The 57671-nt window shown below is 56.6% G+C and carries 52 protein-coding genes (1 of these 52 running past the window's edge); 29 read left to right on the plus strand and 23 right to left on the minus strand.

Annotated elements, in window-relative coordinates; translation table 11 throughout:
* Positions 1 to 361: 361 nt before the first annotated feature.
* The 6 genes from ACJY2L_RS16550 to ACJY2L_RS16575 all read left to right on the plus strand — a co-directional run bounded on the left by ACJY2L_RS16550 (position 362) and on the right by ACJY2L_RS16575 (position 8051).
* Positions 362 to 1078 (plus strand): DUF3053 domain-containing protein, encoded by a 717-nt coding sequence (locus ACJY2L_RS16550; protein ID WP_067434799.1) that lies wholly within the window; start codon positions 362 to 364, stop codon positions 1076 to 1078.
* A gap of 440 nt (positions 1079 to 1518) precedes the next feature.
* Complete coding sequence (locus ACJY2L_RS16555; RefSeq protein ID WP_067434802.1) at positions 1519 to 3456, plus strand: PTS mannitol transporter subunit IICBA; 1938 nt, start codon at positions 1519 to 1521, stop codon at positions 3454 to 3456.
* Positions 3457 to 3547: 91 nt separating this feature from the next.
* Positions 3548 to 4696, plus strand: coding sequence for a mannitol-1-phosphate 5-dehydrogenase (mtlD, locus tag ACJY2L_RS16560; RefSeq protein ID WP_067434805.1), 1149 nt, complete (start codon positions 3548 to 3550; stop codon positions 4694 to 4696).
* Positions 4697 to 4776: 80 nt separating this feature from the next.
* On the plus strand, positions 4777 to 5310 hold the full coding sequence (locus tag ACJY2L_RS16565; protein WP_067435593.1) for an MltR family transcriptional regulator: 534 nt from the start codon (positions 4777 to 4779) through the stop codon (positions 5308 to 5310).
* Between the two features lie 87 nt (positions 5311 to 5397).
* Positions 5398 to 5760: a YibL family ribosome-associated protein gene (locus ACJY2L_RS16570; RefSeq protein WP_067434808.1), complete on the plus strand. Its 363-nt coding sequence runs from the start codon at positions 5398 to 5400 to the stop codon at positions 5758 to 5760.
* 515 nt (positions 5761 to 6275) lie between these two features.
* Positions 6276 to 8051 (plus strand): sensor domain-containing phosphodiesterase, encoded by a 1776-nt coding sequence (locus ACJY2L_RS16575; RefSeq protein WP_439213962.1) that lies wholly within the window; start codon positions 6276 to 6278, stop codon positions 8049 to 8051.
* A 6-nt stretch (positions 8052 to 8057) separates the two neighbouring features.
* Here the strand turns inward: ACJY2L_RS16575 and ACJY2L_RS16580 are convergent, their stop codons facing one another.
* From ACJY2L_RS16580 to ACJY2L_RS16590, 3 genes are all read right to left on the minus strand, one after another.
* Positions 8058 to 8999: a VirK/YbjX family protein gene (locus ACJY2L_RS16580; protein ID WP_439213961.1), complete on the minus strand. Its 942-nt coding sequence runs from the start codon at positions 8997 to 8999 to the stop codon at positions 8058 to 8060.
* Positions 9000 to 9222: 223 nt separating this feature from the next.
* Complete coding sequence (gene sodA, locus ACJY2L_RS16585; RefSeq protein WP_439213960.1) at positions 9223 to 9840, minus strand: superoxide dismutase [Mn]; 618 nt, start codon at positions 9838 to 9840, stop codon at positions 9223 to 9225.
* A 164-nt stretch (positions 9841 to 10004) separates the two neighbouring features.
* On the minus strand, positions 10005 to 11351 hold the full coding sequence (locus tag ACJY2L_RS16590; RefSeq protein ID WP_439213959.1) for an aspartate aminotransferase family protein: 1347 nt from the start codon (positions 11349 to 11351) through the stop codon (positions 10005 to 10007).
* A gap of 182 nt (positions 11352 to 11533) precedes the next feature.
* On the opposite strand from ACJY2L_RS16590, the gene ACJY2L_RS16595 reads away from it, so the two are divergent.
* Positions 11534 to 12316 carry a DeoR/GlpR family DNA-binding transcription regulator gene (locus tag ACJY2L_RS16595; RefSeq protein ID WP_439213958.1) on the plus strand — a complete coding sequence of 261 codons (783 nt, stop codon included), beginning with the start codon at positions 11534 to 11536 and terminating at the stop codon, positions 12314 to 12316.
* Here the strand turns inward: ACJY2L_RS16595 and fdhD are convergent.
* On the minus strand, positions 12308 to 13087 hold the full coding sequence (gene fdhD / locus ACJY2L_RS16600) for a formate dehydrogenase accessory sulfurtransferase FdhD (protein WP_439214030.1): 780 nt from the start codon (positions 13085 to 13087) through the stop codon (positions 12308 to 12310). The two genes, ACJY2L_RS16595 and fdhD, sit on opposite strands and share 9 nt — an antisense overlap.
* A gap of 304 nt (positions 13088 to 13391) precedes the next feature.
* Here fdhD and fdhE point away from each other — a divergent pair, with 304 nt between their 5' ends.
* Both fdhE and ACJY2L_RS16610 read left to right on the plus strand, forming a co-directional pair.
* Positions 13392 to 14318, plus strand: a complete 927-nt coding sequence (gene fdhE / locus ACJY2L_RS16605) for a formate dehydrogenase accessory protein FdhE (RefSeq protein ID WP_067434826.1) — start codon at positions 13392 to 13394, stop codon at positions 14316 to 14318.
* 30 nt (positions 14319 to 14348) lie between these two features.
* Positions 14349 to 14960, plus strand: a complete 612-nt coding sequence (locus ACJY2L_RS16610; RefSeq protein ID WP_439213957.1) for a glutathione S-transferase — start codon at positions 14349 to 14351, stop codon at positions 14958 to 14960.
* A gap of 58 nt (positions 14961 to 15018) precedes the next feature.
* Here the strand turns inward: ACJY2L_RS16610 and glyS are convergent, their stop codons facing one another.
* Positions 15019 to 17088, minus strand: coding sequence for a glycine--tRNA ligase subunit beta (gene glyS / locus ACJY2L_RS16615; protein WP_439213956.1), 2070 nt, complete (start codon positions 17086 to 17088; stop codon positions 15019 to 15021).
* Between the two features lie 9 nt (positions 17089 to 17097).
* Positions 17098 to 18009 (minus strand): glycine--tRNA ligase subunit alpha, encoded by a 912-nt coding sequence (gene glyQ, locus ACJY2L_RS16620; RefSeq protein WP_067434835.1) that lies wholly within the window; start codon positions 18007 to 18009, stop codon positions 17098 to 17100.
* A gap of 215 nt (positions 18010 to 18224) precedes the next feature.
* Here glyQ and ACJY2L_RS16625 point away from each other — a divergent pair, with 215 nt between their 5' ends.
* On the plus strand, positions 18225 to 19220 hold the full coding sequence (locus ACJY2L_RS16625; protein ID WP_439213955.1) for an acyltransferase: 996 nt from the start codon (positions 18225 to 18227) through the stop codon (positions 19218 to 19220).
* Here ACJY2L_RS16625 and ACJY2L_RS16630 read toward each other — a convergent pair.
* From ACJY2L_RS16630 to xylA, 4 genes are all read right to left on the minus strand, one after another.
* The gene (locus ACJY2L_RS16630; protein ID WP_187488374.1) at positions 19205 to 20140 is read right to left on the minus strand and encodes a GlxA family transcriptional regulator; all 936 of its coding nucleotides are present in this window, start codon (positions 20138 to 20140) and stop codon (positions 19205 to 19207) included. The two genes, ACJY2L_RS16625 and ACJY2L_RS16630, sit on opposite strands and share 16 nt — an antisense overlap.
* Entirely contained in the window at positions 20137 to 20685 is a 549-nt protein-coding gene (locus ACJY2L_RS16635; RefSeq protein WP_439213954.1) for an isochorismatase family protein, read from the minus strand. The genes ACJY2L_RS16630 and ACJY2L_RS16635 overlap by 4 nt, the downstream gene beginning before the upstream one ends.
* Positions 20686 to 20828: 143 nt before the next feature.
* Entirely contained in the window at positions 20829 to 22295 is a 1467-nt protein-coding gene (gene xylB / locus ACJY2L_RS16640; protein ID WP_439213953.1) for a xylulokinase, read from the minus strand.
* Between the two features lie 14 nt (positions 22296 to 22309).
* Complete coding sequence (xylA, locus tag ACJY2L_RS16645) at positions 22310 to 23632, minus strand: xylose isomerase (protein ID WP_439213952.1); 1323 nt, start codon at positions 23630 to 23632, stop codon at positions 22310 to 22312.
* A gap of 369 nt (positions 23633 to 24001) precedes the next feature.
* Between xylA and xylF the strand changes: the two genes are divergently transcribed.
* The 4 genes from xylF to xylR all read left to right on the plus strand — a co-directional run bounded on the left by xylF (position 24002) and on the right by xylR (position 29008).
* On the plus strand, positions 24002 to 24994 hold the full coding sequence (xylF, locus tag ACJY2L_RS16650; RefSeq protein WP_067434852.1) for a D-xylose ABC transporter substrate-binding protein: 993 nt from the start codon (positions 24002 to 24004) through the stop codon (positions 24992 to 24994).
* A gap of 57 nt (positions 24995 to 25051) precedes the next feature.
* Complete coding sequence (locus ACJY2L_RS16655; RefSeq protein WP_439213951.1) at positions 25052 to 26578, plus strand: xylose ABC transporter ATP-binding protein; 1527 nt, start codon at positions 25052 to 25054, stop codon at positions 26576 to 26578.
* A complete protein-coding gene (gene xylH / locus ACJY2L_RS16660; RefSeq protein WP_439213950.1) occupies positions 26571 to 27746 on the plus strand; it encodes a xylose ABC transporter permease XylH in 1176 nt (391 codons plus the stop codon). Before ACJY2L_RS16655 ends, xylH begins: the two co-directional genes overlap by 8 nt.
* An 83-nt stretch (positions 27747 to 27829) precedes the next feature.
* Positions 27830 to 29008: a D-xylose utilization transcriptional activator XylR gene (gene xylR, locus ACJY2L_RS16665; protein WP_439213949.1), complete on the plus strand. Its 1179-nt coding sequence runs from the start codon at positions 27830 to 27832 to the stop codon at positions 29006 to 29008.
* Positions 29009 to 29122: 114 nt separating this feature from the next.
* On the opposite strand, the gene ACJY2L_RS16670 is transcribed toward xylR, so the two are convergent.
* A complete protein-coding gene (locus ACJY2L_RS16670; protein ID WP_067434864.1) occupies positions 29123 to 29335 on the minus strand; it encodes a hypothetical protein in 213 nt (70 codons plus the stop codon).
* 221 nt (positions 29336 to 29556) lie between these two features.
* On the opposite strand from ACJY2L_RS16670, the gene ACJY2L_RS16675 reads away from it, so the two are divergent.
* Positions 29557 to 30642: an aldo/keto reductase gene (locus ACJY2L_RS16675; RefSeq protein ID WP_067434867.1), complete on the plus strand. Its 1086-nt coding sequence runs from the start codon at positions 29557 to 29559 to the stop codon at positions 30640 to 30642.
* A 193-nt stretch (positions 30643 to 30835) separates the two neighbouring features.
* Here the strand turns inward: ACJY2L_RS16675 and ACJY2L_RS16680 are convergent, their stop codons facing one another.
* From ACJY2L_RS16680 to ACJY2L_RS16700, 5 genes are all read right to left on the minus strand, one after another.
* Entirely contained in the window at positions 30836 to 31075 is a 240-nt protein-coding gene (locus ACJY2L_RS16680) for an antitoxin (RefSeq protein ID WP_439213948.1), read from the minus strand.
* Positions 31076 to 31094: 19 nt separating this feature from the next.
* Positions 31095 to 31835 carry a DNA replication protein DnaC gene (dnaC, locus tag ACJY2L_RS16685; protein WP_067434870.1) on the minus strand — a complete coding sequence of 247 codons (741 nt, stop codon included), beginning with the start codon at positions 31833 to 31835 and terminating at the stop codon, positions 31095 to 31097.
* 2 nt (positions 31836 to 31837) lie between these two features.
* Complete coding sequence (gene dnaT / locus ACJY2L_RS16690; protein WP_439213947.1) at positions 31838 to 32380, minus strand: primosomal protein DnaT; 543 nt, start codon at positions 32378 to 32380, stop codon at positions 31838 to 31840.
* A 114-nt stretch (positions 32381 to 32494) separates the two neighbouring features.
* Complete coding sequence (locus ACJY2L_RS16695) at positions 32495 to 33154, minus strand: hypothetical protein (RefSeq protein ID WP_209501025.1); 660 nt, start codon at positions 33152 to 33154, stop codon at positions 32495 to 32497.
* A 111-nt stretch (positions 33155 to 33265) separates the two neighbouring features.
* Positions 33266 to 35254 (minus strand): autotransporter outer membrane beta-barrel domain-containing protein, encoded by a 1989-nt coding sequence (locus ACJY2L_RS16700; RefSeq protein ID WP_439213946.1) that lies wholly within the window; start codon positions 35252 to 35254, stop codon positions 33266 to 33268.
* Between the two features lie 142 nt (positions 35255 to 35396).
* Between ACJY2L_RS16700 and ACJY2L_RS16705 the strand changes: the two genes are divergently transcribed.
* From ACJY2L_RS16705 to ACJY2L_RS16745, 9 genes are all read left to right on the plus strand, one after another.
* Positions 35397 to 35957, plus strand: coding sequence for a DNA-3-methyladenine glycosylase I (locus tag ACJY2L_RS16705; RefSeq protein WP_439213945.1), 561 nt, complete (start codon positions 35397 to 35399; stop codon positions 35955 to 35957).
* A gap of 109 nt (positions 35958 to 36066) precedes the next feature.
* Positions 36067 to 36726 (plus strand): OmpA family lipoprotein, encoded by a 660-nt coding sequence (locus ACJY2L_RS16710; protein WP_067434885.1) that lies wholly within the window; start codon positions 36067 to 36069, stop codon positions 36724 to 36726.
* A gap of 139 nt (positions 36727 to 36865) precedes the next feature.
* Positions 36866 to 37888, plus strand: coding sequence for a LacI family DNA-binding transcriptional regulator (locus ACJY2L_RS16715; RefSeq protein ID WP_439213944.1), 1023 nt, complete (start codon positions 36866 to 36868; stop codon positions 37886 to 37888).
* A gap of 180 nt (positions 37889 to 38068) precedes the next feature.
* Positions 38069 to 38818 (plus strand): sugar phosphate isomerase/epimerase family protein, encoded by a 750-nt coding sequence (locus ACJY2L_RS16720; RefSeq protein ID WP_439213943.1) that lies wholly within the window; start codon positions 38069 to 38071, stop codon positions 38816 to 38818.
* A gap of 3 nt (positions 38819 to 38821) precedes the next feature.
* Positions 38822 to 39775, plus strand: a complete 954-nt coding sequence (locus ACJY2L_RS16725) for a sugar kinase (RefSeq protein WP_187486565.1) — start codon at positions 38822 to 38824, stop codon at positions 39773 to 39775.
* A 59-nt stretch (positions 39776 to 39834) separates the two neighbouring features.
* The gene (locus ACJY2L_RS16730; RefSeq protein WP_264273205.1) at positions 39835 to 41118 is read left to right on the plus strand and encodes an MFS transporter; all 1284 of its coding nucleotides are present in this window, start codon (positions 39835 to 39837) and stop codon (positions 41116 to 41118) included.
* Positions 41119 to 41178: 60 nt separating this feature from the next.
* A complete protein-coding gene (gene ghrB / locus ACJY2L_RS16735) occupies positions 41179 to 42153 on the plus strand; it encodes a glyoxylate/hydroxypyruvate reductase GhrB (protein WP_187488389.1) in 975 nt (324 codons plus the stop codon).
* A gap of 111 nt (positions 42154 to 42264) precedes the next feature.
* Positions 42265 to 43515, plus strand: a complete 1251-nt coding sequence (locus ACJY2L_RS16740; protein WP_439213942.1) for a valine--pyruvate transaminase — start codon at positions 42265 to 42267, stop codon at positions 43513 to 43515.
* A 296-nt stretch (positions 43516 to 43811) separates the two neighbouring features.
* Complete coding sequence (locus ACJY2L_RS16745) at positions 43812 to 44720, plus strand: EamA family transporter (RefSeq protein ID WP_439213941.1); 909 nt, start codon at positions 43812 to 43814, stop codon at positions 44718 to 44720.
* A 48-nt stretch (positions 44721 to 44768) separates the two neighbouring features.
* Here the strand turns inward: ACJY2L_RS16745 and ibpA are convergent, their stop codons facing one another.
* A complete protein-coding gene (gene ibpA, locus ACJY2L_RS16750; protein WP_067434906.1) occupies positions 44769 to 45185 on the minus strand; it encodes a small heat shock chaperone IbpA in 417 nt (138 codons plus the stop codon).
* 300 nt (positions 45186 to 45485) lie between these two features.
* On the opposite strand from ibpA, the gene ACJY2L_RS16755 reads away from it, so the two are divergent.
* On the plus strand, positions 45486 to 45851 hold the full coding sequence (locus tag ACJY2L_RS16755) for a YceK/YidQ family lipoprotein (protein ID WP_439213940.1): 366 nt from the start codon (positions 45486 to 45488) through the stop codon (positions 45849 to 45851).
* On the opposite strand, the gene ACJY2L_RS16760 is transcribed toward ACJY2L_RS16755, so the two are convergent.
* The 6 genes from ACJY2L_RS16760 to dnaA all read right to left on the minus strand — a co-directional run bounded on the left by ACJY2L_RS16760 (position 45832) and on the right by dnaA (position 54717).
* Positions 45832 to 47085 carry a DUF3748 domain-containing protein gene (locus ACJY2L_RS16760; protein WP_439213939.1) on the minus strand — a complete coding sequence of 418 codons (1254 nt, stop codon included), beginning with the start codon at positions 47083 to 47085 and terminating at the stop codon, positions 45832 to 45834. The two genes, ACJY2L_RS16755 and ACJY2L_RS16760, sit on opposite strands and share 20 nt — an antisense overlap.
* A gap of 91 nt (positions 47086 to 47176) precedes the next feature.
* Positions 47177 to 47989, minus strand: coding sequence for a sugar-phosphatase (yidA, locus tag ACJY2L_RS16765; RefSeq protein ID WP_209501011.1), 813 nt, complete (start codon positions 47987 to 47989; stop codon positions 47177 to 47179).
* Between the two features lie 162 nt (positions 47990 to 48151).
* Positions 48152 to 50560: a DNA topoisomerase (ATP-hydrolyzing) subunit B gene (gene gyrB / locus ACJY2L_RS16770; RefSeq protein ID WP_439213938.1), complete on the minus strand. Its 2409-nt coding sequence runs from the start codon at positions 50558 to 50560 to the stop codon at positions 48152 to 48154.
* Positions 50560 to 51663, minus strand: coding sequence for a DNA replication/repair protein RecF (recF, locus tag ACJY2L_RS16775; protein ID WP_439213937.1), 1104 nt, complete (start codon positions 51661 to 51663; stop codon positions 50560 to 50562). Before recF ends, gyrB begins: the two co-directional genes overlap by 1 nt.
* A 545-nt stretch (positions 51664 to 52208) precedes the next feature.
* On the minus strand, positions 52209 to 53309 hold the full coding sequence (dnaN, locus tag ACJY2L_RS16780) for a DNA polymerase III subunit beta (protein WP_067434920.1): 1101 nt from the start codon (positions 53307 to 53309) through the stop codon (positions 52209 to 52211).
* Positions 53310 to 53313: 4 nt separating this feature from the next.
* Entirely contained in the window at positions 53314 to 54717 is a 1404-nt protein-coding gene (gene dnaA, locus ACJY2L_RS16785) for a chromosomal replication initiator protein DnaA (RefSeq protein WP_209501007.1), read from the minus strand.
* A gap of 577 nt (positions 54718 to 55294) precedes the next feature.
* On the opposite strand from dnaA, the gene rpmH reads away from it, so the two are divergent.
* The 4 genes in view from rpmH to yidC are tightly spaced (at most 14 nt apart) and all read left to right on the plus strand, a layout consistent with a single transcriptional unit that may run on beyond the window.
* Complete coding sequence (gene rpmH / locus ACJY2L_RS16790; protein WP_003849659.1) at positions 55295 to 55435, plus strand: 50S ribosomal protein L34; 141 nt, start codon at positions 55295 to 55297, stop codon at positions 55433 to 55435.
* A gap of 14 nt (positions 55436 to 55449) precedes the next feature.
* Positions 55450 to 55809, plus strand: a complete 360-nt coding sequence (gene rnpA / locus ACJY2L_RS16795) for a ribonuclease P protein component (RefSeq protein ID WP_071852540.1) — start codon at positions 55450 to 55452, stop codon at positions 55807 to 55809.
* A complete protein-coding gene (yidD, locus tag ACJY2L_RS16800; RefSeq protein WP_071852541.1) occupies positions 55773 to 56030 on the plus strand; it encodes a membrane protein insertion efficiency factor YidD in 258 nt (85 codons plus the stop codon). The genes rnpA and yidD overlap by 37 nt, the downstream gene beginning before the upstream one ends.
* Positions 56031 to 56032: 2 nt before the next feature.
* Positions 56033 to 57671, plus strand: the 5' portion of a protein-coding gene (yidC, locus tag ACJY2L_RS16805; RefSeq protein ID WP_067434929.1) for a membrane protein insertase YidC. 5 nt of this gene lie beyond the right edge of the window; only the first 1639 of its 1644 coding nucleotides appear in the window; it begins with the start codon at positions 56033 to 56035; its stop codon lies off the right edge, out of view.

Here is a 57671-nt window from a genome sequence, read left to right on the forward strand (position 1 = left end):
CGCTGAGCAGGAGCGAATCGCGTCCGGTCCGTCAGGAAAACGCTTTTGCTGAGGGTACCCACGAAGTGGGCGATTGTGTTTGCCGGATAGCGCGGGTGCAGGGCCGGGGCGACTGCCGGCCCTGCTCGGGCAGGCTTTAGCCTGTACGAAATGGCCTTTGACCTGGCCCTGCCCGGGCTGCCTTCAGGCAGAACGAAAAGGTCTTTGACCTTGACCTTAACCTCAAACGGCCCGTCTGCAAGACAAAAAGGCTGCCCACCGCGCACCGACTCCGCTTGCACAAACCTCTCCCGTCCCTCTATGCTTTAGTACCACTAATCAAAAGCAGTAAAATTCCCTTTCACTGACAGGAGTTGCAGCTATGACGTCAGGAATTTCCCGCGTCTGGACCCGTTTTTTTATGCCGTTGGCCGTACTTTTTTTCGCCCTACAACTGGTGGGTTGCGGCGATAAAGAAGGCGATCAACGGAAAGCCTTTATCGATTTTCTGCAAAATACCGTGATGCGCAGCGGTGAACATCTGCCCGGTCTGAGCGAAGACCAAAAACAGCGTTTTGGCCCTTATGCGGGTGATTACGCCATCATTTATGGTTTTGCTCAGGAAGTGAATAAGGCCGTTGATAACGGCATGAAGCCGGTTGTTGATGAGCTGGCGGCAATCCGTGTACCGCAGGATTATCTGACCCGTCGTGATGCGCTGCGTCAGGCAAGCGGTTCGCTGAACGTGCTGACCCAGCAGATTCAAAGCGCCAAAATGCAGGCAGACAGCAGCAAAGCCGCACTGAAGCAGCCAGACGATCTCAAAACGGTTTACAACAACGTCTATAACAAAGTGGTGACTCAGCCCGCTAATGCGCTGATTCCTCTGCTGCCTTCGCTGCAGGATTTGAGCCAGCAGGCAGTACAAACCGGTGATTTCCTGCAGCAGCAGGGTACGCGCGTTTCCTTTGATAACAATGGCGTGCAGTTCCCGACGCAGGATCAGGCCACGCAGTACAACACCTTAATGAGCAACCTGGCGGCCAAAGCTCAGGCGCTGCCGCAGGCGCAAGCCGCCGTGCAGGGTACCTGGCAGTAATGCCTTTCGGGGATGACGTTCGTCATCCCCTGTTTTCTCTGGTCCGAACTTTCATCCTGTGTTGCTTTACGTCTCTTCCACAAAAGAAGTGTGATCTGCCGCATTTTTGACCAAAAAAAGATTGTGATCAATATCACATTTATGCAACAAGTGCTGCTTTTGATGGTGTGATAAAGATCACATAAAAGGCCATTCCCTGATTGATTTGCAGACAAAACATCAGTCAGCCGCCTCTTTTTTGTGATCCAAGTCACTAAAAATACCCCCATCCCCCGCCTAACTGCGTGATCTGGATCACACATGGCCACCTCACTACGCAGCAACAATTTGGCGTGCTAGAGTCCGCCTGCATACAGCTGAACGGCTCTTTGCCGTCATGTCTCAACAAAAATAGCGCGCTCCCTGACTGGTCAGCGCGTACCAATTAAGGGGTGAGTTCTATGTCCTCATCAGTGAAGGTCAAAGTACAAAGCTTTGGTCGCTTTCTGAGTAATATGGTGATGCCAAATATCGGTGCGTTTATCGCATGGGGCATCATCACCGCGCTGTTTATTCCAACCGGCTGGATTCCAAACGAAACGCTGGCGAAGCTGGTGGGTCCGATGATCACCTACCTGCTGCCGCTGCTGATCGGCTTCACCGGTGGTCGGCTGGTCGGTGGCGATCGTGGCGGTGTGGTGGGTGCCATTACCACCATGGGCGTGATCGTCGGCGCCGACATGCCAATGTTCCTCGGTTCGATGATTGCAGGCCCGCTGGGCGGCTGGGCGATTAAGAGCTTTGACCGCGTTATCGACGGCAAAATCAAAAGCGGCTTTGAGATGTTGGTCAACAACTTCTCCGCTGGCATTATCGGCATGCTGATGGCTATCCTGGCGTTCCTCGCCATTGGTCCGCTGGTTGAAGGCCTGTCGCACGTTCTGGCGGCTGGCGTTAACCTGATGGTGCAGAATAACCTGCTGCCATTGACCTCAATCTTTGTCGAACCGGCAAAAATCCTGTTTCTGAACAACGCCATCAACCACGGTATTTTCTCACCGCTGGGCATTCAGCAGGCGAGCGAAGCGGGCAAATCGATCTTCTTCCTGATCGAAGCGAACCCGGGCCCAGGTATGGGCGTGCTGATGGCCTACATGTTCTTTGGTCGTGGCAGCGCGAAACAGTCTGCTGGCGGCGCGGCAATCATCCACTTTCTCGGAGGTATCCACGAAATTTACTTCCCTTATGTGCTGATGAGCCCACGCCTGCTGCTGGCGGTAATTCTTGGCGGCATGACCGGCGTGTTTACGCTGACGCTGCTGAACGGTGGTCTGGTTTCTCCTGCCTCACCGGGTTCTATCCTCGCGGTGCTGGCGATGACGCCAAAAGGCGCCTACTTCGCCAATATTGCAGCGATTGCCGCCGCCTTTGCGGTCTCCTTCGTGGTTTCTGCCATTCTGCTGAAAACCAGCAAGGTGAAAGACGAAGACGATATCGAAGCAGCAACGCAGCGTATGCATGACATGAAAGCGCAGTCCAAAGGCCAGGCCGGCACCGCCGCTGTGCCTGCATCGGCTGATGCGATGAATGGCGACCTGAGCCACGTGCGTAAAATCATCGTGGCCTGCGACGCGGGCATGGGTTCCAGCGCCATGGGTGCCGGCGTGCTGCGTAAGAAAGTGCAGGACGCAGGACTGACGCTGATTTCGGTCACGAACACCGCCATCAACGCCCTGCCCGGCGACGTGGATATCGTGATTACCCATCGCGATCTCACCGAGCGTGCAATGCGTCAGGCACCCCAGGCCCAGCACATTTCGCTGAATAACTTCCTCGACAGCAACCTTTACAACAACCTGACGCAGCGTCTGGTTGATGCAAGCCGCAGCGCCGGGCATCGCGAAAAGGTTAACAGCGCGCTGAGCGACAGTTACGATACCAGCAACGCACACCTGTTTAAGCTGGGCGAAAACAACGTCTTCCTCGGCCTTTCCGCTACGCATAAAGAGCAGGCCATTCGCTTTGCTGGCGAACAGCTGGTGAAAGGCGGCTACGTGCAGCCGGAATACGTTGAGGCGATGCTGGAGCGTGAAAAACTGACGCCAACCTATCTTGGCGAATCCATTGCCGTGCCGCACGGCACCGTGGAAGCCAAAGATCGCGTGCTAAAAACCGGCGTGGTGTTCTGTCAGTATCCGCAGGGCGTGCGTTTCGGCGAAGATGAAGATGACATTGCCCGTCTGGTTATTGGCATTGCCGCTCGTAATAACGAGCACATTCAGGTCATTACCAGCCTGACCAATGCGCTTGACGATGACAGCGTGATTGAGCGCCTTGCCTCAACAACCAGCGTGCAGGAAGTGTTGGATCTGCTCTCGGGCAGCACCACGAAAGCCTGATCGCACTGAATTTTCCCTGGGGCTGGTATGCCCGGCCCCGTTTCGGGTCGGGTGTGCCCGCCCCATTGTCATTAGAAGGGTCGAGAAAATTATGAAAGCTTTGCATTTTGGTGCCGGTAACATTGGCCGCGGTTTTATTGGCAAGTTGCTGGCGGATGCCGGCGTTGAGCTGGTGTTTGCCGACGTGAATCAGGCAGTGCTTGATGCGCTTAACGCCCGCCATGAATATCCGGTACATGTTGTCGGCGAGCAGGCGAAGGTGGAGACGGTACGTAACGTCAGCGCGGTGAACAGCACCAGCGATGAGATCATCGATCTAATCGCCGAGGTGGATCTGCTGACCACCGCGGTAGGCCCGCAAATCCTTGAGCGCATTGCAGCCAGCGTGGCCAAAGGCCTGATTAAACGCCACGAAGAAGGCAACGCACGCCCGCTGAATATCATCGCCTGCGAAAATATGGTGCGCGGCACCAGTCAGCTGAAACAGCATGTGCTGAAGGCGCTGCCAGAGCAGTATCACAGCTGGCTGGAGGCGAACATTGGCTTTGTGGATTCCGCCGTGGATCGCATTGTGCCACCGTCCGCAGCTGACAGCAGCGATCCGCTGGAAGTCACGGTGGAAACCTTCAGCGAGTGGATCGTCGATAAAACCCAGTTCGTTGGCGAGCCACCGGCGATTGCCGGCATGGAGCTGACCGATAACCTGATGGCCTTTGTTGAGCGCAAGCTGTTCACTCTTAACACCGGCCACGCGATCACCGCCTATTTGGGTCAGCAGGCGGGTCATCAAACCATTCGTGATGCCATTCTGGATGGTCAGATTCGCGCGGTGGTTCAGGGCGCAATGGAAGAGAGCGGCGCGGTGCTGATCAAGCGCTACGGCTTTGATGCAGAGAAGCATGCTGCCTACATTCAGAAAATCCTTAGCCGCTTTGAAAATCCTTACCTGAAAGATGACGTTGAGCGCGTGGGCCGTCAGCCGCTGCGTAAGCTCAGCGCGGGCGATCGCCTGATCAAGCCGACGCTCGGCACGCTGGAATATCAGCTGCCGCACGACAATCTGGTCAAAGGCATTGCCGCCGCCCTGCACTATCGTAGCGATCAGGATCCGCAGGCGCAGGAACTGGCCACGCTGCTGGAAAAACAGGGCGTGCAGGCCACGCTGGCACAGATTTCCGGCCTCGATGCGCAAAGTGAAGTGGTCAGCGCAGCGGTAAAGGCGTATAACGCTACCGCCTGATGCAGAGACTTTTTACCGCACGGCAGCAAGGGCACGGTGACACCGTGCCCATTAGCGTCACGACAGATACGCAGGCCACAATGGAAGAGAAGCAAGCTTTTGAAAACCAGGTGCTTGAACGCCTGAACGCCGGTCGCTCGGTGCGAAGCTTCCTGATCGCGGCGGTGGATCTGCTCAGTGAAGCCGTCAACGGGCTGGTGCTTCAGGTTTTTCGCAAGGATGATTACGCGGTAAAATATGCCGTCGAACCGCTGCTGCTGGGCGATGGCCCGCTTGGCGAGCTGTCGGTGCGCCTGAAGCTGATTTACGGCCTGGGCATTATCAGTCGTGGCGAATATGAAGATTGCGAACTGCTAATGGCGCTGCGTGAGGAGCTGAATCACGATCACAGCGACTATCGCTTTGTGGATGATGAGATCCTCGGACCCTTTGGCGAACTGCACTGCGTGGCTGCCTGGCCGCAGGCCCCTGCCCTCTCGGGCGATGACGAGATGCTGCGCGCAATGCAGCAGCAGCGTTATCAGCAGGTAGTACGCTCCACCATGGTGCTGTCGCTGACCGAGCTCATTTCACGCATCAGCCTGAAGCAGACGTTCAAAAAACCTGGCAGCTAAGGGCATATGGAAAGAAGCGGGTCGCTGATGCGCATCGCGGCCGCTTTTCGTGTATCCTTTGCCGCAGTCAACGAATGAGTGGTCAACATGAAAGAGCAGGAAAAAGCTGAAATCAAACGTCTGAGCGACCAGCTCGACGCCCTGAATCATAAAGAGCAGCCGCTGCTCGACGCGGGCGATGCCGAAAAGCTGGGCGAGCTGCTGAGAGAGAAAGATAAGCTGCTGGCTGAAATTGAACGCCTCAAAGGCGTTCGCGTGCAGAAGCTGAGCAAAGAAGCACAGAAGCTGCAGCAGATGCCGTTCAGCCGTGCCATCACCAAAAAAGAGCAGGCCGATATGGGCACGCTGAAGAAAACGGCCCGTGGCCTGATCGTGGTTCATCCGATGACCGCGCTGGGACGTGAGATGGGCCTGACCGAAATGACCGGCTACGCTAAAAAGGCGTTCTGAGTCCGCATTTCGGGTAAACCTGTGCGCCCGCCGCACAGGTTCATTACTGCCGCTGTTATCTTTGCCCCGCTGCTCCAGTCGTTAATATCATCAGCCTTACTTAATATACGATTTTATCGCGCCGCTTTTATCGGCTTAACAAAATTTGATTTAAATAACATTGCGCAATGAAAATAAGGTTAATGCTATTAACGACCGGATCGTTAACTCAAATATGACAATCGTGCTTCACGGTTATTATGTTGCAACAAAAAATCGCTGACGTTTATTTACCTGCGGCCACTCCTTCGGTTTAAAATCTATTTATTCACCGCGTGATTATTATTTATTTTATCGTTAACCGTTTAAATGCAGATGGTCAAAAGCGTTGCCACAGCGTATGCTGGCCTCTCCAGCCACACTGCGCTGAGCCCAGTCGTGGCAGACAATGCACTCCTGCAAAAATGCAAAATCTGCAACTACTTCAAATAACAGGAAAAGCTTCGCTTTGTCGGAGAATATAAGAGTCAACAATTATGCTTATCACCGTTAACAATAATCACAAAGCGCGTAATTTAACGCAGGACGTATTAAAAAAGGCCGATCTGACCCGCGATGCGTTTCTGCAATCTTTTGTGGAGTTAACCGGACGGGCACTTAATATTCCCGGCAGTTTTATTTCCGTGCTGGATGACGAACACCAATATATAAAAGCGAGCTGCTGCTTTGAGTTAAACACGACCCCGCGACAGGATTCATTTTGCCGTTATGCGGTGGACAGCGATTGTGTAGTGGTGGTGCCGGATACCACGCTGGATCCGCGTTTCAGCAGCCATCGTTTGACACTGGGCGCGCCTTTTATCCGTTTTTATGCTGGCGCACCGCTGAAAACCCTCAGCGGCGACGTACTCGGCACGCTCTGCGTAACCGACAGCCAACCGCATGACTTCTCCAGCGAACAGGCAGAGACGCTGCAAAAGCTGGCGCGTATGGCCACGCACTATCTGGAAACCTGGCACAGCGCCGGGTTTACCGATGCCATCACCAGCCTGCCAAACTGTCAGGCGCTGCTGCGCGATATCGAACAGCTCGCCAGCAACGCCAGTAACGCGCACCGCCTGATTCTGATCGACTGCCTGGATGTGCCCCGTGCCTGGGAGATGACCCGTTCGCTCGGCGTCGCGGTGGTCGATAACCTGCTGCAGGATCTCACCCTGATGCTGCATCAGCTGCTGCCCGGCGTTGAGAATATTTACGCCAACGCCACCGGCCGCTTTGCACTGCTGCTCGACGATACGCATCCATTAACCACCGCCGCGATTGCCGAACGGATCCGTGGCCAGCGCGCGCAGCTCACCAGCGATATTCTGGTCGATCTGCAAATGCACGTCGGCGAAACCTACTTTCTGCCAGGCACCATCAGCACGCAGGAAGTTTACCGCCGGGCGGTGAGCGCGCTGCATAACGCCGTGGCGCTTGGCGTGCCGTGGCAGGGTTACGATGGTCAGATTGACCAGCAGCACAGCGACGACTTTCGCCTGCTGAACGAACTGGCGCTGGCGCTGCGCGGCGGTTCCGGTCTCTATCTGGTTTATCAACCAAAGGTCGATCTGCGAAACAGCACCATTATTGGCCTTGAAGCGTTGATTCGCTGGCATCACCCGCAGAAAGGGGAAATTCCACCGGCGATGTTTCTGCCGCTGGCGGAACAGACCAGCCTGATTGGCGAGATCACCAACTGGGTGATTGAGCAGGCGTTGCGGCAGTTGAAAACGTGGCATGACCAGGGCATCTTCCTGCCGGTGTCGATTAATATCTGTGCCAGCGATCTGTCGCAGCCGGATTTTGCCGATCGTCTCGAAGAGCGCATCCTGCAGGCAGGCTTGCCGACCAACATGCTCGGAATTGAATGCCTGGAAACCGAGAAAATCAACGACAGTAAGGCGGCACTGCACGGTATGGACATGCTCAAGCTGCGCGGCTTCTGCCTCTCGCTCGATGATTTTGGTTCCGGTTACAGTAACATTAGTTATTTACGCCAGATGCCACTGGATATCATCAAGCTCGACCGCCAGTTAATCAGCGGCCTGCTCAACGACAGCGGCTCGCGCATCATCGCCCGCAGCATTATCAGCATGTTGAAGGCGCTGGATTATCAGGTGCTGGCGGAAGGTGTGGAAGACGAAGAGACCGCGCAGCTGCTGTTGCATTATGGCTGCGATCAGGCGCAGGGCTACTATTTCTCTCGCCCGTTTATCGCTGATGCGTTACAGCCGTGGCTGGAGGCGCAGCGGCCGCAACGCGCCGGTTAACCGCGATTACAGCAGGTGCTGCCGACCTGCACGCACCTGCTGTTGCAGCTCATCCAGCAGCTGATAACGACGGCGATACTCAGCGCGCTTTTTGCTGGCGATCGCGTCCAGCGTTTTGCGTTCCAGCCGCGCAGGCAGCCGGTAAAGACCATCGGCCTGGCGCTCACCGCCAATTGACAGCCAGAACTCGCTGTAGCTGGCATGAAAGTAATCACTTTTACTGTGGCGATAACGCAGGCTACGGAAAACATGGGTCTCTTCGCTCACCGCCATAATTTGCGCCATGCCGCAGCGCTCACTGATAATAAACAACGCCTCGGTTAATACGCGCTTGGGAAATAAGCCGTGGCACGCTTTAGTCGCCTCTTTAATTACCTCGCTGGAAATATGTTTACGCGGCCCCTGTAATCCGCCAATTAATAATGTTTTCACACCGGATTTATTAATTAGCGAAAAAGAGAGCGATGCAATAACCGCCTGATTAAATAACAGTTCCAGTGTAACTTCGCCTTCGCGATCGAAGCGTCCCGGCGCGCACTGCAGCGTAATCGACTCTTCCTGCCGTCCCAACAGCTGAGCCATCACCGTGGCCGTGGCGCTTTGCAGCTGCTGTTGTAACAGGCCATCCTTCATCTGGCTCAAAAAACGATAATGATCGGTAATGGCGGCGGCGCGCCCGGCCACGCTAAGCCCTGCGTAGAGGTAGGGACGGTGCGGTTTAGCCGGTAGTAATCCCTGAATTGACAGTGCCTGCGCCATATCGGGTAAGGTCGAAAACTGGCGCATGTACTTTACCGTGGTAACGGGAAAAACCAGCGAGCGCAGCAAAAATTTGGCGCGAAAGCGACGACAAAGCCACAGCTTATCCGGAACGATGTTACCCAGCATCAGCTGTTTAAATAATGAGGTTGAGGTTTCAGCAGCAGCGTGTGTCGTAATAAGTGACATAATGGCATCTTCTGTAGAACAGGATTGATGACCTATTTTATTTCCGTCACTATCAACGAAGTGTTAATGCCCTTCAGGCGAAATGTCTGATCCAGTGGTTTTAATTAAACGCCAGCTCAACAAGCGATAAATGACCGCAGTGAATCGACATTGTGCCCGCTGTAGCCATAAAAAAACCGGCGGCCAAAGCCACCGGTTTATTCACACGCGTAAGCGGGAGAAATTACTTAGCGGAAGCGAAACGTGCTGCTGCTTCGTCCCAGTTTACTACGTTCCAGAACGCCTTGATGTAATCCGGGCGCTTGTTCTGATATTTCAGGTAGTAAGCGTGTTCCCACACGTCCAGGCCAACAATCGGGAAGCCTGACGCGCCAGAGATCGCTTCGCCCATCAGCGGGCTGTCCTGGTTTGCAGTGGACACCACCGCCAGCTTGTCGCCTTTCTTAACCAGCCACGCCCAGCCTGAACCGAAACGGGTTGCTGCGGCTTTCTCGAACTCTTCCTGGAATTTTTCCACGCTGCCGAAATCTTTTTCGATGGCGGCTTTCAGATCGCCCTGCAGGGTGGTGCCGATTTTCAGGCCTTTCCAGAAGAAGCTGTGGTTAGAGTGGCCGCCCGCGTTGTTGCGCAGTACGGTTTTCTTGTCAGCCGGAAGCTGATCCAGTTTAGTGATCAGCTCGTCAACCGGCAGGTCAGCGAATTCGGTACCTTCCAGCGCTGCGTTAGCGTTGTTAACGTAGGTCTGGTGGTGTTTGGTGTGATGGATTTCCATCGTCTGCTTGTCGAAGTGCGGTTCCAGTGCATCATATGCATAAGGCAGGGATGGCAGTGAATAACTCATGTTCATCGTCTCCATTGAGGGTTTGGACGGTGCTTGTCATCAGGTGAGCACCGCGTAAGCAGTCGGATCATTATAGTTAAATAATTGATCGGGAAAAGGCCAATCAATGCCCCATTAATGCTAAGGGTTTGACGCGACTGCATAAGCGGCACAAAAATCGCCCGCTAACGCCCCTGGGTTAATGCCGCCAGCGAACGATCCAGCGCACCCACCAGCCAGTCAATATCCTGCACCTGAAACGCCATTGGCGGACGCAGTTTCAGCACATTGCCATACGGCCCCGCCACCGACGTCAGCACGCGGTTTTCGCGCAGCTTCTCAATCAGGTTCAGCGCCAGCGTCTTGTCCGGCGTTTTACTCTCCCTGTCGGTCACCAGCTCAAAACCGATAAACAGCCCGGCACCGCGTACATCGCCCACACAGGCATATTTGTCCATCAGCGTGCGCAGCTCAGCCAGCAGCTGCGCGCCAACGACGCGGCTGTGCTCCTGCAAATTCTCTTCTTTAATCACCGTTAACACCGCCTGCGCAGCCGCCATCGCCACCGGATTACCGCCAAAGGTGTTGAAGTAGGGAATGTCGTCGCTAAAGGCGGCCAGCACGTTGCTTTTTGCCAGCAGGCCAGAGACCGGAATGCCGTTGCCCATCGGTTTGCCGGTGGTAACGATATCGGGCACCACGCCGTGACGGGCAAATCCCCAGAAGGTGTCGCCGGTGCGGGCAAAACCTGGCTGCACTTCGTCGGCGATAAAAATACCGCCGTTGCGATGCACCACCTCAACCGCTTGTTGCAGGAAGCCCGGCGGATTTGGCAGCACGCCGTCGGAGGAGAAAATCGAATCTGCCAGGAAACCGGCAAACTTAATGCCGTGCGCTGCCATGTCATCAATCTGCTGCTGAATCTGATCGGCGAACCAGCTGCCGAGGTTGGGCGCGTTGACGCGATACGCATCCGGCGGTAGCACCAGGCGTGTGGTCGCCGCCAGCGGTTGTCCGCTGCCGAGTGCCGGCGAGGCACCCGACGTCAGATCGCTGGTGCCGTGATACGCTTCCTGGCTGACGATAATGCCGGTGCCGCCGCTGTACGCTCGTGCCACGCGGATCGCCAGGTCATTCGCTTCAGAGCCGGTACACATATACATGGCCCGATCGATCGCCGATGGCAGGGTGGCCAGCAGCGCCTCCGAGTAATCCAGAATGCCCTCGTGCAGATAACGAGTGTGCGTATTGAGCTGCATCATCTGCTGATGCACCGCCTCGATCACCGCTGGATGACAGTGGCCAATGCTGGCTACATTGTTGTAAACATCGAGATATTTATCACTGGCAGCGTCCCATAAATACTGGCCTTTGCCGCGCACCAGATGAACCGGTTTTCGATAAAACAGGCGATAGGATTCGCCAAGCACTTTGCTGCGCTTATCGGTCAGCGCGCGCACATCCGCATCCAGCGCGGCGGCATCTTCTGCCCGAAAACTGTTGGTATCCATAATGGTGGAGCGTGTGGCCATGGTAACTCCCGTTGCGAAAAGCGTGATCGCCCAGAGGCAGGATAAACATCGACCCTTTTATCATGGCTATTTTTCAGACAAATGCAACCAAATACACAAATGCAATAAATTACACAAAACATAGCGTCGCTGACTCAGGTAGACTAAGCCTGTTCATTTATCCCTTGCCGATCGGGAACATCATGCTGCAGGAAACCCGCTTACATCGTATTCGCGCGCTGTTGACCACGTTGCATCAGGTCAGCACTGAACGCATCATCACCGAGTTAGGTGTGTCGCGGGAAACCGCTCGCCGCGACATCATTGAACTGGAGGCGCAGGGCGTCGCCCGTCGCGTACACGGCGGGCTGGTCGCACTGGAGGGTGCCGCCGAGCCGCCGTTGCGCGTGCGCAGCGCGGTCATGGCACGGGAAAAGCGCGCAATTGCGCAGGCCGCCGTGCAGCGGCTGCATTCCGGGCAAACGGTGTTTCTGGATGCGGGCAGCACCACCACGCTGTTGGCAGAGGCGCTGCGCACCATGAGCGGCCTGACCATTATTACCAACAGCCTGCAGGCGGCGCTGGCGTTAAGTCAGGGCGAGGAGCGCGATACGCTCAGCAACGAGGTGATTTTACTGGGAGGATCGATGATGGCGGGCGCCCAGCAGACGCGCGGCGACATCACCGTCGGCGAGATACACCGCTTTCGCGCCGATGTGGCGCTGCTGTCGCCGGTGGGCATTGAGGCAAACGCCGGTGCCACCAGTTTTTATCCGCATGAAGCGGCCATTGCACGCGCCATGACTGAGCAGGCCAGCCAGCTGATTCTGCTGGCCGATCGCAGCAAGCTCGGCGTCATCAGCCGCATGCAGTACGCGGCGCCCGCGGCGGTGACGCTACTGATCACCGATAGCGCCGCGGCAAAAGAGCACGGCGCCGCGCTGGCTGCCTTAACGCAGGCGCTGCCTGAAGTCGTGTTAGCGTAAACGTTGCGGATGCGAATACACGGTCGCGCGGCCAGGCTTGCTGAAACCGACCAGCGTCAGATTGCTGCGCTCTGCGACCTCGACCGCCAGCCGGGTAGCGGCGGAAACGGCGAATAAAATCTCCACGCCGCACATTGCCGATTTCTGCACCATCTCGTAGCTGGCGCGGCTGGACACCAGCACCGCGCCCTGCGTCCAGCCTTGCTGGCTGCGGTATCCCAGCAGCTTATCCAGCGCGACATGGCGTCCCACATCTTCACAGCCGCCGACCAGTTCACCTTGCGGATCCATCCACGCGGCGGCGTGCGTACAACCGGTGAGCTGTCCCACCGGCTGGAAGGTTTTCAGCTGGTGCAACGCCTCATCCAGCCGTGCAAGATCGAACGTCTGGGTAAACGGCAGCGGCGCGATCGGCTTGCCAATGTCATTCAGCTGTTCCACGCCGCACACGCCACAGCCGGTGCGACCCGCCATGGCACGCCGCTGGGCTTTTAATGCCATAAAACGTCGGCTGGAAAGCTCAAGCTGCACTTCGATGCCGTTACAGTCAGGCACCACGTCCATGCCGTAAATGTCGCCGGGCGCGTCGATAATCCCTTCCGACAGCGAAAAGCCGATGGCAAAGGCTTCCAAATCCTTTGGCGTCGACATCATCACCACATGAGAAATACCGTTGTAAACCAGCGCGACCGGTACTTCATCCGCCAGCCAGTCGGTCTGAGCCTCCGCCAGCGCATCGCGCTGCCAGACCTGCGTTTGCGCGACGCCGATATGCGCCGCGGCGTTATCGACGGAGAGCCTGTCATTCTGTTTCACGGGGATCCTGCGCGGCACAGCGTGCCGCCTGTCATAAGAAATTATTCGGCAAGTTTGAACCTGTTTAGCCACCCGCGCAATGCGTAGCGGCGCTATCCGCGGGCTGGCAGCACGGCAGGTTTAACGCAACGACGATGCGTACTGGCGCTAATTTCAGGCAGAAGAGTCGGTTATGGGCTGCTATCATCAGGTAAGTATCCCTTGGGCAGTCGCCTGTTACCGCTGCCCTGTTGCCGCCCTTTTCTTAACAGGATAACCGATGACTATTCGCATCATCCCGCAGTCCGCGCTGGAGCGAAGCGATAAGCCAGCCCCAGAAGCCATTCCGCCGCTGCTGTTTCCACGTTTGAAGCACCTTTACAGCCGCCGCGCTGGCCGTCTGCGCCAGCTGGCGGAAAAAAATCCGCTGGGCGATTACCTGCGCTTTGCCGCGGTGATTGCGCAGGCTCAGGAGATCATCCTCTACGATCATCCGTTGCAGATGAACATGCACGCCCGGCTGGTGGAGAGCGATCGTCTGGGTAAACCGCCGCTGGATATCCGCTCCCTGCCGCGCGATGCGCACTGGCAGCGCCTGCTACACTCGCTGATTGCCGAACTGAAGCCGGAGATGAGCGGCCAGGCGCTGGCGGTGCTGGAAAATCTCGAAAAGGCGTCGGTACCCGAGCTGGAAGCGATGGCCGACAGTCTGCTCAATCACGATTTTGCTCAGGTCAGCAGCGATAAATCGCCGTTCATCTGGGCGGCGCTGTCGGTGTACTGGGCGCAAATGGCGGCCCTGATTCCGGGTAACGCCCACGTCGAGAGCGGCGAGCAGCGCCAGTTCTGTCCGGTGTGCGCCAGCGTGCCGGTCTCCAGCGTGATCCATATGGCAGAACAGCCGGAAGGCCTGCGCTATCTGCACTGCAACCTGTGTGAAAGTGAATGGCATGTGGCGCACGCCCGCTGCAGCAACTGCGAGCAAACCCGCAATCTGCACTACTGGTCGCTGGATGCGGAACGCTCGGCGATCAAGGCGGAAAGCTGCGGCGACTGTGGCACTTACCTGAAGATGTTTTACCAGGAGAAAAACCCGGCGGTTGAGCCGGTCGCCGACGATCTCGCGTCGCTGGTGCTGGATGCGCGCATGGAGCAGGAAGGCTTTGCGCGCAGCAGTCTGAATCCTTTTCTCTTTCCAGGCGATTAGCCTGCGAACCACTGCTAGCGGGGGAACCACATGAAATTGATCGGCAGTTATACCAGCCCTTACGTGCGCAAGATTTCGGTTATCCTGCTGGAAAAGGGCATTACCTTTGAGTTTGTGAACGAATCGCCGTGGCATGAAGAGAGCAAGGTCACCGAGTACAACCCGCTGGGTAAAGTGCCGGCGCTGGTTGCCGACGGCACGACCTGGTTTGACTCGCCGATCATTGCCGCCTGGCTTGAGCATCAGAATCCGTCGCCCACGCTGCTGCCGCACGATGCGCTGACGGCGTTGCAGGTGCGCCAGCTCGAAGCGCTGGCTGACGGTGTCTGCGACGCCGCGGCGGTCATCGTGCGTGAACAGATGCGTCCGCCGGAAATGCAGTCAGCGGATGTGCTGGTTCGCCAGCGGCAAAAGATTCAGTACGGGCTGGATGCACTGGAGCGCGCGGCCAACGCCGGGGAGGTGCTGAACGGCAGCGAGTTAAACCTGGCGGATATCGCCACCGCCTGCGCCATCGGTTTTCTTAACTTTCGTCGCGTGGCGCCGAACTGGTGCGTCGATCGCCCGGCGCTGGTGAAACTGGCGGAAAAGATGTTCCAGCGGGAAAGCTTTGCACGCACCGTGCCGCCCGGCACCGCCTGAAAGCCATAAAAAAAGGGCGACTCACGTCGCCCTTTTTACTGCTGATGTTGCGGCAAAATTACTGCAGCAGCGAAATATCCGCTACCTGCAGGAACAGCGCGCGCAGCTTAGCCAACAGGGTAAGGCGGTTAATCCGCACCGCCGGATCGTCCGCATTGACCATCACTTTGTCGAAGAAGTTATCCACCGCTTCACGCAGCTGGGCCAGTTCGCTTAACGCATCCTGATAGCGCCCTTCGGCAAACAGCGGCTGCAGCTTGCTGCTCAGCGCGGTCACAAAAGTCGCCAGCTGAATCTCTTCATTCTCTTTCAGCAGTGACGCCTGCACGCTGTCGTTCAGCGTTTCAGTCGACTTCGCCAGAATGTTGGAGACACGTTTGTTGGCAGCGGCCAGCGCGGCTGCGGCATCCAGCGTGCGGAAGTGCGAGACCGCCTTCATGCGCGCATCGAAATCAGCCGGACGGGTTGGACGACGCGCCAGCACCGCCTGCAGCGTGTCGACGCTGTGGCCCTCTTCCTGATACCAGCTGCGGAAACGACCGAGCATAAAGTCGATCACCTCATCCACCACCTTGCCATTGCTCAGCTTACTGCCGTAGAGGCGCACCGCTTCTTCGGTCAGGGTTTGCAGGTCCAGCGGCAGATTTTTCTCGACGATAATGCGCAGCACGCCAAGCGCGGCACGACGCAGCGCAAACGGGTCTTTATCGCCTTTTGGATGCTGGCCAATGCCGAAGATGCCCGCCAGGGTATCCATTTTATCGGCGATCGCCAGTGCGCAGGCCACTGGATTCGATGGCAGATCGTCACCGGCAAAACGCGGCTGATACTGCTCGTTCAGCGCCACCGCTACATCTTCTGCTTCGCCGTCGTGACGTGCATAGTGCATGCCCATCACGCCCTGCGTATCGGTAAACTCGAACACCATGTTGGTCATCAGATCGCACTTGCTGAGCAGGCCAGCACGCGTGGCGTGATTCACATCGGCGCCAATCTCACCGGCAATCCAGCCCGCCAGCGCCTGAATGCGATCGGTTTTATCGCGCAGCGTGCCAAGTTCCTTCTGGAACAGCACGGTGGAAAGGCGCGGCAGATGATCTTCCAGACGTTTTTTGCGGTCGGAATTAAAGAAGAACTCCGCATCCGCCAGACGTGGACGCACCACTTTTTCATTACCGGAGATAATCTGCTGCGGATCTTTCGATTCGATGTTGGTGACAAAAATGAAGTGCGGCAGCAATTTGCCGTCGGCGTCGTAGACCGGGAAATATTTCTGGTCACCCTTCATGGTGTAGACCAGCGCCTCGGCCGGTACAGCAAGAAACTTCTCTTCAAAGGTCGCCGTTAATACCACCGGCCACTCCACCAGCGAGGTGACCTCTTCCAGCAGGCTGTCGCTGAGATCGGCGGTGCCGCCAATCTGACGTGCAGCCGCTTCGGCGTCCGCTTTGATCTGCGTTTTACGCGCGTCGTAATCCGCCTGCACTTTACCACGCTCCAGCAGCATCTGCGGATAGTGGTCAGCGTGGTCGAGCGTGAATGACGCTTCGCCCATAAAACGGTGGCCGCGAATGGTGCGCGCCGAGGCAACACCCAGCACGGTCGCCTCCAGCAGCTCGTCGCCCAGCAGCAGCGTCACGGTGTGCACCGGACGCACAAACTGCACGTCGGAATCGCCCCAGCGCATCAGTTTAGGTACCGGCAGCTTGCTCAACGCGGTGTTCACCATCGCCGGCAGCAGCGCCTGCGCCGCATTGCCTTTGACATGGGCACGCCACACCAGCCATTCGCCTTTGTCCGTTTTCAGGCGATCGGCCTGATCAACGGTAATACCGCAACCGCGCGCCCAGCCTTCGGCCGCTTTGGTTGGCGCACCGCTGGCATCAAACGCGGCGGCAATCGCCGGACCCCGTTTTTCTACTTCACTGTCTGGCTGCGCGGCGCTGAGCTGCGCAACTTTCAGCGCCAGACGGCGCGGCGACGCATACCAGGTCACCTCGCCGTGGGCGAGATTTGCAGCATCCAGCTCGGCGGTAAAATGCGCGGCGAACGATTCGGCCAGATTACGCAGCGCTTTTGGCGGCAGCTCTTCGGTGCCGATCTCCACCAGAAAAGTTTTATCAGTCATGGCTGCCTCTTATTTCTTGTTGTTGCACATCGGGAACCCCAGCGCCTCGCGGGAGGCGTAATAGGCTTCAGCCACGGCTTTGGTCAGGGTACGAATACGCAGAATGTAGCGCTGGCGCTCGGTAACCGAGATCGCTTTGCGCGCGTCCAGCAGGTTAAAGCTGTGCGCGGCTTTCAGAATGCGTTCATAGGCTGGCAGCGGCAGTGGTTTTTCCAGCGCCAGCAGGGTCTGCGCTTCTTTCTCATACTGCTCGAAGCAGGTGAAAAGGAAATCCACGTCGGCATATTCGAAGTTGTAGGTCGACTGCTCCACTTCGTTCTGATGGAAAACATCGCCGTAGGTGGTTTTACCCAGCGGACCGTCGCTCCAGACCAGATCGTAAACGCTGTCCACGCCCTGGATATACATCGCCAGACGCTCCAGACCGTAAGTGATCTCGCCGGTAACTGGCTTGCACTCAAGGCCGCCAACCTGCTGGAAATAGGTGAACTGCGTCACTTCCATACCGTTCAGCCACACTTCCCAGCCCAGACCCCAGGCACCCAACGTCGGGTTCTCCCAGTTATCTTCCACGAAGCGAATATCGTGAATGGTCGGATCCAGTCCCAACGCCTGCAGTGAGCCGAGGTACAGCTCCTGAATGTTATCTGGCGAAGGCTTGATGATCACCTGAAACTGATAATAGTGCTGCAGGCGGTTAGGGTTTTCGCCGTAGCGACCGTCGGTCGGGCGGCGTGAAGGCTGCACATAAGCGGCGGCAATCGGCTCCGGGCCAAGCGCACGCAGGCAGGTCATCGGGTGTGAGGTGCCAGCGCCCACTTCCATATCCAGTGGCTGGACGATGGTGCAGCCCTGACGTGCCCAGTAATCCTGCAAGGTCAGGATCAGGCCCTGAAAGGTCTTGGTATCAAACTTTTGCATGTTGATTAATTTCGCACGCGATTGGGGTGGATGAAAAAAGTGTGCGCCAGTATACCCTTTGACCGCCGGATATGCAGCCGGAAATCGGGCGGCTCCTCCGCCGCTTTTTCTATGGCGAAAAGGCCACAGATCTCTCTTAATCAGCCGCTCAAGGCTTGTTGTCCATCGCGTGTCTGGCTACGCTTTGCCGCACGCAAAAAGGCGAAGAGGGAGCCATGCAGCAAAAGATAAACTGGATAGACAATTTACGCGCCGTCGCCTGCATGATGGTTATCATGATCCACACCACCACCTGGTACATTACCGGCGGCAATAAAATCAGCGAACAGAGCTGGGATCTGGCCAACGTGCTTAACTCCGCCTCGCGCGTCTGCGTGCCCATTTTCTTTATGATTTCCGGTTTTCTGTTCTACGGCGACCGCAGCGCCCAGCGGCGCCATTTCCTGCGTCTGGTGCTCTGCCTGCTGTTCTACAGCGCGGTATCGCTGATTTATATCACCTGGCTGACGCCGATCAGCGAGGGCCGCTCGATCATGAAGCTGCTGGAAAAGCCGGTGTTTTATCACCTGTGGTTCTTTTTTGCGCTGATTGGCATTTATCTGCTGTCGCCCCTGATTCAGGTAAAACAGGTCAGCGCGCCTTTTTTGCTGGTGTTAGTGCTGGTGCTGGCGGTGCTGGCGAACCCCAATACGGTCAGCAAGTCGGTGGGCACCTTTCACTGGCTGCCGATGAATCTCTACGTCAGCGGCGACAGCTTCTATTACGTGCTTTATGCCCTGCTCGGACGCGCGGTGGGCACCATGGAAACGCAAAAGCGTGGCGTCAGCGCACTGGCCGGTCTCGCCTTTATCGGCTGCGTGATCGGCATTACCCTGGGCACTAAACATGAGCTGCACGTCAACGGCGCTTTCTCCGATACCTGGTATCTTTACTGCGGTCCGCTGGTGTTTATCGCCGCCATCAGCCTGATGGTGCTGTTCAAAAACGGTTTAAATCAGCGCCCGCTGCCGGTGCTGGCAACCATTTCACGCTATTCATTGCCGATTTATGGCCTGCATGCGCTGTTTATCCACTTTCTGCGCACCCGCCATCTGGATGATATGTCACGACCGCTGCTCGATATTCCGTGGATATTTGGCGTCACGCTGGGCGGCAGCCTGCTGCTGGCGATGGGACTGGCAAAGCTCGACAAACGTCACTTTGTTAGCTGATCGTCGGCCCAGCGCTGGTGGGCGCGACGCAGCTGGCGCGAAGAGGAAAAACCCGCCGCCTGCGCGGCACGCTCAGCGCCCTCGCCCTGTTGCAGTCGCTGACGGGCGATCGCCAGCCGCAGCTGCTCATGATAATCCCGTACGCTGATGCCCAAATGCTGGCGAAACAGTCGGGCAAGATGACGCTCGCTGACGTGCGCGCGTGCCGCCAGCTGCGGCAGCGTCCAGCCCGCTTCCGGCTGCTGAAGCAGCGCATCCTGCGCACGATGAATCGCCGGATGCAGATGATTACGGTAGCGCAGCCAGGGCGACAGCTGCGGATCGTCGCCTGAACGGCGAAACCACACCACCATTTCCCGCGCCACGTCCAGCGCCACCTGCGAGCCGCACCGACGATTGATCAGATGTAGCGCCAGATCGATACCCGCGGTAATACCGGCGCTGGTCCAGACGCCGCGATCTTCCACAAACACCCGATTCTCTTTCACCAGCGCGCCGGGTGCCGCCTGACGCAGCCGATCCAGCACGTCGTGATGGGTAGTGCACTGCAATCCATCCAGCAGTCGCGCCCGGGCGGCCAGCAGCGCGCCGGAGCAGATACAGACCAGTGTGATCGCCTGGCTATGAATCTGTGGTTGCAGCCGCATCAACCAGCGGGACGTCTGTTGAGCCTGCGGCGTGGCAAACCAGCGCTGAGAATCGCTGGCGCCGGGCAGCAGCAACAGACTGCCCGCAGGTAAAGTTTCCGGCAGCGGTGCAATCTGGCTGATGGTCATGTCGGTGGAGGTGATCACGCTCTCCTGCGGCCCGATATAGCGCAGGGAAAAGTGTCCCTGCGCCAGCTGTAGCGCTTCGGCAGGCCCGGTGAGATCCAGCGTCATGACGCCGGGCAGGGTCACTATCCAGACCGGCGTGCTCATGATGATGACAACGCCTGTAAGCCACTCTCCACCGTATGAATCGTGGCAAAACGGCCATTCAGTACGGTTTCAGTGCGGTGAAAAAGATCGGCGACGCTGAGGGTAATGCCGTTATGCGTCATAGGAAACGTCAGGGTAGCTTCGGTGACAAATATCACCTGATAGCCGAGATCGGCCGCCACGCGCGCGGTGGTTTCGCAACACTGCTCGGTGCGTATGCCACACACAATCAGCTGCGTGATGTTCTGCTGTTGCAGCCAGTGTTGCAGGCCCGATTCGGTCAGCGCGTTATGCACGCGCTTATAGAAGGTGACGTCAGGCACATGCTGCAGAAACGGCATGGGCGTGACCAGGCCAGATGCAAGGTCAAAAGGACCGTCGCCGTCGGCATGCAGCACGTTGATCACCGGCACGTTGCGCGCCTCACAGCCCGCGATCAGCTGCGAGACGGCCTCTTTAAAAGCGGGAAAATGGTCTTCGCACCAGTAATCGCGGTGAAAGAATGACGACTGTACATCAATGACCAGCAGTGCGCTGTGGGACATTGTCGGACTCCATGTAAGGATTGCCTGTACCAATCATCCTCGCACTTCGCCCGTTCGTGAAGACCAAAAACGGACATCATTACGTCATGCCCGGCTGAGCCGTTATGCGCGTGCGGTCAGTGGCCGATAAGAGCCGCCCGATATCACGCCTTCAGCTCCTGCATCAACGGTGCCAGCCGCTGATAAAGCTGGGCAAATACCGCCCGCTTGCGCTGGTAATTCGCATGTTTATCGGCATCGGGCTGATGGCGCTGCTCCAGCGGTAGCGTCGGCAGCAGCGCGGCCCTATCGCCCTGCGGCGTCATCGCCAGCCTTGCTAAGCGCGCAGCGCCCAGTGCCGGACCAACGTCGCCGCCGGTGCAAAAATCCAGCGTCTGGCCGCTGATATCTGCCAGCATTTGCCGCCAGTATGCGCTGCGCGCGCCGCCGCCGATGAGCATGATGCTGCGCGGCGCAATGCCGCTGGCGTGCACCGCATCAATGCCCTGCGCCAGCGCGTAGCCCACGCCTTCCAGCACCGCGTTCGCCAGCTCGGCACGGCCATGCTGATGCGTCATACCAAAAAACACGCCTTTAGCCTGGGGATCGTTGTGCGGCGTGCGCTCGCCGGAAAGATAAGGCAGAAACCAGATGGGCGGCAGCGTCACCTGCGCCTGCTGTGCTTCCGCCAGCAACTGCGGCACATCAGCACAGCCGGTGAGTTTGGCCGCCCAGTCGAGACAGGATGCTGCGCTGAGCATCACCGACATCAAATGCCAGCGCTGCGGTAGCGCGTGACAAAAGCTGTGCACCGCCGAGGCGGGGTTAGCCATAAAGCCGTCGCTGACCAGGAAGTAGACGCCAGATGTGCCCAGCGACAGCATACCCTGGCCAACGTTGACCATACCCACGCCAACCGCGCCCGCCGCGTTATCGCCGCCTCCGGCCACCACCTGAACGTCGCCCATTCCCCACCCGGCGGCGATGTCAGGCCGCAGCGTGCCGGTTGGCTGGTTGCCCTCAAACAGCGCGGGCATCTGCTGACGCGTTAAGCCGCAGGCGGCCAGCATGACGTCGCTCCAGTCGCGCTTTGCCATATCCAGCCACAGCGTTCCCGCCGCATCAGACATATCGCTGGCACAGACGCCATTCATGCGCCAGCGTAGATAATCCTTGGGTAACAGCACTTTACCAATGCGGGAAAACAGCTCAGGTTCATGCTGTTGTACCCAGAGCAGCTTCGGCGCGGTAAAGCCTGGCATCATCAGATTGCCGGTAATAGTGCGGGAATCGGGCACCCTTTGCTCAAGCTGCTGGCACTGCGCCGCGCTGCGGCCGTCGTTCCACAAAATAGCCGGACGCAGCACGTTAAATTGATGATCGAGCAAGGTGGCGCCATGCATTTGGCCACTGAGACCGATGGCGCGCACCTGGCTGAGATCCTGCTCCGCCGCCAGCGCGCGCATCGCGCCGTCGGTGGCCTGCCACCAGCTTTCGGGATCCTGTTCACTCCATAACGGGTGTGGACGTGACACGCTCAGCGGTTGCGTCTGGCTGGCGACCAGTTCGCCGTGTTCATCCAACAGCACCACTTTCACACCTGAAGTGCCCAAATCGATCCCGATATACATAGGTAGCGGCTCCGTTATTTTACGAAAAGATAGTGATTCACCAGGTTTTCCAGCTGCTCCTGACGCCCGCTTTGTGGCTGTGGATCCAGATGTTGCTCAGCAGCATACGCCGCCAGCGTCTCCAGCGAGTGTTCACCTTTAAGGATTTGCTGGCCCAGCTCACCGTTCCAGCCGCTGTAACGGCGCGCTACGCGACGATCCAGCTCGCCATCCGCGATCATGCTCGCCGCCACTTTCAGCGCCAGCGCCATGGTATCCATGGCACCAATATGACCATAGAAAAGGTCATATTTATCGATACTCTGTCGACGAACTTTGGCATCAAAATTCAGGCCGCCGGTGGTAAAGCCGCCCGCTTTGAGGATTTCATACAGCACCAGCGCATTTTCCTCAACGCTGTTAGGGAACTGATCGGTATCCCAGCCGACCTGCGGATCGCCGCGGTTGGCATCCACCGAACCAAAAATACCCAGCGCAATGGCACTGGCAATTTCATGGTGGAAAGAGTGGCTCGCCAGCGTGGCGTGGTTCGCCTCGACGTTAACCTTGATCTCTTTTTCCAGCCCAAATTGCTGCAGAAAGCCGTAGACCGTCGCGACATCAAAATCGTACTGGTGCTTGGTCGGTTCCTGCGGCTTGGGTTCAATCAACAAGGTGCCGTGGAAGCCCATTTTATGCTTCTGCTCTACCACCATATGCATGAAGCGGCCCAGCTGCTCACGCTCCTGGCGCAGATCGGTGTTAAGCAGCGTTTCATAGCCTTCACGACCGCCCCACAGCACATAGTTCTCTCCGCCAAGACGATGGGTGGCGTTCATCGCCGTGAACACCTGCGTCGCCGCCCAGGTAAAAATTTCCGGATCGGGATTAGTGGCGGCGCCCGCGGCATAGCGCGGATGGGTAAAGCAGTTGGCGGTGCCCCACAGCAATTTCACGCCGGTTTGCGCCTGTTTCTCCGCCAGCACGTCGGTCATCGCGGCAAAATTATTGATATAGCTTTTCAGCGAATCCCCTTCCGGCGACACGTCGACATCGTGAAAGCAATACCAGGGCACATTCAGCTTATGGAAAAACTCGAAGGCGATATCCGCTTTGCGCTTTGCCTGTTCCAGCGCATCACCCGGTTGCTGCCACGGACGTTGAAAAGCGCCGCTGCCAAACATGTCAGCACCGTTCCAGCAGAAGGTATGCCAGTAGCAGGCGGCAAAACGCAGATGATCTTCCATGCGTTTGCCAAGCACGAGTTCATCGGGATTGTAATGGCGGAAAGCCAGCGGATTGGTGCTTTGCGTTCCTTCATAACGGACGCGATCGAGCTGATCGAACCAGGATTGCATGTTTATCTCCTTAACCATAAAGCAGCTGAACGCTCAGCGGCAGGTGAGATTATTGTGGTGAGGGAATAAAGCGCGCTCAATTACGTTATTTAACACTGAGGTTGAGATAATTATTAATTGTGCGTCAGCTCGCAAAAAATAAAGGGGGAAAGGAAAAAAACACAGCAAAACGCCTCACAGAATTGCGCAACACGGTGAGCTAAAAAAGATAAAAATCCGATCAACTTCATAAAATTTTAAATAAACCAAAAAACATAACCGCAAGACGAAAATCTGTAATTGCTGGCGGGAAACTGAACGATAACAATTCATCAGCCTGTTATCGCACTGGCTGTTTTTACCCTTACCTCAACCTGGAAGGTCATAAAAATGAAAATGAAAACGACGTTGCTTGCCCTCTGCGCCGCACTGGCGCTGGTTAGCCAGGCAGGCCTGGCCAAAGAAGTGAAGATTGGCATGGCCATCGACGATTTGCGGCTTGAGCGCTGGCAAAAAGATCGCGATATTTTTGTAAAAAAAGCAGAATCCCTTGGCGCTAAAGTATTTGTCCAGTCGGCCAACGGCAATGAAGAAACGCAGATGTCGCAGATTGAAAATATGATCAATCGCGGTGTCGACGTGCTGGTGATTATTCCCTATAACGGTCAGGTATTAAGTAACGTTATTGCTGAAGCAAAACGTGAAGGAATTAAAGTGCTGGCTTATGACCGCATGATAAATAATGCCGATATCGATTTTTATATCTCTTTTGATAATGAAAAAGTCGGCGAAATGCAGGCGCAAAGTCTGGTACAGCGCGTGCCGCAGGGTAACTATTTTCTGATGGGCGGCTCGCCAGTGGACAATAACGCCCGCCTGTTCCGCAACGGCCAGATGAAAGTGCTGAAACCGCTGATCGACAGCGGCAAAATCAAAATCGTTGGCGATCAGTGGGTCGACGCCTGGCTGCCGGAAAACGCGCTGAAAATCATGGAAAACGCCCTGACCGCCAATGGCAACAAAATTGATGCGGTCGTGGCCTCCAATGATGCGACGGCGGGCGGTGCGATTCAGGCGCTGAGCGCGCAAGGCCTGGCGGGCAAAGTCGCGATCTCCGGACAGGATGCCGATCTGGCCGCCATCAAACGCATCAACAACGGCACGCAGACCATGACCGTCTACAAGCCGATCAGCAAGCTGGCTAACGACGCCGCAACGATCGCCGTGGAACTGGGCGACGGCAAACAGCCGAAATCCAACGCCACGCTCGATAACGGCAGCAAAAAAGTTCCCGCCTGGCTGCTGGAGCCGATCGCCGTTGATAAAACCAACATCGACAGCACCGTGGTGGCTGACGGCTTCCATAAAAAGAGCGATCTCTGATGCTGCTCACCGCCGTGCAAACGGCGGCTACCTTGATCGACTGCCGGGAGACGCGTGATGGCCAGGCTGCTTGAAATGAAAAATATCACCAAGCTGTTCGGCGCGGTAAAAGCGGTGGACAACGTATCGCTGAGTCTCGAGCCCGGCGAAGTGATGTCGCTGTGTGGCGAAAATGGCTCGGGTAAATCGACGCTGATGAAGGTGTTGTGCGGCCTGTATCCAACAGGCAGCTATCAGGGGCATATCTTTTTCGCCGGGGAAGCGCTGCGTGCCACCACCATTCGCGATACCGAGCGCAAAGGCATTGTCATTATTCATCAGGAGCTGGCGCTGGTCAGGCAGATGACGGTGATGGAGAACATTTTTCTCGGCGGCGAATTGACCCAACGCGGCGTGCTGGATACCGACACCATGACGCTGCGCTGCCAGACGCTGTTAGAGCAGGTGCGGCTGGATGTTTCACCCGAAACGCGCGTCGGCGAGCTGGGGCTGGGTCAACAGCAGCTGGTGGAAATTGCCCGTGCGCTGAACAAGCAGGTTCGCCTGCTGATTCTGGATGAGCCCACTGCCTCGCTGACCGAACAGGAGACGCGGGTGCTGCTGGATATCATTCGCAATCTGCGCAATCACGGCATCGCCTGCGTCTATATCTCACACAAACTCAACGAGGTGAAGGAGATCTCCGACACCATCTGTGTGATTCGCGACGGTCAGCATATCGGCACCCGCCGCGCCGACGCGATGAGCGAAGATGACATCATCACTATGATGGTGGGGCGCGAGCTGACCTCGCTCTATCCGGTTGAACCGCATCCAGTGGGCGAAGAGATTTTGCGGGTGGAAAACCTTACCGCCTGGCATCCGGTCAACCGCACCATTAAGCGCGTGGATAACCTCTCGTTCAATCTGCGGCGCGGTGAGATTTTGGGCATTGCCGGGCTGGTTGGCGCCGGGCGCACCGAAACCGTTCAGTGTTTATTTGGCGTCTGGCCCGGCCGCTGGGAAGGTCAGGTTTACGTCAACGGTGAGGCGGTACGCATTACCGATTGCCAGCACGCCATTGCGCAGGGCATTGCCATGGTGCCGGAAGATCGAAAGAAGGATGGCATCGTGCCGGTGATGGGCGTCGGCAAAAATATTACCCTGGCGGCGCTGGGCCAGTTCAGCAGCGCGTTTTCGGTGGTCGATGAAGCGCGAGAACAACAGGCCATTGGCGAGGCAATGGCGCGCCTGAAAGTCAAAACGGCATCACCAGAGCTGGCGATTGGTCGCCTGAGCGGTGGCAATCAACAAAAGGCGGTGCTGGCAAAATGCCTGCTGCTGAATCCACGCATCCTGATCCTCGATGAACCTACCCGCGGCATCGATATCGGTGCGAAATATGAAATTTACAAACTTATCAACCAGCTGGCCCAGCAGGGGATCGCCATTATCGTGATCTCCTCAGAACTGCCAGAAGTGCTGGGTCTCAGCGATCGCGTGCTGGTGATGCATCAGGGCCAGCTCAAGGCTGACCTGATTAATCGCGATCTGACTCAGGAGAAGATTATGGAAGCGGCCCTGCGGAGTGAACACTATGCTTAAGACCGATTCAACCCAGCCCGCGGCACCGGTCGCCGCAGGTAAAAAAGCTGGCGTACCCATTAATCTGCAGGTGGGAGTAATGATCCTGGCCATTGTGCTGATTATGGCCTTCTTTACCTGGACCACCGACGGTGCCTACCTCAGCGCGCGCAACATCTCCAACCTGCTACGCCAAACCGCCATTACCGGCATTCTGGCGGTGGGCATGGTGTTTGTGATTATCTCCGCCGAAATCGATCTCTCCGTGGGTTCAATGATGGGCCTGCTGGGCGGCGCAGCAGCTATTTTTGACGTCTGGCTCGGCTGGCCGTTGCCGCTGACCATCGTGGTCACGCTGGTGATGGGGCTGCTGCTCGGCGCGTGGAATGGCTGGTGGGTTGCCTACCGCAAGGTGCCGTCGTTTATCGTCACGCTGGCTGGCATGCTCGCCTTTCGCGGCATTCTGGTCGGCATCACCAACGGCACCACCGTGGCGCCGACCAGCCCGGCGATGTCGCAAATTGGCCAAAGCTACCTGCCTGCTGGTATCGGTTTTGGCTGCGGCGTGGCGTGCCTGGCACTATTTATCGTCTGGCAATGGCGGCTGCGGCTGCGTCGGCAAAAAGTCGGGCTGGCGATGCCTGCCGCTTCCGGCACCGTGACGCGTCAGGCGTTAACGGCGGTGATTGTGCTGGGTGCGATCTGGATGCTGAATGACTACCGCGGCGTGCCAACGCCGGTGTTGATTCTTTCGCTGCTGCTGCTCGGCGGCCTGTTTGTCGCTACCCGAACCGCCTTTGGCCGACGTATTTACGCTATTGGCGGCAATATCGATGCCGCGCGTCTGTCGGGCATCAACGTCGCCCGCACCAAGCTGGCGGTGTTTGCTATCAATGGCCTGATGGTGGCGATTGCTGGCCTGATTCTCAGTTCGCGGTTGGGTGCCGGTTCGCCTTCGGCCGGTAACATTGCCGAACTGGATGCCATTGCCGCCTGCGTCATCGGCGGCACCAGTCTGGCGGGCGGTATTGGTAGCGTGGCGGGCGCGGTGATGGGCGCGTTTATCATGGCATCGCTGGACAACGGCATGAGCATGATGGATGTGCCGACCTTTTGGCAGTACATCGTCAAAGGCGCGATTCTGCTGCTGGCGGTCTGGATGGACTCCGCCACCAAGCGGCGCGTGTAGGCGATCACATGGCGGATGAATTTATTTCTGGTCATCACAGCACTGTGCTATTCAGAAAGCAGAATAAACAGTGGAACACAGCCATGTTTGAAAAACGTTTTCGCATCACCCTGCTGTTCAACGCCAACAAGGTTTATGACCGTCAGGTTGTGGAAGGCGTCGGGGAATATTTGCAGGCGTCGCAAACCGACTGGGACATTTTTATTGAGGAGGATTTTCGCTGTCGCATCGATAACATTAAAGAGTGGCTGGGCGATGGGGTGATCGCCGATTACGACGATAAACAGATCGAACAGCTGCTCAAAAACGTCGATGTGCCCATCGTTGGCGTTGGCGGCTCTTATCATCGTGACGAGGATTATCCGCCGGTGCACTACATCGCCACCGACAACGCCGCGCTGGTGAGAAGTGCGTTTCTGCATCTCAAAGAGAAAGGCGTTCACCGCTTTGCGTTTTACGGTTTGCCCGCTGCCAGCGGCAAACGCTGGGCGCAGGAGCGGGAATATGCCTTTCGCGAACTGGTGGCGGAAGAGCGTTATCAGGGCGTGGTTTATCAGGGCATGGAGACCGCACCGGAGAACTGGCAGCATGCACAGAACCGGCTGGCGGACTGGGTGCAAACGCTGCCGCCGCAGACCGGCATTATTGCCGTCACCGACGCCCGCGCGCGGCATCTGTTGCAGGTTTGCGAACACCTGAACATCGCCGTACCGGAAAAACTCTGCGTGATTGGCATCGACAACGAAGAGCTGACGCGGTTTTTATCGCGCGTGGCGCTCTCTTCGGTGGCACAGGGGTCGCGCCAGATGGGGTATCAGGCGGCTAAGCTGCTGCATCGACTGCTGGATCAACGTCAGCTTCCGTTGCAGCGCATTCTGGTGCCGCCGGTGAAGGTCATAGAGCGGCGTTCCACCGACTATCGCTCACTGCGCGATCCGGCGGTGATTCAGGCGATGCATTTTATTCGCTACAACGCCTGCAAAGGCATCAAGGTAGAACAGGTGCTGGATGCGGTGGGCATATCGCGCTCTAATCTTGAAAAACGTTTTAAAGATGAAACCGGCGAAACCATTCACGCGGTGATTCACGCGGAGAAACTGGAAAAAGCACGCTCGCTGCTGGTGTCGACCTCATTATCGATCAACGAGATTTCACAGATGTGCGGCTACCCTTCGCTGCAATATTTCTATTCGGTGTTTAAAAAGGTGTATGCCAGCACGCCGAAAGAGTACCGCGATCGCTACGGTGAAATTACCGTCTGAAACCTTTTTTCCACGGTACCTGACGCTGACGGCACCTTCGTGCTGGCTCATCACCTTCTGTTCAAAGACAACAGGCTACGGCGCATGTCGCATTCGGTAAAACCAGGCGTTTGCCTATACCTGATGCCGCGCACGTTCCAGTGCGTGCCTGAACTGGCGGACCTCATGAAACAGCCAGTGGCGGCGGCCTGGAGGTGCCTTGTCCACCGCTTCAGGTAGCGGCACACCGTCCAGCGAACCACGATTGCACAGCACGCGCACCAGCGTCGCCGGTGCCACGCCGATATAACGCGCCACCTCCGGCAAGGTCATCATTTCTCTGTTCATATCGCCTCCTCGTTTTCAACGTTTTCCATTGTTGCGCTGCACGAGGCTTGCGGCGTTGATTACGATCAAAAGCACGGCAGTGTGATTTTCTGCTTTGCACAGGAATAAGCCACTTCATAACGCCATGAATAATAATAAAAAAAACCAATAGTCTACGCTTTCTCTGGGGTGTCGCCTTAACCGCGACACGGATTTCCCATGACACTAAAGAGGAAAAAGCAATGAAATACAGGAAGCTGGGCCATTCAGGTCTGATGATCTCTGAACTGACGCTGGGTACGGTTCCCTTTGGCGGCAAGGCGGGTTTTGAAAAGACCGGTAATGTTGATGCCAAACAGGCGCGCCGATTTCTTGATATTGCCCTCGAACACGGCGTCAACGCCGTGGATACCGCCGATCTCTATTCACACGGTGGCGCGGAAGAGGTGCTGAGTGATGCGCTGGCCGTACATCGCGATAAACTGATTCTTACCAGCAAAGCGCGCAGCCCGATGAGCGACGATCCCAACGACAGCGGCGCCAGCCGTTTTCACCTGATCAAATCCTGTGAAAACAGCCTGCGTCGGTTGAAAACCGATCATATCGACCTTTATCAGATTCATAACTGGGATGGCGTCACCTCGCCGGAAGAGACGCTGCGGGCGCTGGAAGATCTGGTGAAAAGCGGCAAGATTCGCTATTTCGGCACCTCCAATTACACCGCCTGGCAGATGATGAAAACGCTGGGCTGTGCCGAGGTTAACCAACTGATGAAGCCGGTGAGCCAGCAAATCTACTACACGCCGGAATCGCGTGAGGCGGAGTATGAGCTGCTGCCAATGGCGATCGATCAGAATATTGGTACGCTGATTTGGGGGCCAATGGGCGAAGGTTTGTTGACCGGTACCGTGCGTCGCGGTCAGAAAACACCGGCAACCTCGCGTCAGGGCAACGGCTGGCCGGAACCCTATGTGCACGATATGGAACATGCTTGGGACGTGATCGACGTGCTCAGCGCGGTGGCCGAAGAAGCGAATGCCACCACGGCGCAGGTGTGCCTCGCCTGGCTGCTGACGCGTCCGGGTATCTCATCGCTGATTATCGGCAGCCGCACCGAAGCGCATCTGCAGGAGGATCTGGCCGCAGCCAGCCTGACGCTCAGCCCAGCGCAGCTGGCGCGGATTGAGCAGGCGACGCGTCCGGCACCGCAGTATCCCTACTGGCACCGTTTCACCAGCGGCATGGACCGCATCGATCCGGCAGAGCAGCCGTTCCTTGATGAATACCGGCAAACGCTGGACAATCGCACCGATCTCGATCAGAAATAGTCGGTAACGATCGCTGGCGCGCTGAAACTGCGCCAAAAAAATGCCCGCGTGTATTAACAGCGCGGGCATTTTTACAATCGGATTATAGTATCCACTCTTCCAGCACCCAATCAGGTAGTTTTTTGAAAGCCTGATCGCGGGTCACGATGGTCATAGTAAGGCTCAACGCCTGTGCTGCGATGAGTTGAGTGACTTAAAACGCATCGTTAACCTGTGCTTTGCTCACCAGCTTAAGCACGTCATCCCCGTTATCAGGGTTAGCTGGCTTAAGAGAAAGAATGAGATTACCCGCCTCATCACGCCGGATATAAACCCGATCGCTGTTAAATTCAAATTCTACGGTAGTTAAGCAGCCTGATTTCTGCCATTTCTGCACAAGTTTGCGGTACGATCTCTGCTGACCTTCACGCTTATTAGCCTGTGCCGCTTTCATGCTTTACCACCAGCCTCACTCAATACTCGTCGCCGCGTACCCGGCTGCGATAGCTTTCCCAGTCGAAGCGCACCCACAGGCTGTTGCCGAGGCGCATGCGATCCATTACCCGCTCGCCGAGCAGCTGGTTCATGCCCGCATGATCGAGATTGGAGAGCATGCCGGTGGGCCGTTTCGAGCTGGATCGGCGATCGACAATCTGATTAATAATCACCTTCTCGTAACGCGATTCCGTTTGCATGCCGATCTCATCGATAACCAGCAGGTCAACGGTACTGAGATCGTGCAGCAGCCGCTCTTCGGTGGTGTCGCTGGTGCCGCTGAAGGTGCCCTTCATGTTGGACATCAGGTCAGCCACGGTCACAATCAGCACGCTTTTGCCGCGTAAAATCAGGTCGTTACCAATGGCTGCTGCGAGGTGGTTTTTGCCAGTGCCCGGTTTGCCGGAAAACACAAAGCTGGCGATGTTGCCTTCGAACTCGCTGGCATACTGACGCGCCAGCGCCAGTGCGCGCTGCTGGCCTTCGTTTTCCACCCGGTAGTTATCAAATGAACAGTTCATGTGCAGCTCGCGAATGCCGGAGCGGCCCATCACCCGCTGCATACGCATCGCACGGTTTTCACGCACGATCGACTCTGAACGCTGGCGGCCCTGCTCCTGGTTCCACTTAATTAGCTCTTCGCCGCTGGTGAATTTCGGCTTTACGTGCGCCGGAACCAGCCTTTGTAAACGGGTAAACAGTGTGGTCGGGCTTTTCATCGCTAACCTCGGAATCCATCAGGAATGGTGTGATCGGGCTCTGCAACCTGGGTCAGATCGCGTCGTGGCTGGCCGCCGTTGGTAGCGCGTCCAACCTGCAGGCTGCGCGCCAGCTTCTGCTGCCATTGAACGTGGTGAAACATGCGGCCTTCTGCCTGCCAGTAAGCAATAAAAGAGGCGAGCTCCGCAGGCGTAACCGGTGCGCTCAGCGATACGCCCCAGACGGCGGCCAGCCGCAAAAAATCGGCGTCGGGTTGCCAGCCATCATAGAGCGAAAATTTACCCGCCGGCACGGCAATGGCCACGGGCGATGCGGCATCATCCTGGAATAGCTGTTCGTCCAGCGCGACATCATTGCGCGTCTGCATCGCCGCCTCGGCTGCCAGTAATTGCGCCAGGCGTTGCGGCGTAAGCGCATAAAATTGTGGCGCATTATTGGCGAAGACGGCCACGGCGCCCTGTTCAGTCGCCTGCAACGCCTGCGCCGGATCCTGACAAAAAGCGTCGATGCCGATAATGGTGGAGGTGAGAATTTTGACAGACATGATGGAATCCCGCATAGCAAATCGATTACCGCATTCAGGCGCCAGCGCCTGAAGCGATATTCTATCAAGTTTAGCGGTAAGGATCGCCTAATTCTGTGCGGCGAGCGCGGGTAATCAGGCGACGTTCTGCCAGCGAATCGGCTGTGATTCGGTAGCGAAAACCATGGCGCGGCGCGGTAAAAACAGCAGATAGCGCACGCTGGAAAGCAGGCACAGGCTGTAGCCCAGCAGCTCCGATCCCTCTTCCGCCATGTTTTTTACCACATGATGAAAATTATCCGGCATCAGGTGCTGCCACAGGTCGTTCATGCCAAACAGGCGTGAAAACACCAGCGTGGTCAGCAGGCCCGCCGCCATCATATGCCAGGCGCGATGGCGCAGCAGTGTGACCAGCCCAGCCAGCGTGCGTGCCGGATGACGCAGCGCCACCAGCAGCGACGTCAGCGCCAGGGCAAGGGCAAACCAGACCCAGCTGCCGTGATGCAGTTCATCAAACAGAAAGTCCATTTCGCGGATCAGCATGCAGCCATAAAAACCGCCCACCAGCGCCAGACTGCCGCGCAGACGCGGGTGTTTCACCGCCTGCACAAAAAACAGACCGCTGATGATCGCCAGCATGACTTCCTGCGAAATCTCAGTAAATGAGTTCTCATGCAGGCCGTCGCTCATCCAGCTTACGTCGATAAAAATCAGCCCCATGATCAGCGTTAAAAACAGTCCCTGAGCCAGAAATACCAGCAGTTCATTGCGTATAATAATTAGATTGTCGCGCATAATGTTTCCTAAAAAATAAAAAGCGCGCTAATTATATTTCCAGCTCTCCGATCGGCTTCCCATTTGATGCCCTTTTCACCGCCAAAACGGCAAGTAGCGTGCCTTTACCGCTTAAAAGCGGGCACTGACGCCGAGGTTATACATGAACTGCTCGCCTGTACTGAGGCCGCCGGTTTGGGTAAACGACGCGAACGCGGCGACATTTTCCGTCAACGGCAGGTTGGCACCGACGCTGACATCGACCCAGTTGCTGTCCTGCTCTGCGCTTTCACGACTGAAACGCGTGGCGGTGGATTTCAGTCCGCCGCTGGCGCGCCAGCGATCGTCGCCAAACTGATGGTTATAGCTCACTTCAGCCCACGGATTGATCCATCCCAGCCGCGAATCAACCCGCCAGCCCAGCGCACCAATCTGTGAATGATAGGTCTGATCGCCGAAGCGCATCGCCGTGCTGTCGCTGCCGTTCTCCTGATAACCGTCAACCCGGCTGTAATCAACGGCATATTTTGCCACCGGCCCGGTGGTCACCGCCTGACCGAGTGGAAAATCCCAGCCGGTCATTACGCGGGCGCCCAGCTGGCGGCCATCGGTGCTGCCCTGTTCGCTGCGTGATGCCGGACCCAGTGAAATGTTACGCGTGATGTCATCGTAATCCGCAGAGGCGAAATGCAGATCCGCACTGACGTAACCCTGTTCAAACAGCGTAACGGCGCTGTAGGCCGAAACCAGCCAGCCGCGCATGCGGTAGTCGTAATCGGGCGTCGGATGCTGATTGTCGTTGGAGCCGGACGCCAGCATACCCACCAGCCAGCTGTCGGTGAGCTGATAATCGACACCCAGCGTCAGGTTGTGCGTCACCGCATCGCCGTCGCCTGCGCCGGTCTCGACATCGCTGTGCTGCCCGGCATAGCCGCCATAAACCGTCACCGCACCCGCTGATTGCTCACCGCTGCGCTGCTGTTGCAGACGGCTGTCCAGCGTGTTGTGCATATCTCGCGCCATCGCCATCGTCGCCTGATTCAACGCCGTCGCCTGCAACGGGCCATCCAGCACCGACTGAATATAATCACCGATCAGCAAATGGGTTGCCGGACTGGGATGCAGCCGATCGGCGAACAGGTAAGCCTGATCGCGCGAAAATCCCGGCTCGCTGCTGCTGCACTGTGCCGCCGATACGCCTGGCGGACAGGCCATGCCCGCGGTGTTGCTCAGGCCGTAACGCGCCGGATCGGCGATCGCTTCGTTAAACAGGCCGTTGATATCAACGCGCACGATATTGCCGCGATATTGCGCCAGATAGCGCTCTTCCTGCTGGTTATAGCTGTCGGTCAATGCCTGCGCCTGCGTGCTCAGGGTTTGCCACGCCTGATAGAGCCGATCGGCAATCGCCTGTTGCAGTGCCGGCACACCGGTTGCTGACCCCGCTGCGGCATAAAACGCATTGCGCACGGCTTCATTACGTTCATTAGCGTTAGCCGTGCCCTGACTGGCCAGCGCGCTAAACGCCGCCTCTAATGCGTTGCCAGAGACCGGCGCAAGGCCAACAGAGATGATCGCCTCCAGTAGCGCAGGCGTGGCGCCGATGTTGGGCACCGTGGGCACAATCACCGTGCCCGCACCGGCGTTAAGCAGCGTATTCACCTGGCTGGCGGCGGCAGCCGCGCTGCTGCTGACAATACGCTCGGCGGCCAGCGGATTTAGCGCGGCAGCGGCCAGATCGTTGCCGCCCACCCAGTGGACATAAAGCCCGTTACCGTCGGCACGGCCACCGTTGGCGTTAAGATAGGTTTGTAGCTGCTGCTGCGTATTGTTGTCCGCATCCAGCGCGGGCGTGGCCACCGCGCCGCCCGCCGCATAGTTTGTGCCGCCTGCGCTGGATGGCACCAGGCTTTGCTGAATTTTCTCTGCCAGAATGTCGTCATACAGCGGATGCGCGCTGCCATCCCAGGTATAACGGCCAACGTTACCGCTATCGCTCAGGCTGTCGCCAAACACATAGAATTGCTCCCAGGCGTAGCCGGGCAACGGTGAGGCTAACAGTAATGCCGTGCTAACCGCGCCAGCAACAAGGCGAAGTGGATACTGAATTTTTTGCAGCATAAATGACTCCAGACAAGAGCCGAAAAAGGAAGTTACGCGTATGATTAACCGGCGCGGATCGCGCTGCTAATAACTATCGCCGCAATGGCCGTTACGTCAAGATAACTGATGAAAAATTCGCCAGAATCAAGAGGAAGATCGCATGCAACGCTGTGGCTGGGTTACTGAAGATCCGCTTTATGTCGCCTATCACGATCGGGAATGGGGCATTCCGGAAACGCGTCGCGAGGCACTGTTTGAGATGCTCTGTCTGGAAGGCCAACAGGCGGGCTTATCCTGGATAACGGTGCTGAAAAAGCGCGCTGCGTACCGCGAGGCGTTTCACCATTTTGATCCACAGGCGGTAGCGCTGATGGATGAACAGGCGATCGATCGGTTAATGAGTAACAGCGGTCTGATCCGTCATCGCGGCAAACTCACCGCCATTGTCACCAATGCACGGGCGCTGCTGGCGATGGAAGCACAAGGTGACGCGTTTTCGTCGTTTATCTGGCAGTTCGTTGAGCATCAGCCGGTGATCAACCATTTTCCTGCGGGTTCGGCCGTACCGGCGAGCACGACGGTCTCGGAAGCCTTATCGAAAGCGCTGAAAAAGTGCGGCTTTGCCTTTGTTGGCCCGACCATCTGTTACGCCTTTATGCAGGCGTGCGGCCTGGTAAACGATCATTTAACCGGCTGTTTTCGCCATCCAGCGCATCAGTGACGCCGTTCTTTACAAAAATAAGACTTTTACCCAGACATTTCTTCATCTTTGGACGTCATAATCGTACCGCTTATAAATGGGTCTTTATGATTTTTTTGAGGGATTTAAGATGAACAAGCGCATTTTCGCGTTCTCCTTGTTACTGAGCGGCACCATTGCGCTTTCTGGCTGTACGACAAATCCCTACACCGGCGAATCACAGGCGGGTAAATCGGGCATCGGTGCGGGCCTCGGCGCGCTGGCAGGCGCGGGTATCGGCGTGTTGTCATCATCTAAAAAAGATCGCGGCAAAGGCGCACTGATTGGTGCGGCATCGGGCGCAGCGGTCGGCGGCGGCGTGGGCTACTACATGGATGTGCAGGAAGCTAAGCTGCGTGACAAAATGAAAGGCACCGGCGTTAGCGTAACGCGTAACGGCGACAACATCGTGCTGAACATGCCAAGCAACGTCACCTTTGATTCCAGCAGCAGCAGCCTGAAACCTGCGGGTGCGAACACGCTGACCGGCGTGGCAATGGTACTGAAAGAGTATCCAAAAACCGCCATTAACGTGCTGGGTTACACCGACAGCACCGGTTCGCGTTCACTGAACATGAACCTGTCACAGCAGCGTGCTGACAGCGTTGCCAGTGCCCTGATCACCCAGAACGTGGCGGCTAACCGCATTCGTACTCAGGGTATGGGTCCGGATAACCCAATCGCCAGCAACAGCAGCGAAGCGGGCAAAGCGCAGAACCGTCGCGTTGAAATCACCCTCAGTCCTCTCTGATCGTCCGGGGCCTGATGGTCCCTTTTCGTTATGGCTGGTCCTTAGTCCGCGATCGGCCGCACCGCAGCTAACCAGCACTAACGGCCGCTTCGTAAGCTGTGCTAGTCTTCCGCTTTTCGCGTCATCCTGAAGGAAGATCATGAACCGCAAGGCCATACGCGCCACGATCAGCGACGTTGCTCGCGCCGCTAACACGGGTAAAACCAGCGTGTCACGTTACCTGAACGGCGAGCAGAACGTGCTGTCTGCGGATCTCAAACAGCGTATTGAACAGGCGATTGCCGAACTCGATTATCGCCCAAGTCAGATGGCGCGCAGCCTGAAGCGTGGCCGCACCCGCCTGATCGGCCTGATTATCGCTGATATTACCAACCCCTATTCCATCGATGTGCTTTCCGGCATCGAAGCCGCCTGTCGGGCGCGCGGCTTTACCCTGCTGATGTGCAATACCAATAACGAAATCGACCTTGAGCAATATTATTTGCAGCTGCTCAGCAGCTATCAGGTAGAAGGCATTGTGGTTAACGCGGTGGGCATGCACGAAGCGGCGCTCAGCCAGTTACAGCAGTCGCTGCTGCCAATGGTGCTGATCGACCGTAAAATTCCCGATTTTGTTTGTGATGTTGTGGGCCTGAATAACCAGGAAGCCGCCGCAATGGCGACACAGCATCTGGCCGACAACGGCTGGAAAAATTTGCTGTTTGTCAGCGAACCGCTGGGCCTGGTGAATACTCGCCGCGAACGGCTGCGCGCCTTTCAGGAGACCGCCGCGACGCTGCCGGGCATCCTGGCTGAAAACATTGAAGTCCCGCTAACGCAGCCAGCGCAGATTGACGAGGCGCTGCGCGCCTTTTATCAGCGCCATCAGGGCACATCCTGCGCGCTGATGGTCGGCAACGGCGCATTAACCCTGCAGGTGGCGCGCGCGTTACAGCGGTTAAAGTTGACCTGGGGCGAAGAGATTGGCCTGGTGGGCTTTGACGATCTGGAGTGGGCAGAACTGGCCGGTTCCGGCATCACCACGTTGAAACAGCCGACCTGGCAGATTGGCTATGCGGCGCTGGAACAGGTGATTCGCCGCATCGATGGCGACCTGACACCGCCGGAAGAAAAGATGTTTTCCGGTGAGCTGATTGTCCGCGGCTCCTCACGTCGCGCCTGAATCGCCTCCCCATAGCGAACTTTTACCCGCATTTTTCACTTTCAGATTTTTTTCTCCCTGATTCTGCGCACATCGTGAGCAGGATCATAGTTTCACACTCCTCCGCTTTTCTTTGGAACCGGTTCCAATTACCGTTTTTGCTATGTCATGCGCGCAAACGCGGAAGACGCGGAGATGAAAATGAAAAAACAGGTAATTGTGGTGACCGCCGCTTACGGCTCGCAAAAGGTCGCTGAACTCGGTGGTCAGCAGGCGTTGCTGCCAATCATCAAAGCGGCGGGCGCCGATGGCGTTGAGATCCGTCGCGAGCTGATGAACCCGCAGGCGTTAGGCGATCTGCCGGCCCTGACCGCCGCGCTGGCGGAGCACCAGCTGGTGGCATTCTATTCTGCCCCTGAATCCCTTTACACCGAACAGGGTGAGCTGAATCCTCATCTTGATGCCCTGCTCAGCGAAGCGGACCAACTCAATGCGCGCCTGCTGAAGCTGGCGCTGGGCGGCTTCCCGCAACAGGCTGACTTCACTGAACTGCAACGCACGCTGGCGAAATACCAGGCGCAGCTGGCGGTTGAGAACGATCAGACGGTGTATGGCCGACTGCCGATTATCAGCCGTTTTTTCCAGCAGGCCAGTGAAGCTGGCGTGCCGGTGGTGATGACCTTTGATATGGCCAACTGGCTCTGGACCGGGGAGGCGGCTGACGCGGCGGCAACGCAGCTTAGCGATGCCGTGCGCTATATTCATGTAAAAGCGGCTACGGCGCAGGGCGATACCTTCCGCGCCATCGCGCTGGATGAGGCGGGAGATGCCTGGCGCACGCTGTTGCAGCAATTGCCTGACGAGGTGCCACGCGGCATCGAGTTCCCGCTGGAAGGCGACGATCTGGTTGCGGTAACACGTCACTACGTTGATCTGTTGCGGGAGGCGTAAACGATGCACAGCTTACAGAACGGTACGCTGGATGTGGTCACCATTGGCGAAGCGATGGCGATGTTTGTCGCGCTGGAGCCAGGCGATCTGGCGGCGGCAGAACGCTTTGTTAAACGCGCCGCGGGCGCTGAACTGAACGTGGCGATTGGCCTGGCGCGCCTGGGCCTCAATGTCGGTTGGGTGAGCCGCATTGGCGACGATTCGCTGGGGCAATTCATCTGCCAGCAGCTTGAGCAGGAGCGGGTCAATCATCAGCAAGTCACCGTAGATGCCCGTTATCCGACCGGCTTTCAGCTGAAATCCAAAGTCGACGACGGCTCCGATCCGCGCGTGGAATATTTCCGCAAGGGTTCGGCAGCCAGCCACCTCTCCCCCGATGATTTCAATCGCGACTACTTTGGTGCCGCGCGCCATCTGCATCTCAGCGGCGTGGCGGCGGCGCTCTCCGCCAGCTCATTTGAACTGCTGCATCATGCGGCTAAAAGCATGCGCGCGCAGGGCAAAACCATCTCTTTTGATCCTAATCTGCGCCCGGTGCTCTGGCCGAGCGAACAGACGATGGTGAAACAACTGAACCTGCTGGCGGAATATGCCGACTGGGTATTGCCGGGCGACAAAGAGGGCAAAATCCTCACCGGCTACAGCCAGCCGGAAGCGATTGCCGATTTCTACCTCGATAAAGGGGTGAAAACGGTGATTATCAAGACCGGCTGTGACGGCGCCTGGTACAAAACGGCCGAGGGTGAAAAAGGTCAGGTTGCTGCGATTCGCGTCGATAACGTGGTCGACACCGTAGGTGCTGGCGACGGCTTTGCGGTTGGCGTGATCAGCGGCTTGCTCGACGGCAAAAGCCTGCCGGATGCGATCCGCCGCGGCAATAAAATTGGCTCTCTGGCTATCCAGGTGATTGGCGACAGCGAAGGATTACCGACGCGCGCTGAACTGGGTGACTTTTAGCCTCTCTTTTTTCGGGTTGGCGAAGCAGGCCGACAGCGACCTCAACAGAGGATATCTGGATGAAAAAGCACACAATTGCGCCTAAACGCTGGTGGTATATTATGCCCATCGTGTTTATCACTTACAGCCTGGCGTATCTCGATCGCGCGAACTTTAGCTTCGCCTCCGCGGCTGGTATCAACGACGACCTCGGCATCACCAAAGGCATGTCCTCCTTGCTGGGCGCGCTCTTTTTTCTTGGCTATTTCTTCTGCCAGATTCCGGGCGCGATTTATGCCGAACGCCGCAGCGTTAAAAAGCTGGTGTTCTGGTGCCTGGTGCTGTGGGGCGTTTGCGCCTCATTAACCGGCGTGGTGAGCAATATTCCGATGCTGGCCGCCATTCGCTTTGTGCTTGGCGTCGTGGAAGCGGCGGTGATGCCGGCGATGCTGATCTACATCAGTAACTGGTTTACCAAATCAGAGCGCTCACGGGCCAACACCTTCCTGATCCTGGGTAATCCGGTCACCGTGTTGTGGATGTCGGTGGTCTCCGGCTATCTGATCAACGCCTTTGGCTGGCGCGAAATGTTTATTTTTGAGGGCATTCCGGCGGTGATCTGGGCGGTTGCCTGGTGGTTCCTGGTGCAGGACAAACCGGGCCAGGCTAAATGGCTGAGCAGCGAAGAGAAATCCGCGCTGCAGGCGCAGCTGGAGAAAGAGCAGGAAGGCATTAAAGCGGTGCGTAACTACGGCGAAGCCTTTAAGTCACGTAACGTTATTCTGCTTTGTCTGCAATACTTTGCGTGGAGCATCGGCGTTTACGGTTTTGTATTGTGGTTGCCGTCGATTTTACGCAGCGGCTCACAAATGGGTATGGTCGAAGCGGGCTGGCTGTCAGCGGTGCCTTATCTGGCAGCGACCGTGGCGATGCTGGTGGTGTCATGGGCATCGGATAAAACGCAAAACCGTAAGCTGTTTGTCTGGCCTCTGCTGCTGATTGGCGCACTGGCGTTCCTCGGCTCTTATCTGGTTGGCTCAGACAATTTCTGGTTCTCTTATACGCTGTTGGTGATCGCCGGTGCGGCGATGTATGCGCCTTACGGCCCGTTCTTCGCCATTATCCCGGAGATGCTGCCACGCAACGTCGCCGGTGGCGCGATGGCGTTAATCAACAGCATGGGCGCGCTCGGATCTTTCCTCGGGTCCTGGGTGGTCGGTTACCTCAACGGTGCCACCGGCAGCCCGGCAGCGTCTTATATTTTCATGGGTGCAGCGCTGTTGGTCTCGGTGGTCCTTACGCTGATCGTAAAGCCGGCAGAGCAGAAACAGCCTGCGGTTAACCATGGCGCGAAACACGCCTGAACATCGTGCAGGGCGACGCAAGCCGTCGCCTTCGATCACAGAATTCACAGGGAGTTATGCATGAAGCCTTCGATTATTCTTTATAAAAAGCTGCCGGACGATCTGCGCAGTCGTTTGGATGAGCACTTCACCGTTACCGAAATCAGTAACCTCAACGCGGAGACCGTTGCGCAGCATGCGGAGGCGTTCCAGCAGGCGGAAGGCATCCTCGGCTCCGGCGGCAAAGTAGACGGCGAGTTTCTGCAGAAAGCGCCCAAACTGCGCGTGGCGTCGTCGGTCTCGGTGGGCTATGACAATTTTGACGTTGATGCGCTCAACCAGCGCGGCGTGGTGCTGATGCACACGCCAACCGTGCTGACCGATACCGTGGCCGATACCATGATGGCGCTGGTGCTGACCGCCGCGCGGCGCGTGGTGGAAGTGGCCGAACGGGTAAAAGCGGGTGAATGGCAGGGCAGCATCGGTGCTGACTGGTTTGGCGTTGACGTACACCATAAAAAGCTCGGTATTCTCGGCATGGGCCGCATCGGCCTGGCGCTGGCGCAGCGGGCGCACCTCGGTTTTAACATGCCCATTCTCTACAATGCACGTAAGCAGCACAGCGAGGCGGAAACCCGCTTTGATGCACAATACTGCGACCTGGATACACTGCTGAAAGAGTCTGATTTTCTCTGTATCAGCCTGCCGCTGACCGATGAAACCCATCATCTGATTGGCGAAGCGCAGCTAGCCAAAATGAAATCGAGCGCCATCCTGATCAACGCGGGCCGTGGGCCGGTGGTGGATGAGCAGGCGCTGATTGCCGCCCTGAAAAACGGCACGATTCACGCTGCAGGTCTGGATGTGTTTGAAGTTGAGCCATTACCGGTCAGCTCTGAACTGCTGACGCTGCCTAACGTCGTGGCACTGCCGCACATCGGCTCCGCCACCCATGAAACGCGTTACGGCATGGCACGCGACGCGGTGGATAACCTGATTGCGGCGTTAAGCGGCAACGTCGAGAAAAACTGCGTTAATCCTCAGGTCCTGAAGTAAGTTCTGGCGGACGAGGTTCGCCTCGTCCCGCTTCGCTGCCCTTTCTCATTGCACCCATTTGCCACCGGCGTTAAGGTGGACCTCTACATCTCATTAACAAACGATCCTGCTATGAGCTTCTCCCAATTTGGTGAAAAATTTACGCGTCACTCCGGCATTTCCCGCTTAATGGAAGACATGGGTGAAGGCCTGCGCACGCCCGGTGCGATTATGCTGGGCGGCGGTAATCCGGCGCAGATTCCGGCAATGGATGACTATTTTCAGCAGCTTTTGCAGCAGATGCATAACGATGGCAAGCTGGCGGAAGCGTTGTGCAATTATGACGGTCCACGCGGCAAAGCCACGCTGCTCGATGCGCTGGCTGCACTGCTGCGCGATCATCTCGGCTGGGATATTTCATCGCAGAATATCGCCCTGACCAACGGCAGCCAGAGCGCCTTTTTCTATCTGTTTAATCTTTACGCCGGTCGCTGCGCCGACGGCAGCAAAAAGCGCGTGCTGTTTCCGCTGGCACCGGAATATCTCGGCTATGCCGATGCCGGGCTTGATGAGTCGCTGTTTGTTTCTGCTCGCCCCAATATTGAACTGCTGCCGGAAGGCCAGTTTAAATATCACGTCGACTTTGAACATCTGCACATCGGCGAAGAGACCGGCCTGATTTGTGTCTCGCGGCCGACTAATCCCACCGGCAACGTGATCACCGATGAGGAGCTGCTTAAGCTCGACGTCCTTGCACAACAGCACAACATTCCGCTGCTGATCGATAACGCCTACGGCGTACCGTTTCCCGGCATTATCTTTAGCGACGTTCGGCCGCTGTGGAACCCTAATATCATTTTGTGCATGAGCCTGTCGAAGCTCGGCCTGCCGGGCGCGCGTTGCGGCATCATCATCGCCGATGAGAAAGTGATTAACGCCATCAGCAATATGAACGGCATTATCAGCCTGGCACCCGGCAGTATTGGCCCGGCCATCGCCTGCGAAATGATTAAACGCGGCGATCTGCTGCGGCTGTCGGAAGAGGTCATCAAACCTTTTTATCAGCAGCGTGTTGAGCAGACTATCGCCGTCATTCGCCGCTATTTATCGACCGATCGCTGCCTGATACACAAACCAGAAGGGGCGATTTTCCTGTGGCTGTGGTTTCCGGATTTGCCAATCACCACGGAAATGCTCTACCAGCGTTTGAAGGCACGCGGCGTGCTGATGGTGCCTGGCCACTTCTTCTTTCCAGGCCTGGAATATGACTGGCCGCACACCCATCAGTGCATGCGCATGAACTATGTGCCGGAAGCGGAAAAAATTGAGCGTGGTATCCAGATTCTCGCCGAGGAACTGGATAAAGCCTTTAGCGGCGAATAAGCACGGACAGCAGGCATTTAACGTCGGCTGCCACTTCTGGCGCCGATTGTCTGTAACACAGCGCGTTTCCCAACCTGCTGCCTCTCGGCGGGTTTTTCGTGTCGTTGGCTGGCGCAGGAGCTCAGTAAACCGATCGGCGTGAGCATCCGTTAACCCGGATGATCGTCACTACCGCGCTCGCCCTGAATACGCGTCGCTGGCGTTTTACCGGGATTCATCGATAAAAGAATGCGGCTGGCCATCGTCCGGCATTACGTGACGGCTTGCCATGTTAATCGTCTGTATCAGGGAGGTTTATGTCAGTCAGAGATATGCTGTTAGCGCTGTGCGTGGTGGTCGCCTGGGGCGTCAACTTTGTGGTGATCAAGCTCGGTTTACAGGGCATGCCGCCTTTTTTACTCGCCGGTCTGCGCTTCACGCTGGTTGCCTTTCCCGCCATTTTCTTTGTGCGCCGACCACAGGTGCCGCTGCGCTGGTTGATGCTGTATGGCCTGACCATCAGTTTTGGTCAGTTCGCTCTGCTGTTTCTGGCCATCAAGCTCGGTATGCCGGCAGGTCTGGCGTCGCTGGTGTTGCAGGCGCAGGCGTTCTTCACCATTGGCCTGGGCGCGTTGCTGTTGGCCGAAAAGCTGCGCTGGAATCATGTGGCGGGCATGCTGATCGCGACGCTGGGCATCTTTCTGCTGGCAACCTCGGGCATGCAGGGACAAACCACCGCGGGCGTGACGCTGACCACCATGATGATGACGCTGGCGGCGGCGCTGTCATGGGGATTCGGCAATATCACCAATAAGATCATCATGCGTAATCGCTCGGTGCCAGTGCTGTCGCTGGTTACCTGGAGCGCGCTGGTGCCGATAGCGCCCTTTTTTCTCTGCTCATGGCTGTTTGAAGGCAGCGAGGCGATCACCACCAGCCTGCTGCATATCTCGCTGACCACGGTGCTGGCGCTGATCTACCTGGCGTTTGTTGCCACCATTCTTGGCTATGGCATCTGGGGAAATCTGCTCAGCCGTTATGAAACCTGGCGCGTGGCGCCGCTGTCGTTGCTGGTGCCGGTGGTAGGCATTATCAGCGCCGCAGTGGTATTGGGCGAGCGGCTGTCGTTACAGCAGATGGCAGGCGCAGCGGTAGTGATTGCAGGCCTGCTGGTGAATATTTTTGGCGGACTGCTGTTAACCGCACGGCTCAGCCGGTCGCCCTAACCCGGTGAAGAGACGATAAAAAAACGCCGCTTTTCAGCGGCGTTTTTCTTAGTTGAGGATTTCAATGCGGCGCGGTTTGCGCTCTTCCGGCACCAGACGCTCAAGGTCGATGTACAGCAGACCGTTTTCGAGGCGGGCGTCACGCACAACAACGTGCTCAGCCAGCTGGAATTTGCGCTCGAAGTTACGCTCTGCAATGCCCTGATAGAGGTATTTACGCTCGGTTTGCTCTTCAGCATGGGCACCACGCACAATCAGCAGATTGTCATGAGCGGTGATATCCAGTTCGCTCTGGGCGAAGCCAGCAACGGCGATGGTGATGCGATATTTATTCTCATCGACCAGCTCGACGTTGTAAGGAGGATAGCCACCGTTGCTCTGGTTTTGGCCAGATTCGATCAGGTTAATCAGGCGATCGAAACCAATAGCGGAGCGGTACAGTGGGGAAAGGTCAAAGTTACGCATGGAAATACTCCTGAATTCAGCAAGTGTTAGGTGTTCGCCCTCCTTTAAGGACAGGCGTGACATCCGGTCGGCGACCCTTTCGGCGTTCGCTTTTGTGACCGTAACAAGAAAATGGGGATTTCACTGCGGCTTTCAAGGGGGAAAACAGCAATTTTTTTTAACCAAAAACCAGTGATTGTCATACACTCAGAGGACAATTCGCCATACAACGGCTGCAGTCACCACAGAGTGATCGGATGGTTTCCGACCCGCAGGCGATAACACTCGGGCCGTTAGCAACGGACTGTAGGGATGATGAAAATGAACATGATGAAAAAATACCGTATGGCCGGTTTACTGGCCTGCTGCACGCTGGTCAGCACCGGCTGTTCCAGCGTGATGTCGCATACCGGTGCCAGCCAGGGTTACTATCCCGGCACGCGTGCCAGTGCGGATTTGATTGCCGATGATGGCACCAGTTGGGCCATTAAGCCGCTGGCTATCGTCGATCTGCCTTTCTCTGCGGTGATGGATACGCTGCTGTTGCCGTGGGATTACTTCCGTTCGGACGACGATAAAAGCCTCGACTCACCGCGTGCTCGCGTGCTGCAAAGCGAAAAGCTGGCGCATACCCAGGAAAATCTGGCCCAGGCCGCGCCCATGCCGGTTAGTCAGTCGTCACTGTAAAAATTTGCCGATAGCCTGCCACGTCACGCATGTAGGCAATCTGGCTACCATCGGGTGAAAACACCACCGCATCGCCGCATGGCGCCGTTACCGTCCGCGGCGTCAAACGATCAATTTTCCCGTTCGCTCTTTGCCACAGCATCACGCTGTTATCGGCAATAAACGCCACCGCCGTGCCATCGGGCCGCCAGCTAAATGCCGACTGAATGCCGCCGCTGAGCTGTGTGCGCTGATGTGGCTCGCCGCCGTTGGGCGACACCGTCCACAGCTGCGGCTGCTGCCGTTCATCGGCCAGCAAAAAAGCGATACGACTGCCGTCCGGCGTGGCACGCAACCAGTGCCTTGGCTGCTGCGCCAGCCCGTGAGTAAAGGTTAATCGCCGCTGCTGTATGCCTCGCGGCGGCGCAGGCAATCTCTCTGCCGTCCCTTCCAGTGGCGCTTCGCCGGGCTGTTTACAGGCTTCTGGGTCATCAGGCAAATCGACAATAAACACCTCCGGGACTTTTTCGCCACTGGCGGAAACCGTATCGCCAATGAAGGCGATCGCCCAACGCTGCCAGCTGCCATCCAGCTTTTTATAGCCGTTATCACCTACCCAACACTCTTCATAGGCGCGATTGATCTCATCGCTACCTGGCCGTGGCGCGACCTGCGTTTGGCTGATCAGCACGCAGAAATGGCTGCCATCATGCTCACGCGGATGCGCTTTCAGCGGGCAAACGGGGCCGATGGGCAGCGCGACGCCAACGTTGCGCAGATCGTCACGTCGATCGCGCTCGTGCATCACATGATCGTTATAAGTAAAGCTCAGCCGCGATCCATCCGGGCTGAAAACGTGGACGTGCGAGCCGCCACGCAGCGCGCCCGGCGTAAACGGCGGCGTGATATCGCAGGCATCAAGGTTGGTTGCCTGGCCATTCTCCACAATAACGCCACGCCGGTGATGCAGGTCATATTGCCACTGCGCGTCAGGGTGTTCCGGCCCGTGAATAAACGCATAGCGCGGCGGCAGATCGGGACTGACGGTGACCACGCCAACGTGCGCGCCATCCTGCGCCTGATAGATTACCGCCGTCTCACCGCTGTGAACGTTGACCTGCTCAATCGTCAGGCCGGTAAAAGAGGCGCCGGAAGGCCGCACGTCAAAAGCCAGCCATTCGCTGTCGGCGGTCCAGACGTTGATGTTGGTAAGCTGATGATTACGTGCAGCAAAAGTGATTTGTTTTTCAGTCATCTGGCAACCTTAATTGAAAGCGTTGCCAGTCAACTTACGCGAAAGCGCTGAGGGGTGCCAGCGCAGGCCGCGTTATGGCGCAAGGCGCTATTTATGCCAGCACGAATTTCTCAATCGCGTGGGCGACGCCATCTTCCATATTGGTTTTGGTAACAAACTGCGCGATCGCCTTAACCGAGTCGATAGCATTACCCATCGCCACGCCCGTACCGGCATATTCCAGCATCGCCAGATCGTTCTCCTGATCGCCAATCGCCATCACTTCATCCCGTGACAGGTTGAGCTGCTCAGCCAGCACGCGCACGCCTTCGCCTTTATTAACCCGTTTGTTCAGAATTTCAAGGTAGTACGGCGCGCTTTTCAGGATGGTGTAATTGGCGGTGGCCTGCTGCGGCAGACGTTTAATCGCTGCATCCAGTACCGCAGGCGAATCGATCATCATTACCTTGGGAAAGGTTAAGCCGCGGTCCATCTCTTCCACGCTGCGGTAGCGCAGCGGGATGCCGGTCAGGCTCGCTTCATGAATGGTGTATTCACTGATGTCTTTGTTAGCGGTATACAGCGAGGCTTTATCCAGCGCCTGGAAATGCACACCCAGCTCACGCGCCAGCTGCTCAAAATAGAGATAGTCATCAAAGGTGAGCGTGACTTCAGCGATGCATTCGCCATCGGTGGCACGGTGCACCAGCGCGCCGTTGTTGCTGATGCAGTATTGGCCTTCACGTTGCAGATCCAGCTCCATCAGATAGCGCTGAATCCCCACCAGCGGGCGGCCGGTGGTCAGGACGATGTGCACGCCCTGCTCAATCGCGCGGGCAATCGCCTCTTTTACCGCAGGAGTAATAAGATGCTGCGGATTGAGCAGCGTGCCGTCCATATCAATTGCAATAAGCTTGATCGCCATAACATCCTCGTTAACGTCGGTATTTGTCTCAATGCTAGCGCGATTCAGCTCGCATTGCCTGGAGAGTTTGGGCATGATCCTGGATTCAGACAATGCGCAAGGTGCGCGCCGCCCATAAAAAAGGCGACCACAATGGGTCGCCTTTTTACTGCATCAAGCCAATCAGATATCGATGTTAGCGGCTTTCAGTGCGTTCTCTTCGATGAAGGCACGGCGCGGTTCAACCGCATCGCCCATCAGCGTGGTAAACAGCTGATCGGCCGCGATGGCGTCTTTCACCGTGACGCGCAGCATGCGACGGCTGTCCGGATCCATCGTGGTTTCCCACAGCTGCTCAGGGTTCATCTCGCCCAGCCCTTTATAGCGCTGTACCGACAGACCGCGACGCGACTCTTTCACCAGCCACTCCAGCGCCTGCTCAAAGCTGGTCACCGGCTGACGGCGTTCACCACGCTCAATGAAGGCATCTTCTTCGATCAGGCCGCGCAGTTTCACGCCAAGGGCGCAAATCTTGCGGTATTCGCCGCCGAGGATAAATTCATTGTCCAGCACATAATCGGTATCAACACCGTGGGTGCGAACGCGCAAAACCGGTTCAAAGGTGTTGTGCTCACGGTTTTCACGCATCTGCGCCATATAGGTGCTGCCGTGCGACTCTTTCTCGTTCAGGTAGTTCACCAGCGCGGTATTCCATTCGGTGACTTCCTGCTCGTTCTCCAGACTGGCCAGCGTCGGATGGTAGATCAGCGCGTTCAGCAGCGCCACCGGGAAACGGCGCTCCATGCGTTTGATCATTTTCTTCGTGCTGTTGAAATCTGCAACCAGCGTTTCCAGCTGCTCGCCGTTCAATGCCGGTGCGCTGGCGTTGGTATGCAGCGTGGCGCCGTCCATCGCGATGGCGATTTGATACTGATCCATCGCCTCATCATCTTTGATGTACTGCTCCTGCTTGCCTTTTTTCACCTTGTAGAGCGGTGGCTGCGCGATATAAACATGGCCGCGCTCAATGATTTCCGGCATCTGACGATAGAAGAAGGTCAACAGCAGCGTACGGATGTGCGAACCGTCGACGTCGGCATCGGTCATGATGATGATGCTGTGATAACGCAGCTTGTCCGGGTTGTACTCATCGCGTCCAATGCCGCAGCCCAGCGCGGTGATCAGCGTGGCAACTTCCTGCGAAGCGAGCATCTTATCGAAGCGCGCTTTCTCGACGTTGAGGATTTTACCCTTCAGCGGCAGAATCGCCTGATTCTTACGGTTACGGCCTTGCTTCGCTGAACCGCCTGCGGAGTCACCCTCCACCAGGTAGATTTCAGACATCGCCGGATCGCGCTCCTGACAGTCCGCCAGCTTGCCCGGCAGGCCAGCCAGATCCAGCGCGCCTTTACGACGGGTCATTTCACGGGCACGACGTGCTGCTTCACGCGCACGCGCCGCATCAATGATTTTACCCACTACGATTTTCGCATCGCCTGGGTTTTCCAGCAGGTATTCGGCCAGCAGTTCGTTCATCTGCTGCTCCACCGCGGATTTCACCTCGGAAGAGACCAGCTTATCTTTGGTCTGCGAAGAGAATTTTGGATCTGGCACTTTCACCGATACCACGGCAATCAGGCCTTCACGCGCATCGTCACCGGTAGCGCTGACCTTGGCTTTCTTGCTGTAGCCTTCTTTATCCATGTAGGCGTTCAGCGTACGGGTCATTGCCGCACGGAAACCGGCCAGGTGCGTACCGCCGTCGCGCTGTGGAATGTTGTTGGTGAAACAGTAAATATTTTCCTGGAAACCGTCGTTCCACTGCAGCGCCACTTCCACGCCAATGCCATCTTTCTCGGTAGAGAAATAGAAGGCGTTCGGGTGAATGGGGGTTTTGTTTTTGTTCAGGTATTCCACAAAGGCTTTGATACCGCCTTCGTAATGGAAATGGTCGCTCTTGCCGTCGCGCTTGTCTTCCAGGCGAATAGACACGCCGGAGTTCAGGAATGACAGCTCGCGCAGGCGCTTGGCCAGAATGTCATATTCAAAATCAAGCACGTTGGTAAAGGTTTGGTGACTGGCCCAGAAACGCACGCGCGTACCGGTGGTGTCGGTCTCACCGGTGACCGCCAGCGGTGCCTGTGGCACGCCGTGCACATAGAGCTGATGGTGAACCTTGCCATCGCGACGAATGGTCAATTCCAGCTTCTCGGACAGGGCGTTTACCACCGATACGCCCACGCCATGCAGACCACCGGAAACTTTATAGGAGTTGTCATCAAACTTGCCGCCGGCATGCAGCACGGTCATGATCACTTCCGCCGCAGAAACACCCTCTTCTTCGTGAATACCGGTTGGAATTCCGCGACCATCATCCTGTACCGATACGGAATTATCAGCATGAATGGTGACCTGAATTTCACTACAGTGTCCGGCGAGTGCTTCGTCGATGGCGTTATCCACAACCTCGAATACCATATGGTGCAGACCGGTGCCGTCATCGGTATCACCGATGTACATGCCCGGGCGTTTGCGTACCGCATCAAGCCCTTTCAGGACTTTGATACTGGAGGAGTCATAAGAATTCGACATCAACGTTTCTCGCTCATTTCATCTTCAGGTTGAACCGCTATTTTACCCTGTTCTACGCGGAACATCTTGCCCTTTTCGTCAGTCATATCGATGACGTGTTCAGCGCCAATGGCACTGACAAAAACTTGGGCTTGAGTGGCTTTCAGACGGTCCGCTAACAGGCGGCGACGGCTGTCGTCCAGTTCCGAGGCAAAATCATCGATCAGATAGAGACAGCGCCTGCCGTTCTGGCGGGTGAGAAACTCACCCTGAGCCAGGCGAAGGGCGCACATCAGGAGTTTTAGCTGCCCGCGTGACAGCAGATCTTCCACCGGCGTGCCGTCGGCACGGATGCGGAAGTCCGCTTTATGCGGGCCGCTGGCGGTATAAGTCAGCGCACGATCGCGCTCAAAGTTACGCTCCAGCAGTTCGGCGTAATCGCTCTCTTTGTCCCAGCCGCGCTGGAACGAAAAGGTCAGCTGGAATTCGGGTAAAAACTGGGCGCAGGTCGCGCTGATATCGGCGGCGATAGCGTCGCTGTATTCCGCGCGCCAGCGGCTGATTTCCATCGCCAGCGGCACCAGTTCCTGATCCCACGCGCGAATCTGCTGATAGCGACTCACCTGACGCAGCGCGGCGTTGCGCTGTTTCATCAGGCGGCGCAGATTGCTCCAGGCAAGAAAGAAGCCCGGCGCATTGTGAAAACAGCCCCAGTCGATATAGGCGCGGCGATATTTTGGCCCACCATTCAGCAGGGTGAAACCTTCCGGCGTGATCAGCTGCATCGGCAGCATTTGCGCCAGTTCGGCGACTTTATGCCCGTCGCTGCCGTCGATACGCACTTTGCTGTCACCAGCACGGTTTTTCGACAGGCCCACCGATATTTCCCGCTCGTTGCCTTCAATACGGCCATGCAACACGAACGCATCCTGCTCATGGCGAATTACCCGGCCCGCCTGCAGGCTGCGAAACGCGCGGCCATGACCCAGCGTATAGATCGCTTCGAGCACGCTGGTTTTGCCGCTGCCGTTTGCGCCAATCAGGAAGTTAAATCCCGGCGCCAGCGCCAGATCGGCATTTTCGATGTTGCGGAAGTCTTTAATAAGCAGGCGGGTTAAAGCCATGAATTAATCCAAAAAAAGCGGGACAGGAGAACTGCTTCGCCTGATAAGAATATGGGGTCGCAAGCCGCACTAAACAAGGATAAAACGCGACTTTTTTAATCGTTTCGCGCGGCGTTTATCGCCAGAAAACCGGAGCAGCAACGGCACGACAAAAAACAGTACCTTTTCCAAAATTACTCGCCGTTAACCACCTAATTCCAGGGCGTTAACGGCGCAGTCAGTTTGGCGACGGCCAGCGCACAGCAAGCGGCACTAAACAAAACAACGCGCCTTTCCAACAAACCATCCGCCGTTGACTACCTAAATCCAGGGCGTTAACGGCGCAGTCAGTTTGGCGACGGCCAGCGCACAGCAAGCGGCACTAAACAAAACAACGCGCCTTTCCAACAAACCATCCGCCGTTGACTACCTAAATCCAGGGCGTTAACGGCGCAGTCAGTTTGGCGACGGCCAGCGCACAGCAAGCGGAGCGTACTGAAGTACGTGAGCATTGCGCGCACTGCCCGGCGTCAAACTGGCCAGTGAGTTAGCCCGCTGCGATCGCCTCAGAGCCGCATTGGCATAACGACATAGGCCGCCGACTGACTCGCTGCATCTTCAATCTGCACGCTGGACACTGAATCGGTGAGCAGCAGACGCACGTTTTCGCACTTCAGCGTATTCAGCACGTCGAGCACGTAGCTGACGTTGAAGCCAATCTCCAGCTCACTGCCGCCGTAAGTCACGTCGAGAATCTCTTCCGCTTCTTCCTGCTCCGGGTTGTTTGCCGTAATACGCAGCTGATTTTCGCTGATGTAGAGGCGAACGCCGCGGAACTTCTCATTCGACAGAATCGCAGCACGGGCAAAAGCCTGTTTCAGCAAATCGCAACCGGCATCCAGCGTTTTATCCGGATTTTTCGGCAATACGCGGCGATAATCAGGGAAACGGCCATCAACCAGCTTGGAGGTGAAGATAAAATCGCCGACGTGCGCACGAATGTTGCTGCTGCCAATCTGAACCTGCAGCGGCGTGTCGCCACCGTCCAGCAGGCGCAACAGTTCAATCACCCCTTTGCGCGGCACGATCACCGAGTGGTTCGGCAATGCCTGACCCACCGGCATTGAACAGACCGCCAGACGGTGGCCGTCGGTGGCTACCGTACGCAGCTCTTCACCTTCGGTTTCAAACAGCATGCCGTTGAGATAATAACGAACATCCTGATGCGCCATCGAGAACTGGGTCGCTTCGATTAACCGTTTCATCGTCGCCTGCGGCAGGGTAAATTCCACCTCGCTCTGCCAGTCGTCAAGATTCGGGAAATCGCTGGCCGGCAGCGTGGAGAGCGAGAAGCGGCTGCGGCCAGAGCGCACCAGCATCCGTTCGCCTTCCAGCACGACGCTGATCTCCGCGCCTTCCGGCAGCCCGCGACAGATGTCGAGGAACTTACGTGCGGGCACGGTGGTGGCGCCTGGCTCATGAGGCTGGCTTAACGCCACGCGCGCCACCATCTCCATTTCCAAATCGGTGCCGGTCAGCAACAGCGTGCCTTCATTAACCTGCAGCAGCAGGTTACCGAGAATAGGCAGCGTAGGACGACCGCCTAACGGGCCACTAACTTGTTGCAATGGTTTGAGTAATTGCTCACGTTCTACAGTAAATTTCATAGCGTCAGGAAGATAGGGTTCTGATTAAATTGGAAAAATCTTCTTTGATATCGTGACTTTCTTCACGTAACTGCTCGATCTTCCGGCAGGCGTGCAGCACGGTCGTATGATCGCGGCCACCAAACGCATCGCCAATTTCTGGCAGGCTGTGGTTGGTTAACTCTTTGGCCATGGCCATGGCCATTTGACGCGGCCGCGCTACCGAGCGCGAACGGCGCTTGGAGAGCAAATCGGCCACTTTAATTTTGTAATATTCCGCCACCGTCTTTTGAATGTTATCGATGGTGACCAGCTTTTCCTGCAGCGCCAGTAGATCGCGCAGCGCTTCGCGCACGAAATCGATGGTAATGGCGCGGCCGGTAAAGTTAGCGTTGGCGATCACGCGGTTCAACGCCCCTTCCAGCTCACGGACGTTGGAACGCAGGCGCTTGGCAATAAAAAACGCCACTTCGCCAGGCAGACGAATATCGTTCTCATCCGCCTTTTTCATCAGGATCGCCACGCGGGTTTCCAGCTCTGGCGGCTCAATCGCCACGGTCAGTCCCCAGCCAAAGCGCGATTTCAGGCGATCTTCCACGCCGTTAATCTCTTTTGGATAGCGATCTGACGTCAGGATGATCTGCTGATTGCCTTCGAGCAGCGCATTAAAGGTGTGAAAAAACTCCTCCTGTGAGCGCTCTTTATTAGCAAAGAACTGAATATCATCGATCAGCAACGCATCAACCGAACGGTAGTAGCGTTTGAATTCTTCAATCGCGTTATTCTGCAGCGCTTTTACCATATCCTGCACAAAACGCTCGGAGTGCATGTAAACCACTTTAGCATTTGGCTTACGCGCCATGATGCCGTTGCCTACCGCATGCAGCAGGTGGGTTTTACCGAGACCGGTGCCGCCATAAAGGAAAAGCGGGTTATAAGCGCCGCCGGGATTATCTGCCACCTGACGTGCCGCCGCGCGCGCCAGTTGGTTAGATTTACCCTCAACGAAGTTATCAAAGTTGTGTCGCGTATTAACGTTAGAGCGGTAAGAAGGCTCCGCAGGGGCCGGCACGTTGTCCCAGCTTGGACGCGCAATGGGCGACGGACGATTCGGTGCCAACGTCGGTGCCGAGATAGTCGCGTTGGCGCTGGCCAGCGTTGGCTGACTGAGCGTCTGCGTTACCGGCTTGCTGCCTACTTCAAAACGCAATAAAGGTGTATCCGAGCCGCAAAAGTCATTCAGCAGCCCGTTGATATTATTTAGGTATTTATCCCGAACCCAGTCGAGTACAAACCGATTTGGTGCGTACAGGGCCAGCGTATTGCCGTTGAGCTCAGCCTGCAGAGGTCTTATCCACATACTGAATTCGGTGGCAGGTAGCTCATCCTGCAAACGGGCAAGACACTGTTGCCAAAGCGTAAGTGACACGGCGGACTCCACTCGAACAAAATCGATAAGAAAAAAGGCGCTGAAACGAATTCATCATTGTTGACGCAGAGGCGAAGACACGCATGCGACCGCTATCTGCGGTGGTTCCTTTGACAATCGCTTTCAGGATCGTCAGCGGAAGCGGCGGATCATAACGCAAAGTGCCGCAGAGATCTTCACTTTCTACACAGATTTGATCCATTTTATCCACAGGCGTTCAACCGGGCTAAGTTTACGCCAGCTTGTACAAAACGCACCCAGGCGGGCACCGAAAACCGTGATTTTTTTCCCAGGATATCCACTGCTCTGACCACAGGCATAAATGAAATGATCGCCAGAAGATCCGGTACGATCCTTGCGCTTTTATGCGCAGCCCGTATAATTCTCCCCCCAGCGTAATCGCTACTCGCCCGATTGGGCCGATTCGGGACCGAGCGGTGCCGTTTTATGCGAAGTAAATTGACTCCGGACTGTACAATTATTACAATCCCGCCTCTTTATTATTGAGGCGTCGGTCGGTTTTCTGACCTGAAACGCGTCACCAAGTGAAATTTTTCAAGTTTAGGTAGAAATCGCCATGAAACGCACTTTTCAACCGTCCGTACTGAAGCGTAACCGTTCACACGGTTTCCGTGCTCGTATGGCAACCAAAAATGGTCGTCAGGTTCTGGCACGTCGTCGTGCTAAAGGCCGCTCTCGTCTGACCGTTTCTAAGTAATAAAGCTAACCCTCGTGGTTAAGCTCGCATTTCCCAGGGAGTTACGTTTGTTAACTCCCACTCATTTCACTTTCGTCTTCCAGCAGCCACAACGGGCTGGCACGCCGCAAATTACTATACTCGGCCGCCTTAATTCGCTGGGGCATCCCCGCATCGGTCTCACAGTCGCCAAAAAGCATGTCAAACGCGCGCATGAGCGTAACCGGATCAAGCGATTGACCCGCGAAAGCTTTCGCCTGCGTCAACACGAGCTTCCGGCAATGGACTTTGTGATCGTGGCGAAGAAGGGAATTGCCGACCTCGATAATAGTGCGCTAGTGGAAGCGTTGGAGAAACTATGGCGTCGTCACTGTCGCCTGGCTCGCGGCTCCTGATCGCACTGATTCGCGTCTATCAACGCGTTATCAGTCCGCTGCTTGGACCCCACTGTCGGTTCAATCCCACCTGTTCACAGTATGGGATTGAGGCATTACGCAGGTTTGGGGTTATAAAAGGCAGTTGGTTGACAATGAAACGCGTATTAAAATGCCACCCCTTAAACCCGGGTGGCGACGATCCTGTGCCGCCAAAAACCTTTGATACCAGAGAACATTAACGATGGATTCGCAACGCAATCTTTTTCTCATCGCTTTTCTGTTCGTGTCTTTCATGATCTGGCAAGCCTGGCAGACGGACCACGCTCCGCAGCCGCAGCAAACCCAGACCACGCAAAACACAACAGTAGCCGGTGATGCCGCAAGCCAGGGTGTTCCTGCCAGCGGCCAGGGCAAAACGATCACCGTTAAGACCGATGTCCTGTCCCTGCACATTAATACTCGCGGTGGCGATGTTGAGCAGGCTCAGTTGCTGACCTATCCGGATAAGCTCGGTTCAACGCAGCCATTCCAGCTGCTGGAAACCAAGCCGGGCTTCATTTATCAGGCGCAAAGTGGCCTGACCGGTCGTAACGGTCCAGACAATCCAAACAACGGTGCGCGTCCGCTGTACACCACCACGCAGGATAATTTCGAGCTGGCTGATGGCCAGAGCGAACTGCGTATTCCAATGGTGTTTACAGCAGAGAACGGCGCGGTGTTCACAAAAACCTTCGTAGTGAAACGTGGCGAATATGCCGTTAACGTTGACTACCAGGTGAATAACACCACGCAGCAGCCGCTGGAAGTCTCAATGTTCGGCCAGCTGAAGCAGACCATGACGCTGCCAAAACATCGCGACACGGGCAGCAACAACTTTGCGCTGCACACGTTCCGCGGTGCGGCTTTCTCAACCAGCGAAGAGAAGTACGAGAAATATAAGTTCGACACCATCGCTGATAACGAGAACCTGAGCACCACCACCAGCAACGGCTGGGTCGCTATGTTGCAGCAATATTTTGCTACCGCATGGGTCCCGCGCACCGCTGGCATGAACTCGCTCTATACCACCAATCTCGGCAACGATATTGCTGCGGTAGGTTATAAGTCTGCGCCGGTCACCATCGCCGCGGGCAGTCAGCAATCGCTGGCCGCCACGCTGTGGGTTGGCCCGGAAATTCAGGATCGTATGGCTGCCGTTGCGCCGCATCTCGATCTGACGGTGGATTACGGGTGGTTGTGGTTTATCTCGCAGCCGCTGTTCAAACTGCTGAAGTTCCTGCACAGCTTTATCGGTAACTGGGGCTTCTCGATTATCGTTATCACCTTTATCGTTCGTGGCATCATGTACCCGCTGACCAAAGCGCAGTACACCTCCATGGCGAAAATGCGCATGCTGCAGCCGAAGATTCAGGCGATGCGTGAGCGCATGGGTGATGATAAGCAGCGTATGAGCCAGGAAATGATGGCGATGTACAAGGCGGAGAAGGTTAACCCGCTGGGTGGCTGTCTGCCGCTGGTTATTCAGATGCCAATCTTCCTTGCCCTTTACTATATGCTGATGGGCTCGGTCGAGCTGCGCCATGCGCCGTTCGCCCTGTGGATCCATGACCTTTCTGCGCAGGACCCGTACTACATCCTGCCGATCCTGATGGGCGTGACAATGTTCTTCATTCAGAAGATGTCGCCAACCACCGTCACCGATCCTATGCAGCAGAAGATCATGACCTTTATGCCGGTGATCTTTACCGTGTTCTTCCTGTGGTTCCCGTCAGGTCTGGTGCTGTACTACATCGTCAGTAACCTGGTGACCATCATCCAGCAGCAGCTGATCTATCGCGGCCTGGAAAAACGTGGCTTACACAGCCGCGACAAGAAGAAAG

The sequence above is a fragment of the Duffyella sp. Ts4 genome (genome assembly GCF_051851875.1).
Lineage (GTDB): Bacteria > Pseudomonadota > Gammaproteobacteria > Enterobacterales > Enterobacteriaceae > Duffyella > Duffyella gerundensis.

Bases quoted from the DNA above. Each gene is read 5' to 3' on its own strand.
- ACJY2L_RS16550 (WP_067434799.1), top strand. From the start codon at position 362: ATGACGTCAGGAATTTCCCGCGTCTGGACCCGTTTTTTTATGCCGTTG.
- ACJY2L_RS16555 (WP_067434802.1), top strand. From the start codon at position 1,519: ATGTCCTCATCAGTGAAGGTCAAAGTACAAAGCTTTGGTCGCTTTCTG.
- mtlD (WP_067434805.1), top strand. From the start codon at position 3,548: ATGAAAGCTTTGCATTTTGGTGCCGGTAACATTGGCCGCGGTTTTATT.
- ACJY2L_RS16565 (WP_067435593.1), top strand. From the start codon at position 4,777: ATGGAAGAGAAGCAAGCTTTTGAAAACCAGGTGCTTGAACGCCTGAAC.
- ACJY2L_RS16570 (WP_067434808.1), top strand. From the start codon at position 5,398: ATGAAAGAGCAGGAAAAAGCTGAAATCAAACGTCTGAGCGACCAGCTC.
- ACJY2L_RS16575 (WP_439213962.1), top strand. From the start codon at position 6,276: ATGCTTATCACCGTTAACAATAATCACAAAGCGCGTAATTTAACGCAG.
- ACJY2L_RS16580 (WP_439213961.1), bottom strand. From the start codon at position 8,999: ATGTCACTTATTACGACACACGCTGCTGCTGAAACCTCAACCTCATTA.
- sodA (WP_439213960.1), bottom strand. From the start codon at position 9,840: ATGAGTTATTCACTGCCATCCCTGCCTTATGCATATGATGCACTGGAA.
- ACJY2L_RS16590 (WP_439213959.1), bottom strand. From the start codon at position 11,351: ATGGCCACACGCTCCACCATTATGGATACCAACAGTTTTCGGGCAGAA.
- ACJY2L_RS16595 (WP_439213958.1), top strand. From the start codon at position 11,534: ATGCTGCAGGAAACCCGCTTACATCGTATTCGCGCGCTGTTGACCACG.
- fdhE (WP_067434826.1), top strand. From the start codon at position 13,392: ATGACTATTCGCATCATCCCGCAGTCCGCGCTGGAGCGAAGCGATAAG.
- ACJY2L_RS16610 (WP_439213957.1), top strand. From the start codon at position 14,349: ATGAAATTGATCGGCAGTTATACCAGCCCTTACGTGCGCAAGATTTCG.
- glyS (WP_439213956.1), bottom strand. From the start codon at position 17,088: ATGACTGATAAAACTTTTCTGGTGGAGATCGGCACCGAAGAGCTGCCG.
- glyQ (WP_067434835.1), bottom strand. From the start codon at position 18,009: ATGCAAAAGTTTGATACCAAGACCTTTCAGGGCCTGATCCTGACCTTG.
- ACJY2L_RS16625 (WP_439213955.1), top strand. From the start codon at position 18,225: ATGCAGCAAAAGATAAACTGGATAGACAATTTACGCGCCGTCGCCTGC.
- ACJY2L_RS16630 (WP_187488374.1), bottom strand. From the start codon at position 20,140: ATGAGCACGCCGGTCTGGATAGTGACCCTGCCCGGCGTCATGACGCTG.
- ACJY2L_RS16635 (WP_439213954.1), bottom strand. From the start codon at position 20,685: ATGTCCCACAGCGCACTGCTGGTCATTGATGTACAGTCGTCATTCTTT.
- xylB (WP_439213953.1), bottom strand. From the start codon at position 22,295: ATGTATATCGGGATCGATTTGGGCACTTCAGGTGTGAAAGTGGTGCTG.
- xylA (WP_439213952.1), bottom strand. From the start codon at position 23,632: ATGCAATCCTGGTTCGATCAGCTCGATCGCGTCCGTTATGAAGGAACG.
- xylF (WP_067434852.1), top strand. From the start codon at position 24,002: ATGAAAATGAAAACGACGTTGCTTGCCCTCTGCGCCGCACTGGCGCTG.
- ACJY2L_RS16655 (WP_439213951.1), top strand. From the start codon at position 25,052: ATGGCCAGGCTGCTTGAAATGAAAAATATCACCAAGCTGTTCGGCGCG.
- xylH (WP_439213950.1), top strand. From the start codon at position 26,571: ATGCTTAAGACCGATTCAACCCAGCCCGCGGCACCGGTCGCCGCAGGT.
- xylR (WP_439213949.1), top strand. From the start codon at position 27,830: ATGTTTGAAAAACGTTTTCGCATCACCCTGCTGTTCAACGCCAACAAG.
- ACJY2L_RS16670 (WP_067434864.1), bottom strand. From the start codon at position 29,335: ATGAACAGAGAAATGATGACCTTGCCGGAGGTGGCGCGTTATATCGGC.
- ACJY2L_RS16675 (WP_067434867.1), top strand. From the start codon at position 29,557: ATGAAATACAGGAAGCTGGGCCATTCAGGTCTGATGATCTCTGAACTG.
- ACJY2L_RS16680 (WP_439213948.1), bottom strand. From the start codon at position 31,075: ATGAAAGCGGCACAGGCTAATAAGCGTGAAGGTCAGCAGAGATCGTAC.
- dnaC (WP_067434870.1), bottom strand. From the start codon at position 31,835: ATGAAAAGCCCGACCACACTGTTTACCCGTTTACAAAGGCTGGTTCCG.
- dnaT (WP_439213947.1), bottom strand. From the start codon at position 32,380: ATGTCTGTCAAAATTCTCACCTCCACCATTATCGGCATCGACGCTTTT.
- ACJY2L_RS16695 (WP_209501025.1), bottom strand. From the start codon at position 33,154: ATGCGCGACAATCTAATTATTATACGCAATGAACTGCTGGTATTTCTG.
- ACJY2L_RS16700 (WP_439213946.1), bottom strand. From the start codon at position 35,254: ATGCTGCAAAAAATTCAGTATCCACTTCGCCTTGTTGCTGGCGCGGTT.
- ACJY2L_RS16705 (WP_439213945.1), top strand. From the start codon at position 35,397: ATGCAACGCTGTGGCTGGGTTACTGAAGATCCGCTTTATGTCGCCTAT.
- ACJY2L_RS16710 (WP_067434885.1), top strand. From the start codon at position 36,067: ATGAACAAGCGCATTTTCGCGTTCTCCTTGTTACTGAGCGGCACCATT.
- ACJY2L_RS16715 (WP_439213944.1), top strand. From the start codon at position 36,866: ATGAACCGCAAGGCCATACGCGCCACGATCAGCGACGTTGCTCGCGCC.
- ACJY2L_RS16720 (WP_439213943.1), top strand. From the start codon at position 38,069: ATGAAAAAACAGGTAATTGTGGTGACCGCCGCTTACGGCTCGCAAAAG.
- ACJY2L_RS16725 (WP_187486565.1), top strand. From the start codon at position 38,822: ATGCACAGCTTACAGAACGGTACGCTGGATGTGGTCACCATTGGCGAA.
- ACJY2L_RS16730 (WP_264273205.1), top strand. From the start codon at position 39,835: ATGAAAAAGCACACAATTGCGCCTAAACGCTGGTGGTATATTATGCCC.
- ghrB (WP_187488389.1), top strand. From the start codon at position 41,179: ATGAAGCCTTCGATTATTCTTTATAAAAAGCTGCCGGACGATCTGCGC.
- ACJY2L_RS16740 (WP_439213942.1), top strand. From the start codon at position 42,265: ATGAGCTTCTCCCAATTTGGTGAAAAATTTACGCGTCACTCCGGCATT.
- ACJY2L_RS16745 (WP_439213941.1), top strand. From the start codon at position 43,812: ATGTCAGTCAGAGATATGCTGTTAGCGCTGTGCGTGGTGGTCGCCTGG.
- ibpA (WP_067434906.1), bottom strand. From the start codon at position 45,185: ATGCGTAACTTTGACCTTTCCCCACTGTACCGCTCCGCTATTGGTTTC.
- ACJY2L_RS16755 (WP_439213940.1), top strand. From the start codon at position 45,486: ATGAACATGATGAAAAAATACCGTATGGCCGGTTTACTGGCCTGCTGC.
- ACJY2L_RS16760 (WP_439213939.1), bottom strand. From the start codon at position 47,085: ATGACTGAAAAACAAATCACTTTTGCTGCACGTAATCATCAGCTTACC.
- yidA (WP_209501011.1), bottom strand. From the start codon at position 47,989: ATGGCGATCAAGCTTATTGCAATTGATATGGACGGCACGCTGCTCAAT.
- gyrB (WP_439213938.1), bottom strand. From the start codon at position 50,560: ATGTCGAATTCTTATGACTCCTCCAGTATCAAAGTCCTGAAAGGGCTT.
- recF (WP_439213937.1), bottom strand. From the start codon at position 51,663: ATGGCTTTAACCCGCCTGCTTATTAAAGACTTCCGCAACATCGAAAAT.
- dnaN (WP_067434920.1), bottom strand. From the start codon at position 53,309: ATGAAATTTACTGTAGAACGTGAGCAATTACTCAAACCATTGCAACAA.
- rpmH (WP_003849659.1), top strand. From the start codon at position 55,295: ATGAAACGCACTTTTCAACCGTCCGTACTGAAGCGTAACCGTTCACAC.
- yidD (WP_071852541.1), top strand. From the start codon at position 55,773: ATGGCGTCGTCACTGTCGCCTGGCTCGCGGCTCCTGATCGCACTGATT.